This window comes from Vibrio sp. 10N.261.46.A3, from assembly GCF_041472995.1.
GTDB lineage: Bacteria > Pseudomonadota > Gammaproteobacteria > Enterobacterales > Vibrionaceae > Vibrio > Vibrio coralliirubri.
In genome coordinates this window covers 57672-115342 of the sequence record NZ_JBFRRH010000039.1, presented here as the reverse complement: position 1 = coordinate 115342, position 57671 = coordinate 57672, and the positions used below count along the sequence as shown (strand labels likewise).

51 protein-coding genes and 1 pseudogene (2 of these 52 cut by a window edge) are annotated in these 57671 nt (G+C 44.4%); 31 read left to right on the top strand and 21 right to left on the bottom strand.

Features of this window, described 5'->3' with window-relative positions; genetic code table 11:
* Positions 1-279, top strand: the 3' portion of a protein-coding gene (locus AB4484_RS11410; protein WP_372078168.1) for a DUF3541 domain-containing protein. 870 nt of this gene lie to the left of the window's left edge; the window shows 279 of its 1149 coding nt (coding positions 871-1149); its start codon lies off the left edge, out of view; it ends in the stop codon at positions 277-279.
* 113 nt (positions 280-392) lie between these two features.
* Here AB4484_RS11410 and AB4484_RS11405 read toward each other — a convergent pair whose 3' ends face one another.
* The 8 genes from AB4484_RS11405 to AB4484_RS11370 all read right to left on the bottom strand — a co-directional run bounded on the left by AB4484_RS11405 (position 393) and on the right by AB4484_RS11370 (position 10867).
* Entirely contained in the window at positions 393-1004 is a 612-nt protein-coding gene (locus tag AB4484_RS11405) for a class I SAM-dependent methyltransferase (protein ID WP_372078166.1), read from the bottom strand.
* On the bottom strand, positions 1004-2257 hold the full coding sequence (locus AB4484_RS11400; RefSeq protein ID WP_372078164.1) for a sensor histidine kinase: 1254 nt from the start codon (positions 2255-2257) through the stop codon (positions 1004-1006). The genes AB4484_RS11405 and AB4484_RS11400 overlap by 1 nt, the downstream gene beginning before the upstream one ends.
* Entirely contained in the window at positions 2254-2964 is a 711-nt protein-coding gene (locus tag AB4484_RS11395) for a response regulator transcription factor (RefSeq protein WP_248383960.1), read from the bottom strand. Before AB4484_RS11395 ends, AB4484_RS11400 begins: the two co-directional genes overlap by 4 nt.
* A 138-nt stretch (positions 2965-3102) precedes the next feature.
* A complete protein-coding gene (locus tag AB4484_RS11390) occupies positions 3103-6291 on the bottom strand; it encodes an efflux RND transporter permease subunit (RefSeq protein WP_372078162.1) in 3189 nt (1062 codons plus the stop codon).
* A 2-nt stretch (positions 6292-6293) separates the two neighbouring features.
* Positions 6294-7523, bottom strand: a complete 1230-nt coding sequence (locus AB4484_RS11385) for an efflux RND transporter periplasmic adaptor subunit (protein ID WP_372078160.1) — start codon at positions 7521-7523, stop codon at positions 6294-6296.
* On the bottom strand, positions 7520-8953 hold the full coding sequence (locus AB4484_RS11380; RefSeq protein WP_048608962.1) for a TolC family protein: 1434 nt from the start codon (positions 8951-8953) through the stop codon (positions 7520-7522). Before AB4484_RS11380 ends, AB4484_RS11385 begins: the two co-directional genes overlap by 4 nt.
* Positions 8954-9067: 114 nt before the next feature.
* Positions 9068-9337: a hypothetical protein gene (locus AB4484_RS11375; RefSeq protein ID WP_017060599.1), complete on the bottom strand. Its 270-nt coding sequence runs from the start codon at positions 9335-9337 to the stop codon at positions 9068-9070.
* Between the two features lie 321 nt (positions 9338-9658).
* A complete protein-coding gene (locus tag AB4484_RS11370) occupies positions 9659-10867 on the bottom strand; it encodes a NupC/NupG family nucleoside CNT transporter (protein ID WP_017060598.1) in 1209 nt (402 codons plus the stop codon).
* 613 nt (positions 10868-11480) lie between these two features.
* On the opposite strand from AB4484_RS11370, the gene AB4484_RS11365 reads away from it, so the two are divergent.
* From AB4484_RS11365 to AB4484_RS11350, 4 genes are all read left to right on the top strand, one after another.
* Positions 11481-11957, top strand: a complete 477-nt coding sequence (locus AB4484_RS11365) for a hypothetical protein (protein WP_048609093.1) — start codon at positions 11481-11483, stop codon at positions 11955-11957.
* 284 nt (positions 11958-12241) lie between these two features.
* Positions 12242-12511 carry a PTS sugar transporter subunit IIB gene (locus AB4484_RS11360; protein WP_017064872.1) on the top strand — a complete coding sequence of 90 codons (270 nt, stop codon included), beginning with the start codon at positions 12242-12244 and terminating at the stop codon, positions 12509-12511.
* 10 nt (positions 12512-12521) lie between these two features.
* A complete protein-coding gene (locus tag AB4484_RS11355; protein ID WP_372078158.1) occupies positions 12522-13778 on the top strand; it encodes a PTS ascorbate transporter subunit IIC in 1257 nt (418 codons plus the stop codon).
* The gene (locus AB4484_RS11350) at positions 13775-14224 is read left to right on the top strand and encodes a PTS sugar transporter subunit IIA (RefSeq protein WP_017070990.1); all 450 of its coding nucleotides are present in this window, start codon (positions 13775-13777) and stop codon (positions 14222-14224) included. Before AB4484_RS11355 ends, AB4484_RS11350 begins: the two co-directional genes overlap by 4 nt.
* A 134-nt stretch (positions 14225-14358) precedes the next feature.
* Here the strand turns inward: AB4484_RS11350 and AB4484_RS11345 are convergent, their stop codons facing one another.
* Positions 14359-15624, bottom strand: a complete 1266-nt coding sequence (locus AB4484_RS11345; RefSeq protein WP_050644072.1) for an HD-GYP domain-containing protein — start codon at positions 15622-15624, stop codon at positions 14359-14361.
* 227 nt (positions 15625-15851) lie between these two features.
* On the opposite strand from AB4484_RS11345, the gene AB4484_RS11340 reads away from it, so the two are divergent.
* Positions 15852-16388: a GNAT family N-acetyltransferase gene (locus tag AB4484_RS11340; RefSeq protein ID WP_059019039.1), complete on the top strand. Its 537-nt coding sequence runs from the start codon at positions 15852-15854 to the stop codon at positions 16386-16388.
* Between the two features lie 138 nt (positions 16389-16526).
* On the opposite strand, the gene AB4484_RS11335 is transcribed toward AB4484_RS11340, so the two are convergent.
* Both AB4484_RS11335 and AB4484_RS11330 read right to left on the bottom strand, forming a co-directional pair.
* On the bottom strand, positions 16527-17876 hold the full coding sequence (locus tag AB4484_RS11335) for a sensor histidine kinase (protein ID WP_372078156.1): 1350 nt from the start codon (positions 17874-17876) through the stop codon (positions 16527-16529).
* Complete coding sequence (locus tag AB4484_RS11330; RefSeq protein WP_048617038.1) at positions 17869-18558, bottom strand: response regulator transcription factor; 690 nt, start codon at positions 18556-18558, stop codon at positions 17869-17871. Before AB4484_RS11330 ends, AB4484_RS11335 begins: the two co-directional genes overlap by 8 nt.
* A 532-nt stretch (positions 18559-19090) precedes the next feature.
* Between AB4484_RS11330 and AB4484_RS11325 the strand changes: the two genes are divergently transcribed.
* The 4 genes and pseudogenes from AB4484_RS11325 to AB4484_RS11310 all read left to right on the top strand — a co-directional run bounded on the left by AB4484_RS11325 (position 19091) and on the right by AB4484_RS11310 (position 25098).
* Positions 19091-19648, top strand: a complete 558-nt coding sequence (locus tag AB4484_RS11325) for a hypothetical protein (protein ID WP_372078154.1) — start codon at positions 19091-19093, stop codon at positions 19646-19648.
* Positions 19649-19832: 184 nt separating this feature from the next.
* Positions 19833-21788 carry a putative bifunctional diguanylate cyclase/phosphodiesterase gene (locus AB4484_RS11320; RefSeq protein WP_372078152.1) on the top strand — a complete coding sequence of 652 codons (1956 nt, stop codon included), beginning with the start codon at positions 19833-19835 and terminating at the stop codon, positions 21786-21788.
* Positions 21789-22038: 250 nt separating this feature from the next.
* Positions 22039-22518 (top strand): type II secretion system protein, encoded by a 480-nt coding sequence (locus AB4484_RS11315; protein WP_372078150.1) that lies wholly within the window; start codon positions 22039-22041, stop codon positions 22516-22518.
* Positions 22519-23353: 835 nt separating this feature from the next.
* Positions 23354-25098: pseudogene (locus tag AB4484_RS11310) on the top strand (EAL domain-containing protein).
* Positions 25099-25123: 25 nt separating this feature from the next.
* Here AB4484_RS11310 and AB4484_RS11305 read toward each other — a convergent pair.
* A complete protein-coding gene (locus AB4484_RS11305; RefSeq protein ID WP_372078148.1) occupies positions 25124-27664 on the bottom strand; it encodes an EAL domain-containing protein in 2541 nt (846 codons plus the stop codon).
* A 159-nt stretch (positions 27665-27823) separates the two neighbouring features.
* Between AB4484_RS11305 and AB4484_RS11300 the strand changes: the two genes are divergently transcribed.
* From AB4484_RS11300 to AB4484_RS11275, 6 genes are all read left to right on the top strand, one after another.
* Positions 27824-28195, top strand: coding sequence for a GntR family transcriptional regulator (locus AB4484_RS11300; protein ID WP_048661561.1), 372 nt, complete (start codon positions 27824-27826; stop codon positions 28193-28195).
* Positions 28192-29046, top strand: a complete 855-nt coding sequence (locus tag AB4484_RS11295) for an ABC transporter ATP-binding protein (RefSeq protein WP_017060586.1) — start codon at positions 28192-28194, stop codon at positions 29044-29046. The genes AB4484_RS11300 and AB4484_RS11295 overlap by 4 nt, the downstream gene beginning before the upstream one ends.
* A complete protein-coding gene (locus tag AB4484_RS11290) occupies positions 29046-29903 on the top strand; it encodes a hypothetical protein (protein WP_372078145.1) in 858 nt (285 codons plus the stop codon). The genes AB4484_RS11295 and AB4484_RS11290 overlap by 1 nt, the downstream gene beginning before the upstream one ends.
* Before the next feature lie 928 nt (positions 29904-30831).
* Positions 30832-31119 (top strand): putative quinol monooxygenase, encoded by a 288-nt coding sequence (locus tag AB4484_RS11285; RefSeq protein WP_017088686.1) that lies wholly within the window; start codon positions 30832-30834, stop codon positions 31117-31119.
* Positions 31119-31697 (top strand): nucleotidyltransferase family protein, encoded by a 579-nt coding sequence (locus AB4484_RS11280; RefSeq protein ID WP_372078142.1) that lies wholly within the window; start codon positions 31119-31121, stop codon positions 31695-31697. Before AB4484_RS11285 ends, AB4484_RS11280 begins: the two co-directional genes overlap by 1 nt.
* Positions 31698-31798: 101 nt before the next feature.
* Complete coding sequence (locus AB4484_RS11275; protein WP_372078140.1) at positions 31799-32224, top strand: bifunctional diaminohydroxyphosphoribosylaminopyrimidine deaminase/5-amino-6-(5-phosphoribosylamino)uracil reductase RibD; 426 nt, start codon at positions 31799-31801, stop codon at positions 32222-32224.
* A gap of 17 nt (positions 32225-32241) precedes the next feature.
* On the opposite strand, the gene AB4484_RS11270 is transcribed toward AB4484_RS11275, so the two are convergent.
* The gene (locus tag AB4484_RS11270; RefSeq protein ID WP_372078138.1) at positions 32242-32694 is read right to left on the bottom strand and encodes an NUDIX pyrophosphatase; all 453 of its coding nucleotides are present in this window, start codon (positions 32692-32694) and stop codon (positions 32242-32244) included.
* A 279-nt stretch (positions 32695-32973) separates the two neighbouring features.
* Here AB4484_RS11270 and AB4484_RS11265 point away from each other — a divergent pair, with 279 nt between their 5' ends.
* The 3 genes from AB4484_RS11265 (at position 32974) to AB4484_RS11255 (ending at position 36693) form a co-directional block, all read left to right on the top strand.
* Positions 32974-34686, top strand: a complete 1713-nt coding sequence (locus AB4484_RS11265) for a pseudouridine synthase (RefSeq protein WP_372078136.1) — start codon at positions 32974-32976, stop codon at positions 34684-34686.
* A 155-nt stretch (positions 34687-34841) separates the two neighbouring features.
* Positions 34842-35222: a hypothetical protein gene (locus AB4484_RS11260; protein WP_372078134.1), complete on the top strand. Its 381-nt coding sequence runs from the start codon at positions 34842-34844 to the stop codon at positions 35220-35222.
* Between the two features lie 310 nt (positions 35223-35532).
* Positions 35533-36693 (top strand): multidrug effflux MFS transporter, encoded by a 1161-nt coding sequence (locus AB4484_RS11255; RefSeq protein ID WP_050633202.1) that lies wholly within the window; start codon positions 35533-35535, stop codon positions 36691-36693.
* 64 nt (positions 36694-36757) lie between these two features.
* Here AB4484_RS11255 and AB4484_RS11250 read toward each other — a convergent pair whose 3' ends face one another.
* On the bottom strand, positions 36758-37714 hold the full coding sequence (locus AB4484_RS11250) for a GlxA family transcriptional regulator (protein ID WP_372078132.1): 957 nt from the start codon (positions 37712-37714) through the stop codon (positions 36758-36760).
* A gap of 89 nt (positions 37715-37803) precedes the next feature.
* Here AB4484_RS11250 and AB4484_RS11245 point away from each other — a divergent pair, with 89 nt between their 5' ends.
* Positions 37804-38364, top strand: a complete 561-nt coding sequence (locus tag AB4484_RS11245) for a cysteine hydrolase family protein (RefSeq protein WP_372078130.1) — start codon at positions 37804-37806, stop codon at positions 38362-38364.
* Positions 38365-38509: 145 nt separating this feature from the next.
* On the opposite strand, the gene AB4484_RS11240 is transcribed toward AB4484_RS11245, so the two are convergent.
* From AB4484_RS11240 to AB4484_RS11225, 4 genes are all read right to left on the bottom strand, one after another.
* Entirely contained in the window at positions 38510-39868 is a 1359-nt protein-coding gene (locus AB4484_RS11240; RefSeq protein ID WP_372078128.1) for a Na+/H+ antiporter NhaC family protein, read from the bottom strand.
* A 189-nt stretch (positions 39869-40057) separates the two neighbouring features.
* Positions 40058-40822, bottom strand: a complete 765-nt coding sequence (locus tag AB4484_RS11235; RefSeq protein ID WP_372078126.1) for a hydratase — start codon at positions 40820-40822, stop codon at positions 40058-40060.
* 206 nt (positions 40823-41028) lie between these two features.
* Entirely contained in the window at positions 41029-41334 is a 306-nt protein-coding gene (locus AB4484_RS11230; RefSeq protein ID WP_050645833.1) for a DUF3861 domain-containing protein, read from the bottom strand.
* Positions 41335-41367: 33 nt separating this feature from the next.
* The gene (locus tag AB4484_RS11225; protein WP_017071498.1) at positions 41368-41859 is read right to left on the bottom strand and encodes a DUF2798 domain-containing protein; all 492 of its coding nucleotides are present in this window, start codon (positions 41857-41859) and stop codon (positions 41368-41370) included.
* Between the two features lie 97 nt (positions 41860-41956).
* On the opposite strand from AB4484_RS11225, the gene AB4484_RS11220 reads away from it, so the two are divergent.
* Positions 41957-42382: a MarR family winged helix-turn-helix transcriptional regulator gene (locus AB4484_RS11220; protein ID WP_017060573.1), complete on the top strand. Its 426-nt coding sequence runs from the start codon at positions 41957-41959 to the stop codon at positions 42380-42382.
* Positions 42383-42492: 110 nt separating this feature from the next.
* On the opposite strand, the gene AB4484_RS11215 is transcribed toward AB4484_RS11220, so the two are convergent.
* The gene (locus AB4484_RS11215; RefSeq protein ID WP_372078123.1) at positions 42493-43554 is read right to left on the bottom strand and encodes an MBL fold metallo-hydrolase; all 1062 of its coding nucleotides are present in this window, start codon (positions 43552-43554) and stop codon (positions 42493-42495) included.
* Between the two features lie 281 nt (positions 43555-43835).
* On the opposite strand from AB4484_RS11215, the gene AB4484_RS11210 reads away from it, so the two are divergent.
* A complete protein-coding gene (locus AB4484_RS11210) occupies positions 43836-45734 on the top strand; it encodes a methyl-accepting chemotaxis protein (RefSeq protein WP_372078121.1) in 1899 nt (632 codons plus the stop codon).
* Between the two features lie 41 nt (positions 45735-45775).
* Here AB4484_RS11210 and AB4484_RS11205 read toward each other — a convergent pair whose 3' ends face one another.
* Positions 45776-47560 (bottom strand): SgrR family transcriptional regulator, encoded by a 1785-nt coding sequence (locus AB4484_RS11205; RefSeq protein ID WP_372078119.1) that lies wholly within the window; start codon positions 47558-47560, stop codon positions 45776-45778.
* A 602-nt stretch (positions 47561-48162) separates the two neighbouring features.
* On the opposite strand from AB4484_RS11205, the gene rimK reads away from it, so the two are divergent.
* Together rimK and AB4484_RS11195 are read left to right on the top strand one after the other, a co-directional pair.
* Positions 48163-49068, top strand: coding sequence for a 30S ribosomal protein S6--L-glutamate ligase (gene rimK / locus AB4484_RS11200; protein ID WP_019824669.1), 906 nt, complete (start codon positions 48163-48165; stop codon positions 49066-49068).
* A gap of 32 nt (positions 49069-49100) precedes the next feature.
* Positions 49101-49529, top strand: coding sequence for a RimK/LysX family protein (locus AB4484_RS11195; protein ID WP_019824668.1), 429 nt, complete (start codon positions 49101-49103; stop codon positions 49527-49529).
* 123 nt (positions 49530-49652) lie between these two features.
* Here AB4484_RS11195 and AB4484_RS11190 read toward each other — a convergent pair whose 3' ends face one another.
* Entirely contained in the window at positions 49653-50441 is a 789-nt protein-coding gene (locus tag AB4484_RS11190; protein ID WP_372078117.1) for an MBL fold metallo-hydrolase, read from the bottom strand.
* Positions 50442-50771: 330 nt separating this feature from the next.
* Between AB4484_RS11190 and AB4484_RS11185 the strand changes: the two genes are divergently transcribed.
* The 7 genes from AB4484_RS11185 to AB4484_RS11155 form a co-directional block, all read left to right on the top strand.
* Complete coding sequence (locus tag AB4484_RS11185; protein ID WP_048617081.1) at positions 50772-51803, top strand: L-dopachrome tautomerase-related protein; 1032 nt, start codon at positions 50772-50774, stop codon at positions 51801-51803.
* A gap of 168 nt (positions 51804-51971) precedes the next feature.
* Positions 51972-52574: a 2OG-Fe(II) oxygenase gene (locus AB4484_RS11180; protein WP_017071587.1), complete on the top strand. Its 603-nt coding sequence runs from the start codon at positions 51972-51974 to the stop codon at positions 52572-52574.
* Positions 52575-52879: 305 nt separating this feature from the next.
* A complete protein-coding gene (locus AB4484_RS11175; RefSeq protein ID WP_048612845.1) occupies positions 52880-54172 on the top strand; it encodes an extracellular solute-binding protein in 1293 nt (430 codons plus the stop codon).
* Positions 54173-54414: 242 nt separating this feature from the next.
* Positions 54415-55296, top strand: coding sequence for an ABC transporter permease subunit (locus AB4484_RS11170; RefSeq protein ID WP_017064901.1), 882 nt, complete (start codon positions 54415-54417; stop codon positions 55294-55296).
* A gap of 38 nt (positions 55297-55334) precedes the next feature.
* Positions 55335-56177: a sn-glycerol-3-phosphate ABC transporter permease UgpE gene (gene ugpE / locus AB4484_RS11165; protein WP_017060566.1), complete on the top strand. Its 843-nt coding sequence runs from the start codon at positions 55335-55337 to the stop codon at positions 56175-56177.
* Complete coding sequence (ugpC, locus tag AB4484_RS11160; RefSeq protein WP_372078114.1) at positions 56167-57465, top strand: sn-glycerol-3-phosphate ABC transporter ATP-binding protein UgpC; 1299 nt, start codon at positions 56167-56169, stop codon at positions 57463-57465. Before ugpE ends, ugpC begins: the two co-directional genes overlap by 11 nt.
* 56 nt (positions 57466-57521) lie before the next feature.
* Positions 57522-57671 carry the 5' end (the start) of a glycerophosphodiester phosphodiesterase family protein gene (locus AB4484_RS11155; protein WP_372078112.1) on the top strand. The gene runs 570 nt beyond the window's last position, so 150 of the gene's 720 nt are visible here — the first part of the coding sequence; the start codon lies at positions 57522-57524; its stop codon lies off the right edge, out of view.

Here is a 57671-nt window from a genome sequence, read left to right as displayed (position 1 = left end):
GCTGAGGTTGGATTAACCTTCTTGTTGGCAGGTTTAGAAAATGACCCAGTTGTAGAGAAAACTCGACTCGCGATTCAAGCTTCAATCGATGAGAAACAAGGCATGATCCCTTCGATCACCGGTGATTTTGACCTTGAGTACGGTGAACACCGCAACGTGCTAGCAATCATGCTACTCGATTGGCAGCAAGTGAATGAAGCGCCGACTTATGAGGGCAACCCTAAGGTGTTTACTAACATCCCTTACGGACTCATTAAAAACCAGCAGCAGAAGAACTAGCAGCCAACGTAGCCTAGATTGGTCTAAGAAACCAAAAAGCCGCACACCTTTCAAAGCATGCGGCTTTTTTAGTTCTAACGACACCATCATTTCTTTCTGGCTTAGGTTTGAGTTCAGAGGCAGACTTTGTTCATCACTATCGTAAAATCCCCTTCTGCGTAACCTTCTATTAAAGAAACATCCTCACAAAGCGTTTTACAGAAGCGATACACGCCCTGAGGGTGATAACTCATCAAGGTATTACGTGAAGGATATTGGCTTGAGTCGAGAAGATTAAAAATCACCGTCTGATTCGCCAATTCATACATGCGAGTAATCATGTTTGTCAGATAATCAGAATCACGAGAGATGTAGTTCAGTGAACCACTGGCGATGACAATGTCGTGCACCTCAAAGCTCATTTTGCTCATATCACCCGACAAAAACTGACAACGATCTTCTGTGTAGTTTTGCTTCGCCTTCTTTAGAAAGCCTGCGTGTTGGTCTACGCCAGTGTAAGATTGAATACGATAGATACTGTCGAGCAGCTCAAACAGCTCGCCATAGCCGCACCCCAAATCTAAAACACTCTTCTTTTCGAAGTCCGCCGCACGAGCGATTACTTCAAAGCGACACAATTGGCTCTCTTCGCTAGTCCAACCTAAAGCTTTAGCCTTGTCGCCATTCGAGCGGTTAGTCTGCTTTCGGTGATAGCGATACACCTTCCAACGATCGAGCCAGTGCATTACGAGAAATCCACCCACACTTCACGACCACCAGCCAGCTCTTGGTTATGGTATTGCCATTGATATTGCGCGAGCAGCTTTTCGGTGAGCTCTAACCCTAGACCAAAGCCCAAATGATTGTCTTCTATAGTGCCGTCAGTGTTGTGATTAACAATGGTGACTTTCGAGCCTACCTGAACGATGCCCACGGTACCGCTTCCTGTGTGTTGGAAAGCATTGCGAATCAAATTGGTCAGCACGATGCGAGTGAGTCCGACTGGCAACTGACATTGTGTGTCGTCGCTTTCAAGATTCACAGCCACGGCTTTGCCATTCAATAGATAGCTTAAATCGTGGTTTATTTGTTGCAGCAGTTCGCCGAGATGTATGTTTTCTAGAGGCAGATCTTTGTCTTGTTGTCGAGTAAGCCACAACAAGGTTTCTGTCAGGTCTGTCATGGTGAAACCCGCGCGCTTGATTCGGTCTATCACTTCAAGCTGCTTTTCTGGGCTCTTTCCCTTTTGAATCAACTTCTCTAGCAATTCACTATTTGTTCTTGTGACCGCAATAGGAGTACGTAATTCGTGGCTCGCGTAACCCAAAAATTTCTGCTCTCGTTCTAAGCTGTTTTGAACCGAACTCAAACTATCACGAATGATGTTAGCCAAGGTGTTCAGTTCACTGAAGTGAAAATCAGGTGTCGGTTCATTGAGGTTATCTTTATCTAGCGATTTGGCCCAGTTCTTTAGCTGCTCAACAGGCGATGCCACCTTACGTAACACCAAAACCAATATAACGAAAAACAATACAATCGCACCCAGTGCGGTCAAAAAAATCGTGATAAAGTGCGGAAGCCCTTCATCATTAATGAAAGGGTCATGTTTTTGAGCAAACACCGCAGAAACATAACGAACTTCATTACCTTTCATCACCTTCATGGCGAAATAGCCTTTCTCGGGAGGTGAGAATATAGATTTACCAATGATTATTTTGGTCATGCGGTTGAATTGCAGTTCGTTCTGGTCAAGGTTGTTCTGAATACTTTGTGGCAAGTCGCTCCATTGGGTCGCCACCGTAAATTCTTGATTGGTCATAGGCTTGCCCGCCTTCACCGCATCTTGTTGCGCTTGGGCAATCATAGAGCCACGCATCGCGATATCCATCCCAGAGACAAAATAGTTTACGCTCAACGCAGAAAGAACCAGAATCGTCGTGACACCTGTAACCAGAATCGCCAATAAAACGTAGATCCTTAGGCTTGGTCTGATCTTCATGCTTGTCGTAACTCCTTAATCGCAAACCCTTTCCCCGCAATGGTATGCAGCAGCTTATTGTCTTGGTCCGCATCCACTTGTTTACGCAGATTGAAGATATGCACTTTCAAGCTGTTACTGTCTGGTTGATCGTCGCCCCACACGCCCTGCATGATGGTCTCGCGAGAAACAGGGTTAGGGCTAGAGCGCATCAGGATTTCTAATATTTTCAGAGCTGTAGGTGAAAGTTTTAGGGGAGAATTATCGCGATAGGCTTGATGCTGTTTGAGATCGATTTCCAAATCGCTTACCGACAAGCGACGAACCTGACCACTGCGTCGCTTCGCCAACACTTGTACTCGAACAATCAACTCTTCCATTGCAAAAGGTTTCACGAGGTAATCATCGGCCCCTTTTGAAAAGCCTGTCAGCTTATCATCAAGCGTATCACGTGCAGTAAGCATCAAAACGGGTGTATCAATACCCTGCGCTCTGAGGTTCTCACACACCTGCAAGCCGTTCATTTTAGGTAAATTGAGATCGAGAATTACCGCATCATAGCGATTAGTTTCAATTAGATTGAGCCCAGCTAAACCATTCGCTGCATGATCGCACTGGATATCTTCTAAATCGAGGTAATCAATAACCGCAGTGGCTAAATCAAGGTCGTCTTCAACCAAAAGCAATTGAAGCTTATCTGTGAGTTTATTAGTGACGGATTCTGCCATCATGACGACCTCTATTGTTAGTTGTAGTGTAGCTTTGTAGTGATCTTTAATATCTTGTTCGGTAACGAACCTAGACCGATGCAGCTGATGATATCTCGATATTTATCAGCCTAGATATCATCATTAGCTTAGCCATTGTTAAGCCGTTTGTTCAACGCCTTTGACTCGATTTGTGACTTTAAGAATCAGAGACTTAATCTCACACTGAATCATTAACAATGCAGGTGTCAGAATCAGCGTAATAAACGTCGCAAACAAAATACCGTAGCCTAGCGCCGCTGCCGCAGGGATCAGGAACTGAGCCTGCAAAGACGTTTCACTTAATAGTGGCGTCAAACCTGCAAACGTCGTGACCGATGTAAGTAATACCGCTCTTAGTCGACCAGAACACGCTTCAACAATCGCATCGTGAACCGACTTGCCCTGCTCTTTGATTAGTTCGTTAAAACGAGATACCAACAACAAGCTGTCGTTCACCACCACACCACTCAACGCGAGAATACCGTTTAACGATAGGATACTGATTGTTAAGTCATTCCACCAGTGTCCTAGGATTGCCCCAACAATACCAAATGGAATCGCTGTCATGATGATCACTGGTTGAATGTAAGACTTCAGCGGGATAGCAAGCAGCGTATAAATCGCTATCATGGCAAGTATGAACATACTCATCATTGAACTAGCTGTCTCTTCTTGCTCTTCCGTTTCGCCAGCAAAGTCGACCGTTAACCCCGGATATTGCGCCTCTAGATCAGGCACTAATGTATCTTGCAACTGATGAACAAGCTCAGCAGGTGCAACCACGTCTTTATCTAATACTGCACTGATGTACACCGCTCGTTGGCTATCAATACGTGTGATCTCTGATACTTGGTAATCAGAATATACTTCAGCAACAGTGCTCAAAGGCACCACGGTACCGTCGTTGGTTCTCACGCTCGCTTGCTTGATATCCGCAATGGTTTGGCGATCCGATTCTGGGTAACGAACTCGAACTTTTACCTCATCCTTACCACGCTGGAATTGCTGAACGATATCACCACCAAACGCCTGTAATACTTGTTGCGAAAGGCTTGCCGTATCGAAACCTAACGCACGGCCTTGTTGTGTTAATTCGAAACGATACTGAGGCTCACCAAGATCCAAGTTATGGTCAATACCACTCACACCTTCAATCGCTTGCAGCTTGGTTAAGAATTCATTGCCCGCCGCAGTCACTGATTCTTCGTTCCACGCTTTCAATTCAACTTTGAAGTTGTCGACCATCTCCATTTTAGACAAGATCTTGAGCTTCTTAACCCCTTCCATCTGGCCCACAGTTTCTTGCCAAGCATCAGCAAACTCGTTCGATGTGTAGACACTGTCGCTGTCCAATTCAATTTTCACTTGGCCAGAATCATCGGCATCCGCGATAACTTGAAGACTCAACAGCTTAGACGCTTTATCTTGAGCACCGTATTGGGCTCTCAGAGTTTCATCCGTTTGGGTTGCCGCCGCTTCAAGCACCAACAAGTTTTGTTGTGTTTGACCAAAGCTCGCGTCGTTTTGCATCGACATATCGGCAGTTACTGTATCGCCCGGCATATCAGGGAAGAACGCTACACGAACCGCACCCTTCATTGGTAACCCAGCAACTAAAATAAGCAATGACAAGAAAACCATCACTACCGCATAACGTAGTTTCAGCGCCCATTCAATTGCGGGGCAGTAGATACGCTTATTAAACCAACCTAGCCCAGTATCGGCAGCATGTTGAACGCGTGCCCACAATCCCTTCTTCTCACTGCGCTTGGTATTAATGTGTGCAAGGTGCGATGGCAGAATGAACTTAGACTCAACCAAAGACAGCAACAAACAGATAGTCACGACCGTGCCGAATTGAGCGTAAATTTGCCCCATTTTACCGTCAACATTCGCTAACGCTAAGAAGGCAACAACCGTCGTTAACACACCAAATATAGTTGGTGATGCCACCTTCATGGTGCCTCGAATAGTACTGCCTATCGAATCGCCTTCTTCTTTGCGCGTGGAATAGATACTTTCCCCAACCACCACCGCATCATCGACCACTATCCCGAGCGCCATAATAAAACCAAAGGTGGTCATTTCATTGATGGTTAACCCCATGAAGGTATCTGTCATGAAGAACATGGTGCCAAAAAAGACAAACGGTAAGCCAGCTGCTACCCAGAAAGCGACACGTACGTTTAGGAATACCGCTAACACCATGAACACCAAAGCGATACCGGTGAGCGCGTTCTTCATCAATAGGCTTAAGCGGTCTTTGATCATGGTACTTTTGTCGTACCAAGTTTCGATTTCTACATCGCTCGGCAGCATGTTGCTGTTCTCCCAGCGCTCTACCACTTTCTCTGCTTGCTCAACAATGCTGACGACGTCTCCGTATTCATCCATCACGATCTGAATTGCCATCGCATTCTGTTGGTTATAGCGAGACAGCATGAAAGTGTCGTCGGCGAACATGTCTTCTACATTGGCAATGTCGCCCAAGGTAATTTGCGTACCGTCAGTCGTCGTCATCACCGGAATCGCGTTGAAATCTTGGATCTCATACGCCTGTTCAGAAACCTTCAAACGAACCGTTTTTTCGCCATTGCGAAGGCTAGTCGAGATAGCCGCAGAAGATTCCGCATTGATCGCTTCAGAAACGTCAGTCAGAGTTAAGCCGTAAGCCTGTAGCTTGTTCTCATCAACCTCAACCGAGATCATAGGATCGGCTTTGGCTTTGATTTCCAAATCACGAATGGATGACTGGCTCAGTAGATCTGATTTCAATTGCTCGGCTAAGCTCTGCAGCGTTGCTCTGTCCGCATCCCCATAAAGCTGTACCCATAAGGCATGATCTTGCATGCGAGCTTTATCAATCACAGGATTATCAGCGCCAGAAGGCAGGTTATTGATCGCATCTACCTTGGTTTTTACGTCGGCTAATAGGGTATCAAGATCGTAAGTGCTCGTTTTTTCAATCGAAACATGGCTACCATTCGCATCAGACGTTGACGTAATACGCTTAATGCCCGGCACGGTTTCTAACGCATCTTCAATCTTAATCGCTAGGCCTTCTTCCGCCTGAACAGGGTCACCACTGTCATAGGTTACAGATACAGTTACCACATCGGGTTCTAGGCTCGGAAATGCTTCTTTACGTAACGTGTTAAGCGATAAAAGACCGATGATGATCACGCCCACTAACAACAAATTCGCCGCTACAGAGTTATTCGCGAACCATGCGATTGCGCCAGTATGTGGTTTAGTTGACTTCTGGTTACTGTCCGCTTGGTTATTCGGTTTCAACTCATGAGACATGACTAACCCTCCGCCTTAGCCAGAACGACCATGCCCGCTTTAAAGCTGCTTAACGGACGCTTAACCACTTGTACACTGTCACCAATTTCCAGGCTCAATTTGGTAGGATCGATGTAAATCAAACCACCCTTTTCAAATTCAACATTCGCGTTTGATTTCGAAAGTTGACCGCTATCATCCACAAACCACAGGTCACCTTGTTGCGAAAGTGCAGAAGCCGGAAGCTCCCACAATTGAGTTAACTGCTTACCCGAGATCGTCGCTTGTACGAACGTTCCTGGATAAAGATCCTTCTCTTGCTCCAAAGGATTATCGACTTTCACGATCAATGAGCGCTGACGCGTGTCTTGTTGTAAGTGCTGCTCTACTCGCTCCACATAACCTTGCCATTGGAATTGACCATCAGAACTCGATAGCGTCACTGGCCACGGCTGCTCTTTCAATTGTGTGTTATCGCTGCTTGGCAAACTCAACCATTGGCTTTCAGAAAGGGGAACAGAGACCTCAACCTCATCAACGCTGTATAACGTGGCTATCTGAGCGCCCGTTTGTGCGTAGCTTCCCGGTTGAACATCACGGCTCACGACCAACGAATCAAAAGGGGCAACCAAGGTTGTTTTTTCGAGGTCTTGCTCAGCCTTCACCAATTCAAGCTTGGCGTTCTCCAAGGCTGCTGTTACTTGTGCCAGTTGTGGTTCGCGTAATACTAAAGGTGAATCCGGCTCACCAGACAAACCAGAGCGTTGCCATTCAGACTTAGCTTGTTCGCCTTGTCTCTGCTCTTCCAACAAATCCAGTTGAGCTTGAGCAACATTCGCCTTCGCTTGGGTTACCGCTTGTTGGTAACTGGTCGAATCGATATTAGCGATCACTTCACCTTGGCCAATCACTTGCCCTGTTTCAAACTGCGAGCTGATTGTCTCTACTCGACCACCAACTTCCGTCGAAAACATCAGCTCGTAACGCGACTTCGCTTCTCCGTACCCCACCACTTCTGCTTGGTAGTCACCGAGAGTGGCAAGTACCACAGAGACTTGCTGTTGTTGTGAAGCAGGCAAAGTCGTCGTATCAATAGACTTGGTTTGAATAGGCGTAGCTTTAGGCTCTGAAACCGTTAGTTCATTCGTCTTTTGAGGAGTAGGAGCCACTTGTGAACCGTTGTAAGCAAGGGCAGCAAAAATGCTTGAACCAGCAACTAAGGTGATTGCAATTGTGATGGTGTTCAGTTTCATGAAGATACTCCCAAGCCCAGAGCTAGGCCTAAATCAATTCGGTTTACGAGACGGTTATAAATGGTTTGTGTTAACTGCGCTTCAAGGTCATAGGTTTGCTGCTGAACAGTAAGTAGATCAAAAATGTCGACCAAACCCTGACGGTATTTCTCTTCATAGCTGGTGAAGCTGCGTTGTGCGCTTACCAAGGCGTTCGTTAGGTGTTGCTGTTGAAGCGTTAATGAGGACTCTTGCCCCATCGCATTTTCCACTTCATTCACCGCATTGAGCAGTGTCTCTTGGTAAGCCCAGTAGCTGGTTTCTGTGGTTAGGTCAGCAATTTCTGCCTGTGCTTTTAGCTTGCCACCTTGAAACAGTGGTGCTGACACTTGGCCAAGCGCACTCCACAAAGGCCCGGTAAGCAGAGCTTCGCTCGGAGAATCCGCCATATCGGTTAGGCTGGCAGATAAGCTGATAGATGGCAGCATCGCTTTGTACGCCGCGTCAGCACGCAATGTTTCTGCTTCGATATTAAAGAAAGCGGCTTGAAGATCGGGACGACCTGCTAGATCTTGTGTCGGCATGTTTTCTAGCGGATTAATGATGGTTGGGAATGAACCGAGCTCAGCAAGCGATAGCTCATCAGACTCCCCACTCCATTGCCCTGTTAACAAAACCAACTCACGTCGACTTTGTGCAAGCTGCTCACGGTAATCAGCTAAGGTTGCTTGAGTCGATGCGCTGCTGGTTTTTGCATTATCTAGATCTTCAAGGCTACCTAGCCCTGCTCGATAACGTTCTAAAACAAGTTCTTCATTGTTTTCTAGAATCACCAAACGCTGCGTTTCAATATCAACAAGCTGTTGCTTCAAACTGATATCAAGCCAACCTCTCATCACACTCGCGACCAAAAGATCTTGAGCGCCCTGAAGGTTAGCCTGAGACGTCGCAATGTCTTTCAAAGCGGCGTTGTTTGTGTCTGCAAGCTTCTGCCATAGATCGAGCTCCCAACCAACCGTGACATCAGTGGTGTAGGTTTCAGTAGTGCTTGAGCCGTTAGTGCCTTCGTCAGCTTGACCAGAAAAGCTCGCATCGACGGTTGGTAAGCGATCACCTGAAGTTACACCTTGCTGCGCATAAGCTATTTTGAGTGCTGTAATGCTTTGTTGGAGGCTTGGGCTGTTCTGCAGAGCGCGCTCGATATAGAGATCGAGCTCCGGTGCATTCACTAAATCGGTCAGTTGTAGGTTTTCAGCGTCTAGATCTTGTTGAGTCGACGCTTGATCACTAGAAGCCTGTTGAATCAGCTCTGCGAGTAAGCTTTGTTGTGTCTGATTAGTGCTTTGCTCAGCGAGTGAAACATAGTCGGCCTGACTGGTTGTCGTGCAACCCATCAATCCGATTAGAGCAAGTGAAATAAGGGAATGTTTTAAAGGAAGATTCAATTTCATCTTCTTGTCTCCTGTAAGAATGGAGACAAGATAACGAGCTGGGGGTTAAGAGAGGGTTAAGGCGAACGTTAACCCCAAAAGAAAATACAAAAAGCGTACGTTTAAACTTCAGCTTTACGCTTCTGACTTGCTTGAAAAGAGCCCACCGATTTTATAACCGATCGCATAGCAAACCACGGCGACAGTGACAAATACCAATGCCGAGAAGAAATACGCTACAGACGCTGCGACACCAGCCCCCCACACGACGCTGAACACCAAACCGAGATAAGCCTCTTTTGGCCACTGGTAGATAGGAAACTGAGCGCCGCCAGCAATTAGGTAAACCATCGCAAACAAGCCAATGAAGGTAACAATAAGACCGATGAGAACGCGAATGTTCATGGAGAGACCCTTGATTAATTTAGCTTGGTTGCCATTGTTCCTAGTCGAAAGCGGATATGCTTAGTCGGAACCGAATATTCTCAATCGAAATCGAATGTTCTTAATCGAAGCCGAATACTATTAATCGCAACCTGATGATATTCAAGTATATCGGATAAAAGGAACTGGCTCTATTACTCTTCCGAGTGAGCTTTTAGTCACGACAGGCAAATGGCACTCGACAACGAAAACCTAAGTTCGCTTGATTAGCAGGCACAAAAAAGCGGACACCCTTCTTACGTTAACTCCGTAAGCAAAGTGTCCGCTTTAACTGAATCTAGCTTAAAGCAGGATGAAAATACCCGCTAAGCATGCACTCATTAGGTTTGCTAGCGTACCAGCAGCTACAGCCTTCAAACCTAAGTTTGCAACTTCAGCACGGCGCTCTGGTGCCATAACACCGATTGAACCTAACTGAATTGCGATAGAACCAATGTTAGCAAAGCCACACAGAGCAAAAGTCACGATTACTTGGCTGTGTTCAGATAGTAGCGCTTTGTTCTCAACGAAGTCGATGAAAGCAACAAACTCGTTCATAACGATCTTCTGACCGATGTAAGAACCTGCCATCAATACTTCATCACTTGGGATACCGATTAGCCATGCAAGAGGCGAGAACAGGTAACCGAAGATAGCTTGCAGCGTAATACCCGCAAAACCGAACGTTTCACCTAGGCTTTCTAGGCCAGTGTTGACCATCGCAATCACACTCACGAAGGCAACCAACATAGTACCAACCGCTACCGCAACCTTCATACCGTTCATCGCGCCGCTTGCCAATGCATCAATCACGTTGCTTTGGTCTGCTTTATCTAGTTCGATATGGTCGTAATCACTTGGTGTGCTGCGCTCAGGAACGATGATCTTCGCCATTAACAGACTGCCCGGAGCCGCCATAAAGCTTGCAGCGATAAGGTATTTAAGCTCAACACCGAGGCCAGCATAACCACCAAGTACACTACCCGCTACCGACGCCATACCACCGGCCATTACAGCAAACAGTTCCGAACGAGTCATAGACTTTAAAAAGGGACGAATTAGAAGAGGAGACTCACCCTGAGAAAGGAAGATATTACCTGTCGCAACCAGAGATTCAGCTTTACTTGTACCCAGCAGTTTTTGCACCGCTCCGCCCAAGATTTGAATCACTTTTTGCATAACGCCTAAGTAATAAAGCGCAGAAATCAAAGCACTGAAGAAGATAATGATTGGAAGCACGCGAACCGCGAAAATGAAGCCTTCAGTAGCAAGGTCACCGAAAAGGAATGCGATACCAACGTCTGCAAAACCAAGCAGGCTAGAAACACCATTACTTAGGCTTGTTAGCGCCAATTGTCCCCATGGGAAATACAATACTAAGGCTGCAAATCCGATTTGAAGTAATAGTGCACGAGAGACCGTTTTCCAGTTAATTGAAGAACGACTTTCAGATAGCAGGTACGCGCAAGCAATCAGTGCAAGAACACCGACAAAACCAAATAGAATATTCATAATGTGTCCTAGTAATCCTTAAAGAGTGAACATGAGCCAAGCAAATGACATCAAAGGAACAGGACAAAGAACCGCAAGCAAAACGCTACGCGATGAAGGAGCTAACAGGGTTAGCGAATGTAACAACGAGTTGTTCATGTAAAAAATCACCTTATACAAGCAGTGGAACGTAGCTGGTCCGGTCCGTGGGGTCATTCACATATCCATGTGACGGCTTGTATTGGCTAAGCACCGGCTTAAAACCGGAAAAGAAGTATAAACAGTTAAGTGAGACTTTCATCACATTTTTTAACGCAAACGATCGCGCGGTCAAGGATTAGCCAAAATGTATTGTTTGTCGTCATTTTCGTGCTTCAAAACTGTAAACAATCTGTAGGGAGTTGAATTTGTAATGTTAAGTCTTTAAGTGTGTGAGCGTAATCACTCGGTTAATTCTGTGTGATTCTTACTACTTTTCTGTGCTCTGCCTCATTTCCCGAGACTTCAAGATTCATCTTAAGTTTAGATGCGTATATACTTTGTGTGATCTCACCAAATAATTATCTATAAAATACCAATAGAGCTGATTAGATATAACAGCCATTGAGACTAAGAGAGGAAACACGTGAAGAAAATGGAAGCTCCGCACGACATGAACAATGGAGCTAGATTCAAAACAAATAGACACGGCTATGTGACAGTAGTTGAATATTATAATACCTATACTGTTATTGTCGCGTTTGAAAATACCGGAAATATCCGCGCTATTAGTGCGGCGAAATTACGTACAGGTCAACTCACCGATCGTTCTGTTGCGCCTGAATCAATTATGATTGGTGAAAAGGTTGAATCGGTTAAACACGGGATATTAACCATTACTCAAGTTGAATCTGAAAATATTGTCGTCCTGACCAATGCCAATAACGAAGAAATTAGAATGTTATTGCCTGCCGTACAGAAAATGAAAGATAAAACTGAAGAAGTCGACAGTGAAAATGTTGCCTCACCAAAACCAACCTCTCTTAGCCAACTGACTAAAAGAAATAAAAAGACCAAAGACGTTAATAGCATGCTTAAGAAAATGCTTACTGACTACGGTCGATACGATTAATTCTCTATTTTCTACAATAAAGCCTCTATAGATTTATATTCTGATATAAAAATTAATTAAGCCCGCCTTTCTCAATAAAATACGTTGCATATTCGAGTGAAAAGTTAAATTTGATCAAAGTCTCACTCTGGATCTTTACTACAAATTAACGAGATCTACATCACAATCTCATTTTGGCTTTGTGATGTAGATCTTATTGAAATCTGAATATTTCCATTACTATGCTCTCACACAATAAGAGAACGAAGTTTCTCAACCCCTAAAATCCAATTGAGACAAATATTATGAAAAAGATTCTTGTAGTTTGCGGTAACGGCCTTGGTACTTCTCTAATGATGGAAATGGCAGTAAAAGAAGTCGCTAAAAAAATCGGTTTCGAAGCAGAAGTTGATCACGAAGATCTATCATCTGCAGCATCAAGCAATGCGGATATTTGGGTTGCAGCAACAGACGTTGCAAACCAACTAAAAGACGCTGGTAAAGAGAACATCATCAGCCTTAAAAATATTTTTGACAAAGCATCAATTGAAGAACAACTAAAAACTTTCATGTAAGGTCAAAATTATGCAAAACTTTTTCGAGTTCATGCTCGGCTTATTAAAAGAGCCGGCGATCATGGTAGGTTTAATTGCTTTTATTGGCCTAGTTGCACAAAAAGCAGATGTTTCTACCATTCTAAAAGGCACAATTAAAACCGTAATGGGTTTCCTAATTTTAGGTTTTGGTGCTGGCGCTCTTGTTGGCGCACTAAATAACTTCTCAGTTGTATTTACTGAAGCATTCGGCGTAAGTGGTGTTATTCCAAATAACGAAGCAATTGTTGCATTAGCACAAGAAGCATTCGGTTATGAAATGGCTCTAATTATGTTCTTCGCATTCGTTGTGAATATTTTATTGGCTCGTATTACTCCTCTAAAATATATTTTCTTAACGGGTCACCACACAATGTTCATGTCTATGCTGGTAGCGGTAATCCTGTCTACAGCTAACATTGAAGGCACTGCTCTAGTTGCAATCGGCTCGATCATTGTGGGTTCACTGATGGTTATCATGCCTGCACTTGCTCAAAAATACACAGAGAAAGTGATGGGTACTGATCAGCTAGCGATGGGTCACTTCTCAACGTTCTCATACTTAGTATCGGGTTACATTGGTAGCAAGTTTGGTGACACTTCAAAATCAACAGAAGACATCAACGTACCTAAGAGCTTAATGTTCCTGCGTGATACACCTGTAGCAGTAGCAACAACAATGGCAATCTTCTTCATGTTTGCTTCTATTGTTGCTGGCGGTGACTTTGTTGAAACCGTTTCAAATGGTCAAAACTGGGTAGTGTTCACCTTCATGCAGTCTCTTGTGTTTGCCGGCGGCGTGTACATCGTACTACAAGGTGTGAAGATGCTGATTGCTGAAATCGTTCCTGCATTTAAAGGTATCTCTGACAAGCTAGTACCGGGTGCGAAACCTGCTCTAGACTGCCCAATGGTATTCCCTGTAGCGCCAAACGCGGTACTTATCGGTTTCCTTTGTTCTTTTGCTGCTGGTCTACTAGCAATGGCAGTTCAAGGCGCACTTGGCTGGACAATCATTGTAGCGGGCGTTGTTCCTCACTTCTTCGTAGGTGGTGCAGCGGGCGTTTACGGTAACGCAACTGGCGGTCTACGTGGTGCGGTTCTAGGCTCATTCACACAAGGCCTATGTATCTCTTTCCTACCAATGCTGCTGCTTCCAGTTCTAGGTGGTCTTGGTCTTGAAGCAACAACATTTGCTGACTTCGACTTCGGTGTAGTTGGTCTGATTCTAGGGTGGATTGTTTCATGAGCCTATTCGATTTAATTGGTAACCAAGGCGTTATCATCAACTCAGAAGAAAACCTAACGGTTGATGCAGCAATTGATGTGACTTGTTCAACACTGCTAGCAAGCAACAAAATTGAAGCAAGCTATGTTGAAGCTATCAAGCAAAAGCATAAGGACATTGGCGCGTACTATGTTCTAGCACCAAAGATTGCGATGCCTCATGCTCGCCCTGAAGATGGTGTGAACGAAGCATCACTGCAAGTAACGGTATTCAAGAAGGGTGTTGATTTAGAGTCAGAAGACAACGGTGACGTTTACCTTTCGATTACTCTGGCGGCGATGGACTCAGATAGCCACATCCATACGATTATGGCGCTATCAGAGTTGTTCCAAAATGATGATGACATTGATGCCATCATCGCAGCGGAAACTGAGCAAGCGATCATCGAGATCTTAAAACGATACTAATCTCGATATAAAGATCCTGATAAGCCCCCATGAAAAAAGCGATAGCCTCGGCTATCGCTTTTCTGTTTCGGGGGCTTGGTCATTTCTCATCGAATATGAGTTAGGGCATCACACCTCGAAAGCATTCAGTGGCGTTAAAACGCGTACATTCGTTTATCTGTCGATAATTCAAAGCAATATTGCGCGTGTTTATTAAGGCACTCAAACACTTCTCGATCCAACTTAAAGTTATCAACGTAGTCCGTCAAAATAGCGAGTGTTTCTTCTAACGTCATACCTGCACGATAAGGGCGAGACTGAGTCAGCGCTTGAAACACATCCACCACAGCAACAATTCGACTGGGTTGATCCAACTCTTCCGCCGTTTTGCCCATTGGGTAACCCGAACCATCTAACCTTTCATGGTGATTAGATGCCCACTGACAAACTTGAGGAGAACTGAACAACTCCTGCAGTGCGAATCGAGTGTCCGTTGCATGGCGTTTAATACAGCAATACTCTTCTTCGGTCAGCAAATCCGGCTTATGCAGAATGTCATTAGGGGTTTGCAGTTTACCGATATCATGAACCAACCCAGCCAGATAGAGTTTACGCTGAGTGGTGTATGAATAGCCCAATTGTTTAGCGAGGTATTCAGAAAGCTGCCCAACCTTCAAAGAGTGCTTAAAGGTAAACGAACTTTTGGTATCAACAACGTTGGCAATAAATTCGGCAAAGGCCACCGTCTCATCCAGCGACATCTGTTGAGAGAAGAATGGCACAGGCTCAAAATTATCCCTCATGTTCTCGATGTATGGGATCTCCATAGAAAACCAGAAATCATCCAGATCGACCAACTCACACATGTGTTGAACAAGGTTGGTTTCGAACATCTCATCGGCTTGTTCAGTCAAACGTTCAATGATGCTCGCTTTGCCATCGGGTGTTAGGTTTCCATAACGATCAGAAGAGGTTATGCCGTATAGATAATCGACCCTATCGGCAAGCATCACGATGGCAGCTAGCTCTTTTTCTAACTCGCTGATATGAATAGCCTTTAGCTCAGACCACGGAGTATGATGATAAAGAACCGGCTTAGCGAATATAGAAAGAACTGGGCACTCTTTTAATATTTGGTAGCCCTTTTGACAATGGTGATAGCTTGAGTCGGGTACAAACCCAGACGTTAAGCTGAGCTGTTCATCAATTTGCGAAACACCACAGTCGTGAATCAAGCCTAACGAAAACGCGAGCTGCGCTTGCTCTTCTTCCCACCCCACACTCAGAGCACATCGATACGCGATGTAGCCCACTCTCTGTCCATGATTTTTGCTTTCGAAACCGACGTTATCAAGCGCCTTAGCAATACCGAATAGAGCCTTCCTTAGGTCCACGGTCACGTCCTGGCAATGTTGATTCATTATTTAAGCCTAGCATTTTTATAGTTTTTATATATTTAGGCCGCTAATACTAATGCATAGCTAATGATTATATACACAACTATTGTAAGGTTTAATGAGTTTCGTGATAGAACTAACGTATCACGAAAAATCCGTGCTACAAGTGGTTGCATATTAAAAATCATGCGACATTATAGCCTGCCGACTAAGATTCGCTTAAATTAAGCAGCCATAAGAAAAGGAAAGACATGTTTAAAACGGTTATCGACAACGAACTCTCCATCGCATTGGTTGAAGAGAGCTTCGCTTCTCACTACGCGGAAATCTCACAAAGCCAGAATGAGTACCTAAGCCAATGGCTCGTGTGGCCGCCACATTGTAAAACCGAGCAAGACTTTAGGATCTTCATCCAACGCTCGCTACACGATTATGCGGAAGGGAAAAGTATGACCTGTGCGATCGTGTATCAAGACAAGGTCGTCGGTAACTGCAGTTTCAATACCATTGACCATGATAAGCAAAAGGTGACGATAGGTTATTGGTTATCTGAGGCATACCAAGGAAAGGGGATTGTGACTCGAGTTGTCCAGAAGCTGATTGATATTGCTTTCAATGAGTTAGATATGGAAAAGGTCGAGATATCAGCCGCAACCGGTAACCAAAGCAGCCGTAAGGTATGTGAGCGCTTACATTTCACGTTAGAAGGTATCATCACGCGTAACGAAAACTTGAATGGTCGCATCATTGACCACGCTATTTATGGCCTTCATCGCTCTAAGCTCTAAGCTCTAAGCTCTAAGCTCTAAGCTCTAAGCAGTAGTAACTAAGAAGTCACTCGCTTGTAAATCGGAATATGAAAAAGCCACGGTATTAGTCCGTGGCTTTGTTATTTGACGAGCCTGAAGAGCTCTTAAAGCTACTGCTTATGCGATTTTAGGAATCACGATACTGAACTTGGCGCCACCATAATTGCTGTCGTCGATTTTGATATCCCAAGAAAGCTTTTTAGCCGCAGATAGAGCAATCGCGAGGCCTAATCCCAATCCGCCGGTGGTCGACGTTCTGCTTGAGTCTAGTCGAGAGAACGGTAGAAATACCTCATCACGCTTATTCTCCGGTATTCCAGAACCATTATCTTCAATCACCACCAGCCAGTTTTCTGAGTTCTCATCTAACGTCATCCACACTTTGTCTTGTGTGTAATTGCCAGCATTCTTGAGAACGTTATCAAACACCAAGCGCGCCATTGAACAGTCACACTTAATCTTGCACTCTAGCTGTACCTTAGATTCAAAGGTGGCATTCTCTAGTTTCGAGTAACGAATTCGGTCTAGGCAATACTCACGAAGATCGGAGGTCACTTTAACGAGCTCAAAGAAAGAGTTATCCATGACATTCAACTTCGAAAGCATGATGATTTCTGACGTGAGCTCGTTGATATCCTCAATGTAGGTATCAATGTCATCGAAAAGAACCTGATGATTATCGGGTGCTCCCCTTCTTAGGATATCGGTCGCTAGTTGAATACGACTTAGCGGAGTTCTCACTTCGTGTGGGATAGCTTGAGCGAAGATATGACTTTGTTTTACTTTGCTTTCAATCTCTTCAGCCATGAAGTTAAAACTGCTGGCCAAATCAGAAACAGGATGGATGTCGTCCATGTCAGATCGAGTACTAAGCTTGCCCTTACCAAACTGTTTCTGCTTCTCGACGAGCAACTCTATTCTTTCTTGAAAACGCCTCACAGGTAAGTAAACACTTGCTCCAATCGCCACGATCACAGCCAATAACAGCCCTAACAAAAAGTGTCGTTCTGAGTCTTCATACCATTCAATGTCAGGAGAGAAGAAGTCCCCTACCTCACTGAACCCAAAACTAAATTTAGAGTTTGGTAGCTGAAACACAGCCGAATAGAGGCTGTCATCACTTAGATATATCGGCACACCGTTTAAGGTTGTGTATAACTCACATTGTTGGCAAGGCGCCTCGCCCGACCAATTCTCCAACAGGCGTAAATTGAAGATATAAAATTGTTGGTAGCCTGTTCTATCGAGCTCTTTATAGAGTGAGTTTTCTTGATTATGTTGACGAACATACTGCTCCGCAAAGTAGATGCCATCATTGAGAAAGGTTTCGATCTCGGTGCGTCGCATGTGCCCTTCACCAAGGTTCAAAAACAAAAATATCGTTGCCGACATCCCAGTCACAATCCCAAGGTATAAGCGAGCAAACATCGAAACCGAGCGAAGCTTCGTAGCAATGAACTTACGCAACCAGCATGTATCCCTTGTTGCGAACCGTACGAATCAACTGTTTGTCTTTTGCGTGAATGCGCAGCTTTCGGCGTAATCCAGACACCCGCATATCAATCGAGCGATCATTAAACGCGTAATCAATTCCTCTAAATAGCTGACAGCACTGGTCTCGAGTCACGACCTGACAGATGTTATTAACGAGAAGGTTTAAGATTTCAAATTCAGCAGAAGTAAGCTTGAGGTTTTGGCCATAGAGCGTGGCACTTTGAGCAGAGCTGTTGATTACAATATCGCACTGTTTTTCAGCCGTAGTTTCTTGCGCAGTTGTTACGGGAGCAGCTCGACGCAATAACGCTTCAATTCGCGCTAACAAGGCATGGCCACGAATCGGCTTGGCAACGTAATCGTCCGCACCAAATTTAAACAAGCTGACCTCGCTCATTTCATCAGCGGAAGCCGTTAGCACTAAAATCATTCCATTGTAAAACTCACGGGCTTGACGGCAAATCTGCGCGCCGCTCATCCCTGGGAGCATCAAGTCCAACAGCACTAAATCAGGTTCAATACTTCGGATCGCTTCAAGTGCCAAGTTCCCTTCATGAACAACGCTAACATTGTAACCTTCGGCTTCGAGGTAAAGCGTCGTTAAACGAGCTATCTCTTGGTCATCTTCAACAATGAGCACTTTGGTTTTTGACATTCCTATCACCAGTATTTATTAAAAGCGAGGGCAGTATATATACTGGTCATAGATCATCAATGTTGCGATCAGAGCCCTACATTTACCGTACGCAAAACATAGTAATCACTTTTGTACATACACGTTTACAAAATAGAGAAGCAACAGCCAGTGCGCCTTGGTTTATCAAGGTTTCCTCTTTCAGAGCACATTATTTGCTGTGTTTTAATCGCCTACCACCCGCTTACATTTGCTTTATTTTCTTACGCTCACTTACATTTGAGGTGTTTACAAAACCCAATCAAACCAACTATCCGTACACCAATGACATAACAGTTAATAGCACTGTAAATACCAATTTTATTAGATTAAAAATTCAAATAAATAGACTTACAAGCAAAGGTAATCGATTACCCAACTCTACGATCAGAGCTTTCCATTTTTCATCGTGAGGTAGATCCTGTTAAGCAATAGCCTCTTAAAGTAACATTCAGCCAATTAATGAATAGATTCAATATTATGCAATAATCACTTCTACAGGGCCCATTTTAAGATGAATAAAACGCTTTCACTGTTACTGACCACCACCGCTTTAGTTTCAACACCACTCATGGCAGACACCAATAAACAAGAAATGGTGAATCAGATTCAAGCGCAAGTCAGCTCTTGGATAGACATTCAGGTCACGCCACAAAGCAGCATTATTCAAAAGATGGTATTCAACTGTGAGTTCTACAGTGCAACGCCTTACATTAAGTCACCAGACGGAAGCGAGAGCAGTTCTGGCTCATACCGCTTTTACGCACATAACGGTGTCTTAGGCTCGATGACAGAACCCTTCACCACTCAACCTCTACCTGAATTGACGATGTGCCTGAAAGAAGACTTCGTGGTGACCAATCAAGATGAAGCACAGCTATTATTTGAAGCTATCGAAACTGTCTATCCAAACCACTCTATGTTTGATGAGAGCTTTCCTAAAGAGATCATCCAAAAACCAAATGGTTGGCACTTCATCGACGGAGAGATTTTTGATGATAAGAAAGGCTATGTCATCGAAAGTACCCCTGAAGGTAAAGTGACTAAAATCATCCGCTCACTGAACCTTTAACACGCTGTTTCTTTTGTAGCGCTTTGCTGTTCTTAAGCTCTTTGTTGTTCTGTAGATCATTACGGTTCTTCAAAACAGTTTCTTAACAGCGATTAAAGGCAAGAATTCAATTTGATACGCGACGACCGAACACACGATTTCGGTGGTCGCTGTTCGACCAAAATATCAGTTCACCGAGTTCAATATGATGACAAGTTATCAACCTTTCGAGCATCTCCAGTGTCCAATTTGGATATATGACATTGATAATAAGAGAATAACTTGGGCAAACAGCAGCGCCCTTCCTCTGTGGGAGTCTGAATCTCTATTTGAGCTGACATCACGCGACTTTAGTGTCGAGATGTCAAAAGCAATCGAAGCGACATTAGAAGAGTACCAAAGGCAATTTCTACGCAACGAAAGCATCAAGACATGGTGGAACTTCACTCCCAACTACATTTCGAAGCGTGCATTATGTCTGTTTTCTGGGATCCCATTGCACGATGGTCGAACGGGTATGTTGGTACAAGTCGTCGCTGAAGAAGGAAGCTTAAGGCACGACCTCGCTTGCTCTGATGGTGCAAACCTCTCCCTTCTGTTTAATAAGTCGGGAAGCGTAGTGAGTGCTAACTCCGCATTTTTTCACAACTACGGCTCACCGTTTAGCACCCTATCCGAATTCGTTTCGAGTGAAGAGAGAGCAGCACAATGGCTGTTTACCGTGCGTAAAGGCCGAGAGATATTAGAAGAAGTCAGCTGCGAAATAGATGGCAAGACACACCATTTTGATGTGCAAGGAAAGTGGCTCTTTGATAAAAGCGAACTGCTGTTAAACCTAACCTGTACCACAAAGCAAAAAGAGAAGCTGATAAAAGCCAGATACAACGCAGAACACGACTGTTTAACGGAGCTTTATAATCGCCGTGGCATCACCAAACTTCTAGAAACCAGCATTGCCTATCGCTCACCTTTTGAATTGATGTTTGTCGACCTTGATGGCTTCAAATTAGTTAATGACACTTATGGGCACACTGTCGGAGACCAACTACTCAAACAGGTTGGTGAACGCCTTAAACAATTGGTTGATGAGAAATGCATGATCGGGCGATTTGGTGGCGACGAATTCATTGTTATTGCGCACACCTGCCGAAATCAAAATATCCCACTACTCTGCTCTCGCATCATTGATGCATTAAATCGGAGTTTCCATATTAGAGGCATCGGCAGTTTGTCTGTCGGTTGCAGCATAGGTACCGCACATTTCCCTGATAACGCGGTTGACCAAGAAACATTGCTAAAACAAGCTGGTATGGCGATGCATCTTGCTAAAGCGAATGGTCGAAACCGCTTCCAAACGTTTACCCCAGACTTAGCACAAACCCTGCATCGCAAAGTAGAGATCCGCCACCGACTGGCACGTGCCATAGAAAACGACGATCTCAACCTTCACTATCAACCGATCATGAACACCAACAGCGACAAGGTGAAAGGGTTTGAAGCCTTGCTTCGATGGTCAGACAAAGAACTAGGTAACATAGGCCCTGATGAGTTTATTAGCTTAGCGGAGGAGACAGGACAGATTGTACCGCTCGGCAAATGGGTTCTTAACTCTGCACTCAAACAGCTATCTATATGGCAACGTGAGTTTGATAGTGAGTTGATGATGAGTATCAATATTTCGAGTATTCAGATGCACGCCACCTTTGCCGAGCAGCTATTAGCAATGTTGAACTTCTACAATATCCAACCTCAAAGTATCGCCCTTGAAATCACCGAATCTTCCATGATCTTCAAACATGGTGAAGTCAGGCAAGCATTAAGCGATATTTCTAAATTGGGCGTAGAGCTTCACCTTGATGACTTTGGCACAGGCTACTCGTCACTGTCGATGTTGCATGACTTACCGATTAGCACCGTGAAACTCGATAAAAGCTTCGTCCACGGTTCACACAAAGGGAGCAAAGCGATTGTCCAAGCCACCCATGCTATCTGTGAAAAATTGGGGTTGAAAGTGGTTGCTGAAGGTGTCGAAACCGAAACGCAAAAAGCGTTCTTAATCGATTGTGGATACGAGTATCTTCAGGGATTTTTATTTAGTAAGCCAATTCCCTCAAATGAAGTCGAAAGTCAGTTTTTGAACGGTCGACAAATCCACAATTAAAGACTTATTTATCAATAAATTAAGTAGTTTGAATACTTCGTAAACAATCGGCTGCTGTGGGTGTGCACGCTTACGTATGCTTACATAGCGTTTAACAGTAAGCAAAAATAACTAAGCTATTGTTTATAAAGAAATTTTCTTAGAGACTCACACAGTAAAACACCAAACCATTATACCCACTAACTGTAATGACTTTGGTATTTAGATTACCCTCATTCCGTCCCTTTAGCAGAGTAAATAATCGGTAACCATGAACAGACAAAACGGCTTCACTCTCTTAGAGCTCATCATCTCTGTATTAATTTTAGCGGTCGTTTCGGCGACAGCTATGGTCAAGTTCTTAGACGTTCAAGGAAGTGCTCGGGCGAGCAAAATACACGATGTGGCTGGTAACCTTCGCACGGGTATCGATATGATCTACGCGAAGTCAGCAATTGCTGGCGTTGAAGATGAGTGCAACTATGTTGAAAAGACGGAGATTGAGACCTACTACGTCTGCCATGGTTATCCAATCGCCTATGTTGATTCGCTAAGAAGACTGCTCAATATCGACGCAACAGAGCTTCATGTTATCAACAAAGAAGTAGACTCTGGCAGCAATGCAGAAAGAGTAGCCGCCATCTCTTTCGACACCGAAAACTACACCTATTTGCCAGAAGGAGACTTTTGTCAGGTGCTTTATCAGCCAGAAAAAGAACCACAAATCGTGGTGCTTGATGGTGCATGTTAAATACTCAACAATTGCACGCTTTCATAGTTAACACAAAACCACCGCAACAGATCTTTGAATATCATGTGGTTACGCTAACATTTGCTCAAAAATAACACTAATTGATCTAACTTGTTACTGCTTACACTTTTAGGTAGTGCTCATGGTATAACACCCACCTCATTCATATCTTATTTTCATCACTAGCCGATGAATATTTACATGGACACATGTTTGATACATGTGTCAGTAATAATCCCATTAAAATCCTTTAATCAACACCTCATGATAAACATCATCCTTTCCCTATTTTAAATATCCCAACTTAAATCTTCATCATTTAAAATATGTGACAGAATAAGTTAAAGTCAATTATTCAACAAATATAATTAATTCTATCATTGACCAATTTAATTCAATTACCAAACCAACAAGAAAATTAAATTATATTAATATCACATAAATTGACATAATTTAATTTTATCCTGAAAAATTCTGATAAATCTGACACATCGATAAGCTGAATGAATACCACCAGAAGCTACATTAGAAACCTCTAAATCCAGTCGCTAAACCTACCGCGTAGAAGCTGTGAAATGGATAAATACCAAAACAAATGGATAAATCCCCTTTACCCCTTGTAAATCATTGGCTTTCATTTATAAATTCAACTTTTGGGTGAACATCTCCATAACCTTTCATTAAAGCCCAAATTCTGCGATTAGTATCAACATCTTGAGAGAAAATGGTGACATTTTGGTTATATTATTTAGATCGAACTCTTGTGTTGAATGAAAATCCCAGCCATCACATATCCATCACACAAATATAATAACTATCGCTTAGGAGTTGAGCTATGCACTGTTCTTTCAATATAAATAACAATAATGAGAGCTTGCAACTAATCTACAATGAAGAAAAAATATACATAAAAAGAGACAGTAATAAGATATCAGAGGAAACTCTTAATAGTAAAGAGAGTTTTGTTTTCAAATATCTTATTGAACACTCGTCAATATCAAACCCTCAATCTGCAAGAGATGTTGAAGAATCTTTTAAATTACACTTTGACGAAGAGTTTAGCTTATACGCGTTAAAAAACATTATTGCTTCTATAAGAAAGAAATATCGAAGCTTATGTAAAAAAGCGAAGGTTGATAATAATAGCGAACTTATCTCTAACCTTTATAAGGTAGGTTACTTTATCGATCTCGATAAAAGCTCAACCAACCGTATCGCACCAAAGTACGACATCAACCAGTTCAAGCCCAGCCAGTTCGAGATGTTGAAACTGATGTTCAACACCTATCATCGAGAGCTGATCAAGGCTCTGATAGCCGTGTTCACCATCTCTTCCTTTTTCCTATTCGTTGTCTACTTTTTCCAAATCCTTTATACGACGAAGATTGCGAATGAATACAGTGAGAACACCAAACATATTGCATCGGAAGTCATGGACTACGGTTGCGATAGCCATGGGGCTGTGCACTCGCTAAGGCACTCCCTTAACCTTGATTCTGTCGTCATGACCACACCTTATGGCTCCTGCTATATCTCTAAAACACGTTCTAAGATGATAGAGCTCAATCAAGTAGACGACTTCTACGATAGTGCTGACTTTGCCTATTCACGCTTCATGGATACCGAGCACGACATTGAGATGGTTGCTCGAATATCTAAGCGCTCTATCGAAGCTCGATACAAGAACTCATTATTGCCTCTGTTAGTCGATTCTATTTCCATCAAAAAAAATGGTTACTACATCTTAAACCTTGGCGAAGAGACTAAATCTATCTATCAAACTTCCCTGCCAACCGGTGCAACCATCACCTTCTACAGTGACGATATAGTTGCGTTGTGGATTGCACTTTCTCTGATACTCGCCACGCTGCTTTATCGATCCTATATTCTGGGCTTTGTGATCTACCTGTTTCGTTGGAAACACATCTCCTTTGAAGAAGAGCCGATCATCAACACTGAAGACAACAGCGTTCTCTATTACGAGTTGTTATCTCGTGTGCGTAACGTTGGCGTTTTAAGCTTCATCAACACCATGAGACGCACCAATTTACTCACCTTTCACACTATCTTGCTCATCGAGACAGTTAGAAAAGCGAAGTTAAACAACAGCCATGAGATCTATGGTGTCAACGTGTGCCCAAGTGCTTTGGTAGGGTCGAACTTCGCAAGGCTCAGAGAGCATTTAGTCGCGATGGAAGCGAATGAGTTTGTCGTCGAGATTACTGAATATTCGAACATTGGCTATGGATGTGAGGTTATCGATAACATTAAGGATATCAAAAAGCTTGGTATCACCATCGCTCTAGATGACTTCGGTACGGGCAATAACAACATCGAAATCATCAATGTCATCTCTCCTACCTATCTAAAACTGGATCGCTGCTTTGTTAAAGATATCGAGTCAGGGGAGACCATCAGGGTGTATTGCTTAATATCTCGGAGATTGGACGCTTATCAAATATCACGATGATTTATGAAGGTGTCGAGACGCGCAGGCAGCAATATATCTTGTGTCAGTTAGGCTACAACTTACATCAAGGTTACCTGTATAGCAGGCCTCAAAGTACAACCGACGGATAACCTAGCCAATATCATTTCCTGAGGTTCAAGCAACAGCGGGTTCTGCTGAGTCTAGTGTGTGTAGTTTAGGGCTAATGGTCGCTCTCACACAAGCTTCAGGCTCCACTGGAAAGTAGGCGTCAATCAACCCTTGGGCAGAAAGCGGCTTATCAAAGTAATAACCTTGTAGTAAATCACAATGGTATTGCTGTAGCTTCGCCATCTGTTCTGGGGTTTCAACCCCTTCAGCCACGACCTTCATCTGGCACGATGCACCAATATCAATAATGGCTTTCACCAAGGTTTCACTGTGTTGGCTGGAATTAAGCTTGCCAATGAAAGAGCGGTCTATCTTTATCTCGGTGATCGGCAAAGTATTTAGGTAATTCAGTGATGAAAAGCCTGTACCGAAGTCATCAAGGGAGATGCCAAATCCATATTCTCTTAGCCTTTTCAATATTGGCTCGACAATATGCAGGTCTTTGATGAGGATGTTTTCGGTCAGTTCTAGCGTCACTCGGCAAGGGTCGATGCCGACTTCTTCAATGAGGCGGATGACTTTGTCGTCGAACCCTAACTCAAACACTTGTTTAGGTGACACGTTCACGGAAACACAGACCGCCTCAGGACCGTTTGACATCAAACGTAAGGTATCTTCACACGCTTTCCTTAATACAAACTCACCAATCTCATGAATCTTGCCGATTCGCTCTGCTGCGGGAATAAAATCCAACGGAGACACAAAGCCAAGCAAGCTATTATGCCAACGACACAGAGCCTCAACGCCTTTTAGCTGCTCGGTATGGGAATCCACTTGAGGTTGGTAAAGTACACTGAACTCGCCCTTCTCTAATGCCGTTTTGAGCTGTTCTTCGACTGAAAATCCGTACTTCACTTTCTGATTGATCACATCGTCATAGAAAATCGCATCGGCTTTGGTTAGCAGTTCCTCTACCTCTGTTCCATCATAGGGGTACATCGACACGCCAGCCGAGCATTGTGTCGAGACCGAAGCACCATGAATATTAAATAAGGGTTTGAAGACATCTTGGATTTGTTGGACTTTCTGTTCCGCCTCCGCAAGGTCGTGAATACCCGATAGGCAGAAAACAAACTCATCGCCTCCAAAGCGTGAAACGATATCGTTAGCTCCTAAAATTCGCTCAAATCGCAAACCTATCTGTTTGAGGAGTTCATCTCCGCTCGCATGGCCATATTGGTCATTGATGCGTTTAAAGTTATCCAAATCAACAAACACCAACGCCACCAGCTTGCCTTCCAATTTCGAATGAGCGATAGCTCGACTCACTTGCAGTTCAAGCTCAGAGCGATTAGGGAGCGCGGTCAGAGAGTCGTGCCTTGCCATATGTTGCAGACGGCGGCGGCTATTTTGGATTCGATTGAAGTCGTCAGAAATCCTCTGCTCCATTTGATCAAAGCGCAGCGATATCCTTCGACTAACAAGAGCACTGATAAAAATACAGAGTAAGGTTGCCAGCACACTTAATATAAGAATCAGTCCAAACTCATTACGTGAGTCCAAGAGTAGCTGGTTTTTTCGGTGTTCAATGGAAGCATTAATATTGTTCAAGTACACGCCTGTACCCACTATCCAATCCCAATCTCCGACCTTTTTTACGTAGCTACTCTTAGGACCAATGAAACCCTGTTTATCAACGGTGATGTAGTCAACAAACCCACCCGACTCAGCTTGTGCTAATACGTCTTGCTTGAAGTTGTTTCCAAGGTCGTCGTAAACATTAAGATCTTGCCCTGTATGAATTTGGTGTGCATGAAGTAGGCTGTCACCATTCTGTTCAAAAACGAACAAGTATCCATTATCACCGACCGTTACCTTCGACAATATCTCAAGAATTCTTTGGTAACTGACTCGTTTAACATCATCGAGAGAAATCCCAGTACCGAAATACCAATCAAAGGGTTCGAACCGACGAATGTAACTGAGTTTTTCGAAGTGCGTATTGTCGATGTGTGGCTTTTCAAAATCTTGTCCATCAAAGCCAGGGCGAGGCACAAAATAGCGGGAATAAGCCCCATTATTCTGTTTAAGAAGCGCTATTTGTTGTTTGATGACCGCTACACCACGGCTATCAGTCGTTTCAAGTTGATTGGTATTTTCTAACTCAGGAGCGCGAGGATGAACCAGCACTGTGCCCTGCATATCGTAGGCGTAAATATAGTCTTTTTTGTCCGCGTAGCTCAGCTTTCTGATCTCGTTAAGAATAAGTAACTTTAGCTCTTCTTCCGGCAGGTGTTGATTCGAGGAGTAGATATTCTGTGCGGCGGTATAGGCTCTATCTAACCGACGAGTAATACGCTTTTTCACCTCGATTTCGACAAGACGTTGAGTGTGCTTTATCTGTTGCGACACTTGCAGAACTTGCGTCTCAATAGAGTCCTTTTGGGCGGAGATGTAGTCTGTTCTGATGAGGTCTACCAATGCCTTGACCTTCTGGTCTACGCTCGTAAACATCGCCACATTCAAGACGATTGCAGAAAAGATGATGATGGTGATCGGCAAATATTTAGTAAACCAGACCAGCTTTTTATCATTAATGTGCAACATACAAACTCAACACCACAGAACAGGATTCCATATAATCTCATTATTTTACTGAACATCCAACCATAAAATTTAACATTCAGCTAATTTATAGAAAAAGCTTGTCTATCTCAGAAAAAAGGTTAGTGTTATACACATGTATATCACCATGCAGTTTTAATTATGACCGAATGGAAAGACGACCAACCGATCTTTAGGCAGCTTGCTACGAAGATCAGTGACCAAATTCTTCAAGGTGTTTGGTTAGAGCAACAAGCATTGCCTTCGGTGCGTGCCGTTGCTGCTGATCTCAAGATCAACCACCTTACTGTCATGAAAAGCTACCAGTTACTGGTGGATGAAGGCTTGGTAGAGAAAAAACGCGGCCAAGGCATGTATGTGGCCGAAGGGGCACTTCAAAAATTGAAAGAGTCTGCACACCAATCATTCATCAATACACAGATCCCAGCCATCGCTGAGACGCTAAGCATCATTGATATGAGTGTCGAAGAACTTGTGAAACAGCTAGCACAACATATAAAGGACAAGTCATGAGTACTTTACTTTCCGTGAAAAACGTAACCAAAACCTATTCAAATCAAGTGGGTGTCGAGAACATCAGCTTTGAGTTAAAGCCGGGGCAAGTGCTTGGCCTTCTAGGCCACAATGGCGCGGGTAAATCAACTCTCATCAAATCTCTGCTTGGCGGACACAGCTATCAAGGTGAGATTGAGGTTAACGGTTACCACCCTATCCACCAGCATGCAGAACTCATGCTGCACTTGTCGTACATCTCAGATGTTAACGTGTTACCCGAGTGGATGACCGTTAAACAACTTCTTCGATATACCCAAGGTGTACACCCTAGCTTCAACAAGCAAAAAGCAGAGCAGACATTAAGCAGCACCAACATCAAGCTCTCTTCGACTATCAAGCAGCTTTCGAAGGGAATGAAAGTACAACTTCACCTTGCGATCATCATCGCGACTGACACCCAAGTGTTGATCTTAGATGAGCCTACACTTGGCCTAGATTTACTGTACCGCGATACTTTTTATCGCCATCTACTCGAGTGGTTCCACGACGGCGAGCGCGCCATGATCATTGCAAGCCATGAGGTTTCAGAGATTGAACACCTATTAACGGATGTGCTGATTTTAAAACAAGGCCATTGTGTGCTGCAAAAGAGCATGGAAGACATCGAAAACGACTATTTCATTATCGAAGTCGCAAATAACCATTCAAGCGAGATACAGAAACTCAACCCACTGACCTCGCAATCAGGCCTGGGCACCACCAAGTGGTTGTTGGAAGGTCAGTACAAAGCGCAGGTTGAATCACTGGGTAACATCTATAACGTTGGTCTCGCAGATCTATTCCTTGCAACACAGACGGAGAAGGCATAATGCATCCAAGTTTTTACATGCTAGAAAAAGAACTCATCGAGCACAAAATTAACACTCGATTGCCTCTGTTTGTCGCGTTATGTGGTTTCTTACTGTTCGTTAGTCTGTTCTTCAATGGCGCAGCGCAGCATGAGTTTTTCTTCGAAATGCAAGTGAACGGTGACGTGAGCGACATCCACAGAGAGTTCGCACAAGACCTCAATTCAGTGATCTACTTTGGCGCGGGCCTTATTTCACTGATCCTATCGACGCTTTACATCCCTAAAACGCTGCGTAAAGAGCGCCAAGAAGGCAGTTCGATGTTTTGGAGAAGTATGCCGGTATCTAACGCAATGACTCACAGTGTGAAACTCGGCTTCGGTTTAGTGGTTATTCCGGCAATCTGTGCATTGCTTGTGCTGTTCGCCGACTTCCTATTCTGGATATTGAACGTGTCTAGCGAGCAACAACTGGCGCTACTGGTTGAGCAGCAATCCCTACTGTATGTACTGAGTAACTGGTTGGTGTTCTTTGGACGAATGATGTTAGTTGCACTGGTTTTATTGCCACTGGCAACCGTGACCCTAGCGATTTCGCAGTTGGTGAACTCTCCATTGCTTGTCATTTTTATCTCAAGCTATGCGATTAAGTTCCTCTCTGTCGCTGTATTTGGGTTCTATGGCATCAACGATTTCCTATCTCTCATCGCATCACTGCCAATGAAGGTACTGACAGCAAGCAACCCATTCAGCACGATTGCTGAAGCACCGGTTTTATCTTTAAGTATTTACCTACTGATTGGCGTTGGCGGTTATCTGCTGAGCCTAAAACTAAATAGAACGGATGATGTGAGCTTAAAGACGCTGTTCCAACGCTAGAGTCTATCCTAAGCACGAGCCTTTATCGGGCAGTCACATCAGGTACCAAAATCTAAATCAAAGCTTCTGAGAGATCGGGAGCTTTTTTATTATCAGGGCTTTAACGAATACAGGGATGCGATAACAAGGAACAAGCTTTAGTTTGGGGTAACAGATTTAACGAACGAAGATAAACTTAGAGGAGGTATTAATGAGCTGACATTGAATTGCATTGTTGTTAATGCCTGCCAGCTCTTTGGGGATGATTTCTTTAGTCGCCGACCAGATGAAGGTCCTTGAGAGTGCTAATGAAATCGGTTTGTTGCGTTTTACATTTGATTAAGCTTTTCAGCTTTTAAAGCTTTACGATTTAAAGCTTATTTCTTTGATGCTTCTTTTGACGTGTCTTTCCAGTATTGGATACGAACGCGATGAAGCTGTGCTCTTCTCATTTTTTTCATAAGGGATATTTCCTTTTCTTTAACTGCTCTTCATGAGCTATTTTTATTGCCAACCATTCGAATTTAACGGTGTTTGATGCCCAGATCAATGATACAAATCACAAAATATATAGAGTTTTGAGTACCATTTACATCAAAGTATGACCTAGATATCAACTATGGCTCAATTCAATCCTATGAGCCGCTGTTCAAAATTAAGGTTAGTTCTTTCAGATGACAAATTCATTTCAGTATCAATACAGTTCAATGATACTAATTTAATAGACCGGACCAATGCGGATTTAGTTCCAGTGTCTTATCATTTATTGATTACATAGCCCCTAAAGTTACGGCGTAACTAGACATGTATTCGCTGTGAACAAATAATCGCCACATTAGCCTATACGTCACAACATCAAAATGGGATTATGTTTGTAACGGATAGAGCTTTTGATAGAAAAAAGCCGTAATGGACAAAATTAAATAGACGTAATTAAATGGACGTAATTATGAGTAAAGTAATTCTGCAAGGACATATTCTCGTGCCAGACAACGACCTAGAAGCAGTGACACAAGCCTTAGTTGTGCACAAAGAACTGACACTGGAAGAACCTGGTTGTATTGTGTTTCGAGTCAGTCAAAGCACGCTTCAACCTAATCGCTTTGAAGTGTATGAAGAATTCACTAGCCGAGAAGCATTCGAAGCCCACCAACAGCGAGTAAAAGCGTCTGAATGGGGTGAAATCTCCCAGAACGTGACGCGTCATTACCAAGTCACCGATGTTCCGACATCATAATGATACATCCGCTAGCCAAACGCATCGTCACGTTGATCAAACAAGATCCCTTACGAATGAAGGTTTTAGACTGTGTCGCTCAGTTGGATTTACCGCAGTGTTATGTCGCTGCGGGCTTTGTGAGAAACCTCGTTTGGGATCACCAGCATGGTTATGCCTCCCCGACTCCACTCAATGATATTGATGTGATCTACTTTGATCCCATTGATACCTCCTACGAATCGGACCTTAGATACGAGGCTCTGCTTAAACAACGGTTACCCGGCCTGAATTGGCAAGTTCGCAATCAAGCCTGCATGCACACCAGAAATGGGGATGAACCTTACCAAGGCTCATTGGATGCGATGAGTTATTGGCCAGAGAAAGAAACCGCCGTCGCTGTAAAACAAAGCCTCAATGGAGACATAGAATGTATTTCGTCTTTTGGTTTAGAGAGTTTGTTTGATTTGCAAATCACACCCAACCCAAAGCGTAGCCGAGATATCTTTGATCAAAGAGTACAATCCAAATATTGGCTAACCCAGTGGCCCAAGTTAACGATTAGTCACAGTGAACTAGCTTTCGAATTCAAACGCTAAAACCATTGACTAAAAGTCCAATCAGATCGAACATGCCCCACTTCTCAAATCAAACGCGCACTTCACCAACTGCTGCGCCCTCGTCATACTGAGTAACGACCATGAACCAACAATACATGCTGCAAGCACTTGAAGCTTCGCGCCAAGCCCTACCTGATTGCCAACCAAACCCGCCAGTAGGCTGCGTTTTGGTAAAGAACGATAAGGTGGTGTCTGTTGGGTACACGCAAAAAGTCGGCGGAAACCACGCCGAGGTTGAAGCACTGAATAGCTATGATGGAATAATGGAAGATGTTACCGCTTACGTAACTTTAGAGCCATGTTCATTTGTCGGCAGAACACCCGCTTGCGCCAATACATTAGTTAAAGCAGGTGTAAAACACGTAGTAGTGGCGATGCTAGACCCAGACCCTCGTAATAATGGTCGTGGTGTTGCGATCCTCGAATCGCACGGCGTGAAGGTGGATGTGGGGTTATGCCAAGCGCAAGTGAGCGCCTTTTTAACCCCTTACCTTGGTAAGTCCTAGATCTTAAACAGCCAGTATTAGTTCAATTTAACTCGGTAAAGTGGGTTTACTGGTTTGTCGACAAAATACGACCAGATATGATCGTAGACCGCATGTTGATTAGGAAACGGCGCTAACGCTTTTGCCTCTTCTAAATTGCACCAACGGTAGTCTGTGTGTTCATCATTCAGTTCAATCGCTTGGTTGGGCGAGCATAGCACCGCAAACACAGGGATTAGCTCAATCACATTCACGTGCGCCTCGTAAAACTGCTCCAGAAACTGCGCGTTATACAAAGCTTCCACCTTAATTTGGGTCTCTTCTTCAAACTCGCGCACGATAGCTTGCCAGCCTGTTTCACCTGCTTCAATCGAGCCTGCGACATGGCACCAAAACTCGCCCTTCACACGCTTCATTAGTAGCATTTTCATTTGTCCGTCGATCTCTGAAATAGCGACACCGGAGACAATCGAAGTATTGAGTGGAATCATAACGTTACCTTAGTTTTCATAAGAGGGCGGCAAGGCTATCACCCTTGGTTTGTTAAATTGTTTTCTATGATTAAAAACGAGAAGTTACTCATCAATTAATGGCGTTCAAGCCATAACTCATAGGTTCGTCGCTTGGCTATCCAATAATAGAACCATTTCTTATTTGAGGCGCTTTTCGATAAAGAGTAGAATCGCCGCCTTGTACTGTGTTTAACGTCTCTAAACATACACAGTAGACTCACAACCATTTATCACCACGATATAAGTATTAATACGACTATGCACTCATCAAAACCAACGCACGACTCAGAAAACAGCCACACACCTGAGCATTGCTTCACTCGTTTTCAACAGCCGATCGAGTCATATTCGTTGCCTGAGCGTTTCACATTCCCGTTCTACTACGAACCGCACCCTCTGTGTGAAATCGCCTCTCATCAGCTTCAACAGTATCTAGAAACTCAAACCGATTGGCAGCATGACTTCGGACTGGATTCTGACGCTGGTCGCGGCAAAATGTTTGGTGTGTTACTGGTGAAAAGCCCTGAAGGTGAATTGGGTTACTTCTCTGCTTTTTCAGGGAAAATCGCCGACCAAAACCTACTGCCTCACTTTGTTCCTCCTGTATTCGACATGCTGAGCAGCGATAGCTTTTTCCATCAAGACACAGCCGACATGATGGCAGTCAACGCTGAGTTTAAAGCGCTGCAAGCAAATACTAAATACCTTGAATTGTGCGAGCAACTGGCGCAGCAGAAAGCGCAAGCGGAGCAAGAGATTGAAGCTCAACGCCTATCAATTATTGAAGGCCGAAAAACGCGTAAAGAACAACGTGAACAAGGTAAAGAAAACCTTGATGGGCAAGCTTTCGAACAGCTAAATAACGAGCTAAACAAAGCCAGCGTTGCCGACAAGAACCAGCAGAAGTACCTAAAACTCAACTGGGAACAAACCCTTCAACTGTTGCAGGCTAAAGTTGATGTTTTCACCTCTCAACTGGCTGAGCTAAAAGAGCAAAGAGCACATATTTCTCATCAGCTTCAACACAAGTTGTTTTCACAATACGCTTTCCAAAATGCGGAAGGAAACGTTGAAGACCTTAACCAGATCTTTGAAAACACGCCAAACAAGATACCACCAGCTGGCTCTGGCGAATGCGCTGCGCCTAAATTGCTGCAATACGCGTACTTAAATGGTTACACACCATTAGCATTGGCTGAATTTTGGTGGGGTCGCTCTCCAAAGTCGGAAATCCGTAAGCACAAGAAATACTACGCCTCTTGCCAAAGCAAATGTGTACCAATCCTTGGCCATATGATGAAAGGCCTTGAAGTCGATCCAAACCCATTGCTAGAGAACCCAGCAGAAGGCAAAGAGCTGGATATTCTGTTCCAAGATGAGCACATCGTTGTAGTCCACAAGCCAGCAGGTTTTCTATCTGTGCCGGGTAAAACCATCAAAGATTCCGCCTACACACGTGTTCAAGAAATGCACCCCGATGTTGAAGGCCCATTTGTTATTCATCGCTTAGACATGGCGACCTCTGGCATTCTGATATTTGCCCTCACTCGACGTGCGAACAAGAGCTTGCAGAAGCAGTTCATTACTCGTGAAGTCGAAAAGCGATACGTGGCAATGATTGAAGGCGTTCTAGCAGAAGATGAAGGCTATGTTCGACTGCCATTGCGTGGTGATTTGTATGACCGCCCTCGTCAGATTGTCTGCTTCGAACACGGCAAGCCTGCAGAAACCAAATGGGAAGTGATTGAGCGAAACGAGCAAACCACTAAGGTTTACCTGCACCCTAAAACAGGGCGTACACACCAGTTGCGTGTTCACTGTTCACACGAAGAAGGCCTTAACATGCCTATCGTTGGTGATGGCCTATATGGCAATAAAACCGACCGATTGCACTTACACGCAGAAAGACTTGCGCTGCACCACCCTGTGACCAAAGAGTGGATGGAGTTTCAGTTCGACGCTGAATTCTAAAATCTCTCATTAGTACCGAGCTTTGATAAGGAGTCGCAACCGCTTGTGGCTCCTACCTCTTTTGGGTATATATCCACGCTTATTGCACTACATCAAGATTCACTTTGTTGTGAAGAGTAGCATGCCCACCTTCTTCTCTCCTTGAGGCCTTTGATATGTCATCAGCTGCTTTGAATTTACAACCTAACAAACTGACTCCCCCACTAATTGCGACGCAAGCAACGAGCTCGAAGCCACTTACATCCAAAAAGCCAGACTTAAACTCGGCAATGCTCAACTTAATTGAAGAAGTTAAAAACGAGCTCCCACTTTACGAGTCAGAGACGTTTATCTGTGGTCCAAAAGGAAATTGCTCAGGTTGCTCTAAGAAACTACTTGAGATGGTCGACAGTGAGTTAATGTATTGGGAGCACAGTATTTCCATTGGCCAAGGCCCTAACTTCGAAGAACTACGCCGCTTTGGTAAACTATGCAGCAGCGTTCGACGTGGTTTAGAGCGTAACGGTTTAGTAGAAAAACGCCCAAAGAAAAGATAACAAGCCAAGTCGATGATCATTACAATGTGTCGCTGGCGATTGCAAGCTACACTGCTACTAACTGATTGAACTCGTTAGCTATAAAAGCAATAATGTTTTGTAATACAATTTAGTACGCAGACCGACTTCGTAGATTTGAACTCATAGAGATAAGTTCATCGATACTTTCAGCATATTCTTGAACGACTCTATCCTTCTTGTCTGACGTGCCTTAACCTTCTGTATATCAACATTACACCAATTAGAAACCTACCTTGGACAACGGAGAGCCACCTTGAAGAGACCACAACCAGTACTGGGAAAGACCGGTATGCTATTTTTTCTCGTCATAATAAGTGCTTTCCCTCCATTGACCATCGACCTTTACTTACCTGCGCTTCCGCAGATGGTCGAGGTGTTTAATACTGACCGATCCATGGTCAACCTAACCCTGAGCAGCTACTTCGTTACTTACGCCATCGGTCTTTTGTTCTGGGGGCCGCTCAGCGAAAAATTTGGTCGTAAGCCGATCCTATTAATTGGATTAGCGGGTTATATGGTCGCGAGCATATTGTGCGCGATGACCAATAGCATCGAACAGTTAATTGGCGCTCGTGTATTCCAAGCCTTTGCTGGTAGTGCTATCACCGTTATCGCTACTGCCATCGTAAAAGATCTTTATGATGGGCGAGAACGTGAAAAGATTATGGCGACTATCATGTCACTGGTGATCATCGCGCCAATGGTTGCGCCTGTATTTGGTGCCTTCTTACTGAAAATTGCGTCTTGGCGAATGATGTTCGTCACCCTCGCCATTTTTGGTGCATTTGCGTCAGTTTTAGCTTGCTGCTATCGAGAAACACTCGAAACCAAATACCAAGGTTCTATGTTCCGCTCATGGGGAAGAATGGGCGTGGTCATGAAAAACCGCTCGTTCCTCAAGCTGCTGGTCATTTTCTCTATCATACCGATGGCATTGATGGGCTTTCTTGCGGCGGGTTCTTATATCTACATCGATCACTTTGGATTGACCGAACAACAGTTTAGTTACGCGTTCGCATTCAATGCATTGTGTGCCTCATTTGGTCCAACAATCTACATGAAGTTGTCCTACCGAATGCCGGTTCAGAAGGTCATCTCAGGATGTTTTGCTTTATTGGCGCTTGCCGGAATCTTCACCCTAACCATTGGTGACCTGTCCCCTTGGTTCTTCATGTTCATCGCTGCACCAGCGACACTGATGGCGATCATCATGCGAGTACCGGGTACCAACTTGATGTTGAACCAACAAGATCATGACACAGGCTCTGCCGTCGCACTGATTCAGTTCTTCAGCATGATTTGTGGTTCGCTTGGCATGGTATTAGTTTCAATACGTCCAGAATCACTGATTGAAAACCTAGGCTTTATCCAATTATCCATCGGTACACTAGGCGGCCTGATGTGGCTGATGGTCAGAAACAAAGAGTTCGTGACTAATAAGCTGAATTAAGCCCCTCCAAGATAGTCACTGACAGTACGAGTCGATAAGCCTGAGGAATGGTGACTAATAAAAGTCATTCCTCTGATAGAAATCTAGAGCGAAACCTTGATGGTGTTAAGCCGATGATTTTCATAAAGACTTTTCGGAAGCTGTTTACGTCCTCATAGCCAACCAGATAGCTGATCTGCTCTACCGGTTTGTGTGAGCTTTCCAATAACTCGCATGCACTTTGAATACGCACGTGTTGGATATAATTGATAGGCGTGTAGCTGGTCGCTTTAGTAAATTGACGGATAAAGGTTCTTCGAGTCATGAAGGCTTCTTCTGCCAATTGATCGAGCGACAAAGGGAGATGATGATGCTTTTGAATAAAACGCTGCACCGAGACAATCTTGTCATTGCCGTGAGCATAATTCGGCACAAAACTCTGATAGTAGCGCTGCTCTCTCAAACCCGTATCAAGCACTAGGTATTTACCGAGATTACGAGTATTGGTCGGTGTTGTGTATTTGGTCAGGATAAACAGAGCCAGATCCATCCACGACATCAAACCACCCGCAGTGATAATGTCAGCGTCATCGATCAAGATTTTGTCGACATCAACATCGACCTCAGCATACTGCTCCGCAAATTGTTGGTGCGCTTGCCAATGCGTTGTCACGGTTCGCCCTTGCAACAACCCCGTTCCCGCCAAAATAAACACGCCCGCGCAAGCAGAACACAGGATCGCCCCACGTTGATGAGACTGCACAAGGTAGTCCAACAGCCCTTCATCTGGCTCTAAGTAGTAGCTGCCATCTAAGTTTGGCGGCACTAGAATGATGTCGGCCTTTGAGTTCTCAAGTGGTCCGTTGGTCGACATAGACAAGTCGTCGTGAGGCTTAATTTCAACATGAAACTGAACCTGCTCATTGGAAGACTCAATGCTATTCGCCAATTGGAGAAACTCTTTCACTCCAAATACGGCACTTTGCAAAGAGCCTGGGTAGTCGATGATTTCGACCACAACTGATTTTGTCACTATTGCCATAGAGTCTGTCATTTTTGACGTGCGATAAAAACTACAGAGTATTCATAATATCCCTACACCGCAACACACCAAATACAAAGGTATAGACTATGAAGAACACTGCATTACTACTTATCGACTTTCAAAATGACTATTTCCCTTCATACGAGGGTGCAAAGTGGGCACTGTCTGAAACAGAAAAGGCAGCCGAAAAAGGTGCACAATTATTAAAGGCTTTCAGAGACAAGCAACTACCAATCGTTCATGTGCGCCATGAATTTCCAACTAACGAAGCACCCTTCTTCTTGCCGGATTCAGACGGTGCTCAAATCCACAACAGCGTGACTCCGCTAGAGGGTGAACCTGTTGTCGTAAAGCATCAAATCAATAGCTTTAGAGAGACGGAACTGAACAAGGTGCTAAAAGATCAAGGCATTGAGAAGCTGATCATTGTCGGCGCAATGAGCCACATGTGTATTGATGCGGTGACTCGTGCAGCAACCGATTTAGGCTACGAATGTCACGTGGCGCATGATGCTTGTACAACCTTAGACATGGAGTTCAACGGTCTTAAGGTTCCCGCTGCGCAGGTCCATGCAGCATTCATGGCAGCATTGAGCTTTGGCTACTGCAATGTCGCGACAGCCAGCGAACTTGAAAGCCAACTTTAGTAAAGCTCAAAACCGTCCACATGGGCGGTTTTGTCTATCTTCAAATCAAAATTAGCTTCCAAACAATTCTTTCAGGCGCAAAAAAGGCCCCTATTGAGGAGCCTTCTTATTAGAGCCAGTGATCACTCAGTTTGGTCAATTACTACTAAGCGTTAACCACTTGACGCGCTGGGTGTTTAATAAACACAGCGACCACTGCCACGATTGCAAGCGCGAAACAGTAGTAAGAGTTAGACACGATCTCTAGAGGCGATAGGTTAAACACAGAGCCCAATAGCAATACCTGAGCACCGTAAGGCAATACGCCTTGAATCACACACGAGAAAATATCCAATAAGCTTGCAGAGCGACGTGGAGATACATCGTTCTCTTCAGCCAATTGACGAGCAACACTACCAGACACAATGATTGCTACGGTGTTGTTTGCCGTACATAGGTTCACCATTGATACCAAGCCTGCAATGCCTAGCTCACTTGCGCGGCCATTCGCTTGCTTAGAGTGAGAAGAACCAAATGCACGAATCAAACCGCTCACTAAGTTAGTCAGAAACGCTAATCCACCTTGGCGACGCATCAGCTCACTCAAACCACCAATCAGCATCGACAGTAAGAAGATCTCTTGCATGTTGCCAAAGCCTGCGTAGATATCTTGAGCGTAATCCGTCATACCGTAGTTCTCAATAGAACCTAGGCTCACTCCACCCGCTAGCAAGATACCAATCGTCAACACAACGAACACGTTCATGCCCGATACCGCAAGGATTAGGATAGTGATGTACGGAAGGACTTTCAGCCATTCAATTGGGCCAGTTTCAGGTACCTGAGTTGCTGTGCTGTTGAAAGCAAAGATAACAATCGCGATAAGTGCAGCAGGCAGTGCAATGCGGATGTTCTCTTTAAATTTGTCTCTCATCTCACAGCCTTGCGAGCGTGTCGCGGCAATCGTGGTATCAGAGATGATAGAAAGGTTGTCACCAAACATAGCGCCACTTAGCACCACGCCAGCGGTTAGAGGAATACTCATGCCAGCTGAGTCAGCAATGCCTAGTGCAACAGGAGCAACCGCAGCGATAGTACCCATAGAAGTACCCATTGCCGTCGCAATGAACGCCGAAATAAGGAAGATGCCCGGTAGGATCATGCTCGTCGGGATAGCCGATAGACCAAGGTTTACCGTCGCGTCCACGCCACCAGAAGCTTTAGCCACAGCAGCAAAAGCACCCGCTAATAGGTAGATCATACACATTGCAATAATGTCTTTGTGACCCACACCACCCAAGAACTGCTCGATCGCACGGTTCAATTTATCTTTGCTCAATAGCAGCGCTAACATCACGGCAGGCAGAGCCGCAATCGGAGCTGGAAGCTGATAGAAAGCAAAATCGACGCCTTGTAGCGACAGGTATGTACCCACGCCAATAAACAGCGCAAGAAAGACAATCAGAGGGATAAGCGCCACTGCCGAAGGGGCAATTACCGCATTAGAATTTTTCGAATTGGACATGGAACGACAACACAATAGAACAGGAAGGAGAGCAGACTAATGTCACACTTAGAACTTGTCAACGTCTAGACGTCTAAACGCCTAATTTAATGCAAAGTAATAAGAACCCTATTGAGCATCACGTAATAAAAAAGGCTATTTACTCATCAGTAAACAGCCTTTCGATAACAGATAGTGCGTCGCTTGAGGTTAGCGTTTCTGCTTGAACGTCACTTGGTATTCGCCAATGCCTTCGTAGTGGAAGGTCGTTGGCTTATCGAATTCCATTTCCACGATACCGCAGTAAGAGCCCGTGATAATTGCTTCACCCGCTTGGAAATCAACACCACGACGCGTCATGTAGTTAATCAACCAGTAAATTGGGCTTGGTGGCAGTGTATTCGGGTGCTTACCGTCGAATGCTTGAACTTGCTCGCCTTGAGTCACTTCAATGCTGATCTCTGCAGAAGTGAACGCTTTTTCGCGATCAATCTCAGGGCCAATGAACAGACCTTGGTTTACTAGGCCATCGGCCAGCTTTTCATAGAACTCAGCGCCGCTGTCATCCGCAAAACGAGATTGCATTAACTCAAGTGCCATGTGACAAGAACCAATCGCTTCGTTGATTTGCTCTTCGCTGTAGCCTTCTTGGCTTGCAGGCAGGCTCTTAGCAAGCGTAAATGCAATTTCAGGCTCAACGCGCACTACATCGTTGTCAGCAAACAGTTCACAAACTTCGCCTTGTTGAACGCTGCCCGAGAAAATTGGCGCAACAACAAACTTGTCTTCAGCCAGAGGAAGTAAGCACTTCCAACCGCCGACTTTATCGCTTTTCAAATCGATCATTGATGATTGGATCTTTAGCGCATCTTCCAAGTTATTCGGACGGAACTGTTCGTCTAATCTTGGTGCTTTGGTGCCTGCAACGCGACGACTCAACAGTTCTTCAGCTGCTTGTTTAAATACATTTGTCATATAATACCACCTTTAGTTTTATGACCAGTATAATATCGGATTTCTTAAAGCTTGAATAGACAATTCAACAACGGTGCTACACCGAGAATTCAGCTATAAATTTTCGCATATTCTAGACGCAAACAACTGAAATTATTTTGATTTAAAGACAACAAAAGCCAGTAAGTTCGTTACTGGCTTTTCGATGTGTTACTGATGATTAGGCTTTACTGCCCTTTCAAGGTCTTCTTAAGGTTTTGCATGAAGTCTCTGAAGTGAGGCATAAAATTCACAAACAGAGGATGCTTTCTATCTTGCATCATCAATGGACCGAGTAAGCGGATACTCACGCCTAGTCGTGCTGCTGATTGCTCATCTAAGCCGCTGTCTTGTTTGATCTTCTCAACAATCGCGAACATGTTTTCTCTGTCTTCAATTTCAAACTGCATGGTTTGAAGTTCGCGGTCTTCTTTAACGCTCACTTCTTCAATAGTAATGCGGTAGTTATTGTGTTTGCCTGTCAATGCTTTCATGTGGATCTCCTACAATACTGTGAAATGTTTTGGCTAGCTCTTCATGAATCGTTCTAGCTTGGGTTTAACCGTCATCGACATTACGACCATGATCGTAAGGCCAACAGGAAGCGCGGCAATAAATCCATTAAACCATCCACTGGTAAACGCCGATGTATCCGAAAATCCAATATTATTTGCCGCTGTTACAAATGCCATCATGGACTCCATAATGAATGCCATGATCAGTCCTACGATCAGGTTGCGAACTTTCTCGCCATAAGTTGTGAACACTCTAGCAACGGCTTTAGTGACTAAAGCCATCATCACCGCGCCCATTGGCATCATGATCACGACAACAAGGGCTAACGAAGAAAGCCAGTTGCCAATAAATGCCTCGCCGAATCCGACATTCATGTAGGTCATCACGGCCGTTAAGCTGCCCCCAATGGTTAGCATTAAGCTCATCATGACCAAAATTTTGTATAAAACGGGTGTGCCTTTTTGCTCAGGAAGAGTTGGCGTAAGTGTTGCTTGAATCGTCATATCTATTTCCTGTCTTGAATTTACGAACAATTAAGTTGATAATATCAACTATAAATACAGTGGTTGACAATGTCAACTATATTTCTAAGGATCGTTTATGTCTGATAACACATCGCTAGAGTCTATCTTTCGTTTAGTGCACTCTTTGAAACGTCAAATGAGCGAACAGATTGAGAGCTTAGACTCAGAGATCGCACCTATGAACATTCGTGTCATGAAGATCATTACCAAGAAGTCTCCATGTACCGCTATCGATATCGCACACTTCCTAGATCGTGATAAAGCACAGGTCACTCGGCTTATTAATGCCTTGATCAATCAGGAACTTGTGAAAAAGTCTCCGAACCCGGAAGACAAGCGCAGCCAGTTATTGGTTCTGACTGATAAGGGTCAAGAGATCATGAGTAAGGTCTCGGATATCGATCGAGACATGCTGAAGAGAATGACCAAAGGCATGGCCGAAGATGAATTAGAGCAATTCAGAAAAATTGCGAAGAAAATGGCGCAGAATTTAGAAAGCTGATCTTCAAAACGAAACGAAAAAACGCCACCGAATCGAATGATCAGTGGCGTTTTTGTATAAGTTGGGTTGTACAGCTTAGTGGTTTAGCTATGCCTATTTGGATGACAGCTCTAATTCGATACCAGTTTCCACCATGCCTGAACAGGTACCGGCTCTGAGATCACCAAACGTTCACCCATCACAGGGCTTACCATTTGTACATCTCGCTCTTCGCTTATCGCCAGAGCTTGTTCCATTGGGTCTTGCCAATCGTGCATAGAAAGGTCGAAGGTACTGTTGTGGATTGGCATCATCACCTTACCTTGCAGATCAATGTGCGCCTGAACACTCTGCTCTGGGAACATATGAATATCCGCCCAAAGAGAATTATACGCGCCCGTTTCAACCATGGTTAAATCAAAGGGCCCATAGCGCTCACCAATCTCTTTAAAGCCGCTGAAGTAACCAGAATCACCGCTAAAGAAGACTTTCTTGTCTGAAGCGTTAATAACCCAACTGCCCCACAGTGTTTGGTCACGATCAAGCAAGCCACGTCCAGAGAAGTGCTGTGTCGGCGTCAACGTGAACTCAATGTCTGAGGCCGTTGCCGATTCCCACCAGTTCAATTCGATGATCTTCTCTTTATCCACGCCCCACTTTTCCAATAGTGCGCCCACTCTTAATGGCACTAAGAACGTCCCCACTTTGTCGGCGAGCACCTTAACAGCGCCTTTGTCTAAATGGTCGTAGTGATCGTGGCTGATCACCACCACGTCGATATCGGGTAGGTCTTGCAGTGTGATTGGTGTCGGATGAAAACGTTTTGGCCCCATCCATTGCACGGGTGATGCACGATCACTGAACACAGGGTCAGTCATCACTAGCTTCCCATCCAGTTTCATCATCACACTGGAGTGACCTAAGCGGTAAGCAACGTCGTCTTGTTCTTCGATCAATTGCTCAGCTGTCATTGGAATCAAAGGCAATGCAGCGCGCGGCACTGGCTCGTTTCTTTCCACAGTCACGTATGCTTTCAAGATTGAAAAAATATCAGACATACCCGATTTGTATTCCAACTCACTGTTAGCAAACTTCTTTGGAAGCTTATCTAGATTGTCGTTTGATTGTGAACCTGTGCTTACGATAGCGACCACGGCAAGTACTCCTAAAATCGGTAATAGATATTTTTTCATTGGTATCTCTTCATCGGTTGAGATAGGCCCAACACATAAACTACACCGACTAGTTTACATACTAAAACTAAAAAGTAAACCACTGAGTGTAACTTTTAGTTTGTCGACGATAAAGCATCCAGAACCTTCATCCCAGATCGTATTGACCATCTACCGTCTTAAATCTGTACAAATATCGCACAGCGCTCACTTCTAAGATTCGTTTATTGACCATTGAGTCAGGTTTTATTTAACATTGCATTTACAAATGGATGTTAAATGTTTTTAGAAGGGAATCTAAATTGCACTTTACGATACGAACTAAAGCAATATTGGCGACGATCATCGCTGCTCTGACCATTATTAGCGTGATGGGGATATATTCATTTCAATCAAGCCGAGCCATCTTGATTGACAGAACCTTTGAAAGAGAGCTACCCGCGTCACTTGGCGAGGTAAGCAATGAAATCAACCTCAAGCTAGAAACTCCTATTCTCGCTTCCAAGATGATGACGCTGTCTCCCTTGATGAAAAAAATCTCACTATCTGAGGAAGATCTTCGCGCCTATCTTGATTCCGTCAAAAACGAATTCAACGCCATCAGTGCCTATTACGTCTCCAACGAAGCAAGCACTTACTACACCCATAACGGTGCCCTAAAAACCATCTCTACGAATGAACAAAGCGATCAATGGTTCTACCGTTTCATTCAGTCAGATCAAGCCTTTGAGCTCTCTTTGGATATTGATGCTGCAACAGGCATTCCTGCGCTATTTGTCAACTATGTGGTGACTCGAAACGGCGAACGTATCGGTGTGACTGGCATCGGCTTGACCTTGGAAAGTATTACCCAGCTGATCAGCAACTACAGCGTGGGTAAAAGCGGTATTGTTTTTCTGGTCGATAAACAAGGGAGCATCAAGGTTCACCCAGACAAAAACCTAATTGGTCAGTCACTGGACTCTGTCGGGATTGAAAGTAACCTGCTACTCGGTAGTCAGCAAACCATTGTTCATGAGGGTGTTGTTGACGGGCAGCCTCAAATTCTAGGCTCCAAAGCGATGCCGGGGATTGGTTGGACTCTGATAACTCAGATCCCCAAACAAGAAGTATTAAGTGAATTAAACGGCTTCAGTCAAACCATCATCTTTATGGCTTTACTCATCGCGGCAATCTACACACCAATCGCAGCATGGGCGACCAACAAACTGTTGCTGCCTTTCGTTGAAGTTGCAGAACTATTGCAGCAGATAGGAAAAGGCGGTGGCGATCTAACGCTTCGCTTGGATGACTCCCGTCATGATGAAATAGGCCAGATTGCGAAAGGATATAACCAATTTGTTCAATACCTTAGCGACCTGCTTAAAGACGTGTCGAATACGGGTCAGCAAATATCAGAATCCATTCAGAGCGTGGACCGAATGGCTCAATCGATGGAACAAGACATCAAACAACAAACCAGCCAGATAGAACAAGTCGCAACCGCGATTCACGAGATGGGAGCGAGCTCAGACGAAATCGCCCAAAACGCGAATGGTGCGGCTGACAGTGCAAAACACGCAGCAAGTGCGATTAACATCGGACAAAAATCGGTGACCATCACGTCAGAAAGCATTGAACACATGAACCAGCAACTCGATGACACGACCGCAATCGTTAATCAACTCGCTCAAGATGCGAGCTCTATCGACACCGTGTTGGACGTGATCAGCGGTGTTTCTGAACAAACGAATTTACTGGCGTTGAATGCCGCGATTGAAGCTGCTCGAGCAGGAGAACAAGGTCGAGGTTTTGCGGTGGTTGCTGACGAAGTAAGAACCCTCGCTTCACGTAGCCAAGCATCAACAGAAGAGATACGCGCTATTATCGAGAAACTACAGCACCGAACACAACAAGCGGTTGCTGCGATTGAAACTAGCACTACTCTAGGGAGCAACTGTCAAGTTGAAGCTTCTAATTCCGAACTGCAGCTCTCGAGCATTTCTCAGAGTGTCAATGAGATGAATGCGATGAACATCCAGATCGCCTCGGCGACGGGCCAGCAATCTAATGTCATCAACGAGATATCGCCACACATCTCAGGCATTTCTGAAATAGCCAGAGAGAGCGATAGCATGATTGAGAAAACGGCTCAGGAGTGCCAACACTTGCGCGCCAAAGCAATGCATTTAACAAGTCTGGTTTCTCAATTCAAATGCTAACTTCAATGGAACGCGAAATACACTGACCACTCCAACTAAAGTTAATCAGCAGACCATACATTCTTGAAATCAGGCCATCCCCAGTTGGTGATGGCTACGTTTTTCAGAATCCCTTGGAAACGAACGGTCTGTAAATGATGGAACATAGGCACTAACCAATAATCTGAGATCAGAGTAGACGCGATGGGTTCTAACTCTGCCAAGTAATTAGGCAGTTCAACGGATGCTTTATGACTATCCAAGCGCTGCTTGAGCCAATCGCTGTTCATCTCTCCCAAAGCAGAGTGCAAAACAGGATCGTTCATCATCCACGAGAACAGCGAAGACGGGGCATTGTCATCGAGGTTCAAGTTACACAGCACCAAGTCCTCCTTTAACTCGCCACTCTGAGAGAGCTGCGCCAACTCTCGAAAACTGTAGGTGTTCACCTCAACTTCCACACCATATCGTTTGAGTATATCGGATACGCAAATCGCACATCGATACAACGCATAATAATCGTAAACCGCAATACTCATCTTTTTCGGCAGTTGTGTCTCTTTCGAAGGCGTTCGATACAATTTCTGCCAACTTGGCAGTATATTTTGAGCTAAAGAGACACTGAACAAACCCTTGTTATGTTCCAACTGAGACAAAATCGCTTGTGGGTTGGTCAGTTCTGAAAGGTATTTGCGCTGCTCATTATTTAGTGGGCTATCCGCTGAGTTCTGATTAAATAGGATAAACAGACACCCATCCTCGACTCGGCTACGAAGGCCGTCTGTGTCTGCTGAAACAAGGTCCGCATCGCTTTTCCCTAATTGATGGAAGCAAGATGAATCTTCATAAGGCGATACGTGCATTTGGCTATCATCGAAACGAGCAGTGCCCGTCATTGATTCCTCAAACTGCCAGATGGTCACCTCATCGGTTAACGAGCGACAACCATAATAATGTTCAAATGCGGCGAGCTTGATTCGTTCATTGTTGGTCTCAACCACTTTAAATGGACCGGTTCCAATAACAGTGTGGGATACAGAACTCAATGGCGACGGTTCTCGGGTGACTTGCGCTGCGGGTTGAATCGAATATTTAACGCCAGCAAGTAAACCAGCAAAGCCGGTATCTGCTTTGGTGAGTTGGAAGCTGATCCTCAATGGCTGTTCACTGTAAACCGAAGCGACATGGGCGAGCTCTGTTTGATAGAAAGGTAAGGTTTGCAATGCAGAAAACATCGAAACTAATTGCTTAGCATCCACAGGCTGTCCGTCATGGAAAGTAAGTCCCGGGCGCAGATAGAAAGTCCAAACGAGCTTTTCAACATCATATTGCCAATGATGCGCCAGCTCAGGCTTCAACTCCCCTTTACTATTACAAGTCACTAAACAACTGAACACTTGCCTGATCAAAAATCGTTCACTACTACGATGAATATGATGCGGGAACAGATCTTCGAACTTACGTTTGTAGGTTAATTGGACGTGCAGTAGCCCTTCTCGCATCGTCGCACCGGATGTTTCTTGGAGAAGAGAGCCAAACACTGCGCGGTCATTATCCAAAATAGAGAGCGCTTTTTCGTACTTACCCTGCTCTATCAGCTTGCTGGCAACATGTTGAGTCAGTTGTTGATTGCTAAAGCGCAATGTCAGGTTAGAACGTTGATTCCTGCCGACTTTTGGCTCCCACACCACCCATTCAGCCTGATGCATCTTGCCGAGTAAGGTTCGTGCATGGCGCAAACTGGTAAACAGCTTGTCTGCCACCTCAGTCAAAGTCACCGAATGTGAGATGTTAGGCTCGAAAGAATCCAGCCGAGTGTAGTAACGCATCATGTTTAGATCAGACAAATAATGAACCTTTTAGAAACAACCCTTCCTCATAAAGCCGATTATAAAACACATTTGTCTTTAAGTGACGATAAAAGACAAAAACAGGAACGGATTACCAAAAAACCGTCTGTTTATTACTTCCTGTTAAATAACCATAATTAATGGGTCAGCAAGGAACTTTGAGTTCCCACCAAAGCCTAATACAAGAGAAGTAATCATCATGAGAAAATACTATCTTAATAAGCTAAAAAGCACCTGTAGCAAGCTCGAAAGAGAAGCACTACGAACACTTATAGAGCTATGTAACTGGCGTTATTAGTACACTTTTAAGCACCGAGTTAACGCGAGTTGAGTACAACCTAATATGCTCCTACCCCCAATATGAGTTAGGTCTCAACTCGCTTTTCCATTCCAAATCCCCTCTCAACCCAGTTGTACCAATCGCTCACGCATTCGATAAATTTCTGTTGTCGACTCGACAAATTTAATTCGTTTTCTTAGTTAAACGAAAAGCCTTAAGGTTCGCCCCGAAGCAAGCAAGGAGCCTCAGAAAAACTGAAAGCTCAGCTAACAACTAATTTATTTGCAGTTACCAATCAGGTATTAACTAAGGAAACGCCATGCGTATCGCAATTCTTTCTCGCAACGAAAATCTATACTCTACTTCTCGCTTAAAAGCGGCTGGAGAAGCACGTGGTCACCAGGTCGATGTTATCGACACGCTGCACTGTGATATAGATATCGCGAGTAACAATCCGAAGATTCGCTACATGGGTGAAGAGCTACCTCAATACGATGCTGTTATTCCACGTATTGGCGCTTCCATTACCTTTTACGGAACTGCGGTTGTTCGCCAATTCGAAATGATGGGCACTTTTTGTATCAATGAGTCAGTTGCAATCAGTCGTTCTCGCGACAAACTGCGCTCTCTACAACTGTTGTCTCGCAAAGGTATTGGCTTACCAAAAACAGGTTTCGCTAGCCGCCCAGATAAGATTCAAGACTTGATCAAAAACGTAGGTGGCGCGCCACTAGTTATCAAGCTTCTTGAAGGTACTCAAGGTATCGGTGTGGTTCTAGCTGAAACAAACAAAGCAGCAGAAAGCGTTATCGAAGCATTCATGGGCCTAAAAGCGAACATCTTGGTTCAAGAGTTCATTGAAGAAGCAAATGGCGCAGACATCCGCTGTTTTGTTGTTGGCAACAAAGTAATTGCAGCGATGAAGCGTCAAGCTGGTGAGGGTGAATTCCGCTCTAACCTGCACCGTGGCGGTACAGCTCAACTGGTTAAACTAACCAAAGAAGAGCGCGCTACAGCAATCAATGCTGCGAAAATCATGGGTTTAAACCTATGTGGTGTTGATATTCTACAATCTAAGAATGGCCCTGTTGTAATGGAAGTTAACTCTTCTCCTGGCCTAGAAGGTATTGAGAAAGCGACGGGTAAAGATGTAGCAGACATGATTTTCGAATTCATCGAAAAAAATGCAAAACCAAACGCTAACCGTACTCGTGGCAAAGGCTGATTTAACGCCGTTAACTCATGATTGGAAATGACATGAACAATAAAATGATCATAGGGAATACAGAAGCACTTTGCTTACCAGAGTTAGGGATAACTGGACTACATACACGTGTTGATACAGGGGCTAAAACCTCTTCTCTACACGTAGACAATCTACTATGTGTAAAAACAGACGGTGAGAACTTCGTTGAATTCGATCTTCACCCAGACGTTTACCACCTAGAAGAGACAGTGCGCTGCAAAGCGAAGCTGAAAACAAGTAAAAGAATCAAATCATCGAACGGCGAAGTTGAACACCGTTGTGTGATTGAAACCATGCTAAAAATCGGCGGTCAGGAATGGCCTATCGATATCACGCTAAGCAACCGTCAAGATATGACTTATATGATGCTGCTTGGTCGTCAAGGCATGAGTGACAAAGTGATTGTTGATCCAGCGGGTGAATTCCTGCTGACTCACTAATCTCGTAACCGCTCCACAGGTTATAACTAAATAAGGCCAGTCTCATGACTGGCCTTATTGCTATCTATTTTTCTATTGCTACTTTCAGCTCTGAATACACGACTTTGCATTCAGACTTCTGATCTATTTCTTCGATTTACCATGAGATTGAAAACCAAATCGCCCAATCGATAACAGTAATTTCTTGGTTTTGATTTTCGTCACTCGCCAATGTGTAACAGGCCTTCTTGGGGCACTCATCAGCAAATGTTCAAAAGCCTTCTGACTGAAATCGACTTGCCCACCATGTGCCACCAGCAAGGTATCGAGCTGCATGTCATAAATACGCGATACAGACGCTCGATACTTATTAGGGTGAAAGATAGGAAACGGCGGAATCAGCTTCTTCTTAACCTCGACCATCAAATCGGCCACATAAGCCATGCTGTGTGATGGGCAATAAACGGAAAGATCTCTGTCAGTGTGCCCCGGCGTTTCGAGAACCAACCAATCATCAAATCCCGGAATGCTATCCCCATCTGAAAGCTTGTAGTCCGGCTTTAACTTTCTTGAATACCATAGGTTTGCTTTAGGCTTGCCTAAGCGGTTCGCCATCCACCTAGCAAGCGCTAAGTCGGTCAGATGCATCAAAATGCCATCAATGCCGTGATACCAATCCTTGTCTCTGTTTGCTGCCACCAAGTTACAATTAGTCAGCTTTCTGAGCGTATGCGCAGCGCCTGCATGATCTGGGTGCATGTGTGTCACAACTACAGTGTGTAGATCGCTAAATTCACGGCCAAGATCATCTTCAATGAAAGCCCTAAGGTGAGGAATATCCGCACGGCACGCACCATCAAGTAGCAGCAACCTATCGGGATATTCTACGAGATACATGTCTTGGATATAGCCTTTGATGGTATGGAGTTGCAAAACCGTATTCCTATTTCGTTATTCCTGCCGTTCAGAACAATTTAACAGTTCAGCAACAAGTGGTCTAACCAGAATATAGCAAAGATCAACGAAATGTGGTTTGGGGGATTCAAAATTACTGACACTGATAACAAAAAGTAACCACAACATTAAAACCATCATCATGATGATTTTTAATAACTAAATTCAATTCGACTCGTCAACAATACGCACTAATACGAACAAGCAAAAGCTAATTATCAAATTAATTTTGAAAGTGTAACAAATACAATGCTGTTGATGGTTGTTAACCCGCTGGTAACATTTGCGTAAATTATCAAGGGGAAGAAAATGAAAAAAACAATAATCCATGCCGTACTAGCGAGCGCAATTTTGTCTACTTATGCACATGCAGAGGCTGAGCTCACTCCAAAACAAGCTACCGTGGTTGCGACCATGACTGAACGCCCAGGTAACCCTTCGGTTACACCAGATGGGCGTTTATTGTTAAGTGTTCATCCGCTTGATCATCCAACGACTAAAGTCATCGAGTTAAGCGTGGCTGGAAATCAAACTCCGTACCCGACAATGAAATATGCACAAGGCAAAAACTCTCAATTTAAAGCCGTCATTGCAATTCGTACGGATGATAACGGAGTCGCGTGGATCCTCGATCTGGCGACTCATACCATAACGGGCTGGGATACTCGCAATGAAGCATTGGTAAAAACGATAAAAATACCCGCTTCTGTTCTAAAACCGACAAGCTTCCTACAAGACTTTGCTTTAGACCAAAAAAGACAACGTATTATCATTGCTGATATGACCCAGAACGATCTAAAAAGTGAAGCCATTCCAGCCTTTGTAACGGTTGATCTAAAGACAGGAGAAACAGTTCGAGTTGCAGAAAACCACCCGTCTATGAAAGCCGACACTAAAACTGGTTTTGCGTTAAACCCAATCACGATCGATCCATCTTACGAATGGGTCTATTTCGGAGCTGTCAATGGACGCACTATTTATCGAGTGAAAGCGAGTGAATTCGATAACGATGGAAAGACCGTCGCAGACAATATTCAAAGATACGCAGACAAACCTTATTCAGATGGTATTACTGTAGACAGTGCTCAGAACGTCTATGTTACCGACATTGAGAATAATGCAATTGGTGTGTCCACACCAAAAGGGTACCGAATTATTGCGACACTGTCAGAGAACCAAACTTGGCCTGATGGCATGTCATTTGGTCCTGATGGTTATGTTTATGTCACTGTCAATCAGCTGAACCGAACCGCAGCTTTAAATAACGGCAAAGATACTGGCATCAGACCATTCGAAGTCGTAAAAATCAAAGCACTGGCGACAGGAACGACCGGTCGATAATCAAGCGAAGTGAGCCTTTAAACTGGCTCACTTTCCTTTCTGAAGTACCCCTTCCCTATTTCTGCGAGCAAACGAAAGACATTTATCGTAACGACAAAACATGTGATTTGTTGACCTGAGTTATTAGGACTATATATGCGCCTCTAATTTATTGTCTGAGTGCTATACATGAACCAATTAATCGATGCTCTTTCTACCCAAGGTTATTTCGTTTGGGATGACTTCTTAACTCAAGAAGAAGTGGTGGCATTGAGGGATTGCATTCCAGAGAACTGGAAAAAGGCTAGGATTGGCCGTAACGATGAAGTAACGCGAGAGTCGACCATCCGTAGTGACAAGATTCAATGGGTGCGCCGCGATATGGGTCAGCCAGCATCTCTGTTCCTAGACAAGATGGAACAAATTCGTTTAGCGGCAAACCAAGCGTTCTTTTTGGGTCTGTTCGAGTACGAAGCGCACTTTGCTAAATACGAAAAAGGCGACTTCTACCAGAAGCACTTAGACTGTTTCAAGGGCAATGAAAACCGCCGCCTGACCACTGTGTTCTATATGAATGATGAGTGGACAGAAGAAGACGCTGGTGAGCTTGTGGTTTACGACCTAAAAGACAACCACATCGCGACCATTCCACCAAAGTCAGGCCGCTTATTTGTGTTCTTATCTGAACAGTTCCCACACGAGGTACTGCCGACAAACACAGAGCGATTCAGTATTGCAGGCTGGTTCCGTATTAACGGCGTGAAAGACAACCAACTCGATATCGCACACTAGAACAAAGCCGATTATAACAAGCTCTAGCTTATTCAAAGCCTCTCCTTCGAGAGGCTTTTTTGTTGAACAAATGCCGATCAAATATTGGTCAACAAACCTCTTAAAAACCGCACGTAATAAATATCAAAATCATCAATAAGTTTTCTCTTAAACCAAATCGAAATGAATCTTTCATATCAGTGAAACGGTTTAGCCACTTAAGTGAAATACGCCCTGTTCAAGATAGCTTCAAACGACACCCCTACCGTCTCGTTAACATTCTAATCCAATACCTCGACATCGATTTCATCCAAAAGGAAACGAAGATGAATAAGCTAATTTTGGCAGGCGTTCTTTCTGCGACAGCGGCAATGCCAGCGTTCGCAACGACTCAAGTCACTTGGTGGCACGCAATGGGCGGCCAGCTTGGAGAAACAGTAAACAAAATTGCGACCGACTTTAATGCGTCACAAGATGATTACCAGATCACGCCAATCTACAAAGGTTCATACACAGAGACCTTAACAGCGGGTATCGCGGCATACCGAGCAGGTGAAGCACCCAATATTCTGCAAGTCTTCGATGCAGGCGCAGCAACCATCATGAACGCGAAAGGCGTCGCGAAACCGGTACAGGATATTCTGGTTGAGTCGGGCTACAACTTTAATTCAAACGACTACCTAGCTGGCGTTCGTAACTTCTATGCCGACAACCAAGGCAAGATGGTTGGTATGCCTTTCAACAGCTCAACACCGGTTCTTTACTACAACAAAGATCTTCTCGCGGAAGTGGGCGCAGACGCGCCTAAAACTTATGAAGAACTAGAAGTGGTTGCTAAGAAACTGAAGGCTGAAGGACACATCGCGTTTTCTCAATCTCTGACGCCGTGGATCATGTTCGAGAACTTTAAGTCTCGCCACAACCTGCCGGTCGCAGATCAAAACAACGGCTACGATGGCTTGTCCACTAAGATCATGTTCAACACCAAAGACATGATGATGCACGTTAGCAAGATGAAAGAGTGGTCAGATCTCGGTTACTACAAGTATTACGGCAGCGACTGGGATGCAAACCAAACACCTTTCGAGCGCCAAGAAGTGGCGATGTGGATGGGTTCTTCAGGCTCATTCGGTGGCTTACGTAACCGCGTACCTTTCGAACTCGGCACCACATACCTTCCATATTGGAAATCGGTTAACCCAGACGCAGGCTTAACCTTCATTGGCGGTGCTGCTCTGTTTGCACTCAATGGCCATGACCAACAACAAGACAAAGGTGTCGCAGCGTTCTTTGACTACCTGACTAAGCCTGAAACTCAAGTTTACTGGCACAAAACCACTGGCTATGTACCTGTAACAACGGCTGCCTATGAGCTAGCGAAAGAGTCTGGCTACTACAACGAACAGCCAGACGCAGAAGTGGGCGTTAAGCAACTAAGCCTAAAATCGGGTGAATGGACTAAGGGCTACCGCTTAGGATACTACCCTCAAATTCGTGAAGTGATGCATCGTGAGTTTGACAATATCTTCGCCGACCGCTCTAGCGTCGAGAACAGCCTAGATAAAGTCGAAGATGAGAGCAGCAAGCTGCTGAAACGCTTCGCTCGTACGATGAACTAATTCTGCTTTTTAACCAAAGCAGATTACTGAGCTAAAGGCTTAACAACCGAAAGCTGTTCATTGCTCCTCACCACTTGTCACTGCGTCATTAAAAACGCAATGGCAAGGAGTGAGGAGATTCTTCACTAGCGCCATTTCTTGCTCCAAAAACTACAACTCAACTGGATGCATTCCTTTGCTATAGCGCTAGTGCTCACCGTAACTAACAGTGATAACAGTCACTAATTTTTGGGGATTACCCTGTGGAACGACGTCAGCAATTCTTTCACTCTCCGCTGCCTTACCTATTTTTGGCGCCTCAGATACTCATCATTGCGGTTTTCTTTATCTACCCAGCAGCAAAGGCGGTTTACCTGTCCTTCATGCTAGAAGACCCTTGGGGCACCTCATCGATATTCGTGTGGTTCGAGAACTATCAGATGCTATTCGAATCGAGCGAGTATCTGAACTCGATTGGCTTCACATTAATGTTCGCAATCGTGGTCTCTTTCTTATCGCTTGCCTTAGCGCTGCTGCTCGCGGTTAAAGCCGACAACATCATTCACGGACAAGGCGCTTACAAGGTCACTCTTACTTGGGTTTACGCGGTTGCTCCTGCGATTGCAGGCGTAATCGGTGCTTTCTTGTTTAACCCACACATTGGCGTGTTTACCGAGATATTTGCGGTTATAGGCTGGGACTTTAGCTTCCAGACCGACCCTGTGGATGCCACGTTTGCTCTGATTCTGGTCTCAGTGTGGAAACAGGTTTCGGTGAATTTCATCTACTTTCTGGCTGGGCTTCAATCGATCTCTTACGCAGTAAAAGAAGCGGCGATGCTCGATTGCGTCAGCGACTCAAAACGTTTCTGGACCATTACTTTCCCGTTACTCGCACCTACAGGCTTCTTTCTTCTGGTCATCAACCTCACCTACTCGTTCTTTGAAACCTTTGGCGTGATCGACACCATGACCAATGGCGGCCCGGGTGGCGGCACAACGTCGTTGGTGTACAAGGTGTATCGAGACGGGTTTGTTGGCGCAGATTTAGGCGGCAGCTCTGCGCAGTCAGTTGTGTTGTTGCTACTGGTACTCACTCTTACATTTATCCAGTTTCGCGTTGTAGAAAAGCGTGTTCATTACTAGCCCACTACAGCTAGGTTTTAACGCGACAGGAGTTATTTATGAAAAGTAATAAGGTCTCTGACCACCTAATTTTAATTGCTGGGATGCTGTTCATGTTGGTCCCTATTTGGCTAATCTTCGCCAGCTCGACGCATAACCCAAACACCATTGTCAGCGAAGGCCTGCAATGGCTTCCAGGCGATAACTTTACGGCCATTTATAGCGAAGCTTGGAACAAAAGCATGGGCTTCAGTGGCGAAGTCACCGCCAGCAAAATGATCGCCAACTCAATGATTATGGGGCTAGGTTTTGCGATCGGTAAGATCATTATTTCGATGATGGCCGCGTATGCTTTGGTCTACTTCAGACTTCCTTATGCTACAGCTTGGTTCTGGTTGATCTTCGTGACGCTTTTACTGCCATTAGAAGTGCGCATTATCCCTTCCTATGAAGTTGTCGCTGGGCTTGGGCTGCTTAATAGCTACACAGGTTTAATTCTGCCTTTAATCGCCTCAGCCACCGCGACGTTCTTTTTTAGGCAGTTCTTCAAAACCATCCCCGATGAATTGTTAGAAGCTGCTCAGCTAGATAACGCAGGTCCGTTTCGATTCTTTGTCGACATATTATTGCCACTGTCTAAAACCATGATTGCCGCAATCTTCATCATCATGTTTGTGGTGGGTTGGAACCAATATCTGTGGCCAATCATGATGACCACGGACGAAGGCTACAACACCATCGTGATGGGCATCAAACAAGTACTCAACAACATCAATGAAACCAGTTTACCGCGCTACGACTATGTTTTTGCCATGGTGATTTTAGCTATGTTGCCACCCGTTTTAGTGGTGGTTGTATTTCAGCGTTGGTTTGTAAAAGGGCTAGTAGAAAGTGAAAAATAATAACGACACAAATCAAATGAACGATAACCGCATTCAATCACTCGCTGAGTACAAGATGTCTCACCCGGCTTCTCCGCAAAAATCAGAGGACACCCCGATGCCAAAGTTAAAACAAACGTTAGGGCACACCCAAGCCACTCAAAACCATACGCACAAAGCACCTACCATGTTAGGCATCAAAAACTTGGTAAAGACTTATGAGAACGGTCATCGTGCAGTGAAAGATGTCTCGCTTGATATCGAAAAGGGTGAATTTCTTGTGTTGGTTGGCCCATCGGGCTGCGGCAAGTCTTCTATCCTGCGTTCAATAGCAGGGTTGGAAAGCATCTCTGGCGGAGAGATTCACTTGGGTGGCCGTCGTGTTGATAACGAAAAGCCAGCTCAACGAGATATCGCAATGGTCTTTCAAAATTACGCACTCTACCCTCACATGACGGTATACAAAAATCTCGCTTATGGTTTAAAGAACCGAGGTGTCAGCCAACACGTAATTGAAGAGAAGATTGAGAAAGTCGCCAAGACACTGAAAATAGAAGAGTACCTAGACCGCAAGCCAGCCAAGCTTTCGGGTGGTCAGCGCCAGCGTGTTGCTATGGGGCGAGCGATCGTTCGCGACCCTCAACTGTTCTTGTTTGACGAGCCCTTGTCTAACCTAGATGCCTCATTGCGCGCTCACATGAGATTAGAAATCAAAAAGCTGCAACGCGAGCTAGGCGTAACCAGTGTTTACGTGACTCATGACCAAGTCGAAGCCATGACACTGGCAGATAGAATCGTGGTTCTCAACAAAGGTCAGATAGAACAAGTCGGCACACCAAGAGAAGTTTACCACCAGCCTGCCAGCACCTTTGTGGCAAGCTTCATTGGCAGCCCCGCGATGAACTTCCTAACTGCCACGCTCGATGATGGCTATCTTGAAATCGGCGATCAACAAATGTATCTGCCAGAGTACGCGCATGTTAAGGACGCGACTATCACGCTTGGCATTCGCCCTGAACACTCTGAGGTTTGTTCCGAATTGAAGATGAACACCTTGCCTCTCGAACTGCGTATCAGTGTGGTTGAGCCATTGGGGCCGAATCAATTGGTTCATGGCCTTGTGAACGACCAACCCTTTATCGCCGTCACGCCTGAAACGACACTATGCCAAGTACTGCCGCTCGGATTAAGCATTGATAAATCCAACCTGCATATTTTCGACAGTCGGGGGAAGCGTATTCAGCCGAATAACTTTACTTCACAAGAGTCACGCGAAGAAGCGACAAGCATAACGACGGCTCTCGCTTAATCGAGTACACTGATATTTAATGCGTTTTTACGGTGCGTCTTTAAGAAGGATTAATTATGTCGTCTATCATCGTAGGTCATCGGGGTGTAGCAGGTACTCACCCAGAAAATACCAAAGCAAGCATTGAAGAAGCCGCTAAACTCGGCTTGAAATGGATTGAAGTAGATATTCAACCAACTCAGGATGATCAACTTGTGGTTTGTCAC

Coding starts and splice junctions, on each gene's coding strand:
- AB4484_RS11405 (WP_372078166.1), bottom strand. CDS start 1,004: ATGCACTGGCTCGATCGTTGGAAGGTGTATCGCTATCACCGAAAGCAG.
- AB4484_RS11400 (WP_372078164.1), bottom strand. CDS start 2,257: ATGAAGATCAGACCAAGCCTAAGGATCTACGTTTTATTGGCGATTCTG.
- AB4484_RS11395 (WP_248383960.1), bottom strand. CDS start 2,964: ATGGCAGAATCCGTCACTAATAAACTCACAGATAAGCTTCAATTGCTT.
- AB4484_RS11390 (WP_372078162.1), bottom strand. CDS start 6,291: ATGTCTCATGAGTTGAAACCGAATAACCAAGCGGACAGTAACCAGAAG.
- AB4484_RS11385 (WP_372078160.1), bottom strand. CDS start 7,523: ATGAAACTGAACACCATCACAATTGCAATCACCTTAGTTGCTGGTTCA.
- AB4484_RS11380 (WP_048608962.1), bottom strand. CDS start 8,953: ATGAAATTGAATCTTCCTTTAAAACATTCCCTTATTTCACTTGCTCTA.
- AB4484_RS11375 (WP_017060599.1), bottom strand. CDS start 9,337: ATGAACATTCGCGTTCTCATCGGTCTTATTGTTACCTTCATTGGCTTG.
- AB4484_RS11370 (WP_017060598.1), bottom strand. CDS start 10,867: ATGAATATTCTATTTGGTTTTGTCGGTGTTCTTGCACTGATTGCTTGC.
- AB4484_RS11365 (WP_048609093.1), top strand. CDS start 11,481: ATGGAAGCTCCGCACGACATGAACAATGGAGCTAGATTCAAAACAAAT.
- AB4484_RS11360 (WP_017064872.1), top strand. CDS start 12,242: ATGAAAAAGATTCTTGTAGTTTGCGGTAACGGCCTTGGTACTTCTCTA.
- AB4484_RS11355 (WP_372078158.1), top strand. CDS start 12,522: ATGCAAAACTTTTTCGAGTTCATGCTCGGCTTATTAAAAGAGCCGGCG.
- AB4484_RS11350 (WP_017070990.1), top strand. CDS start 13,775: ATGAGCCTATTCGATTTAATTGGTAACCAAGGCGTTATCATCAACTCA.
- AB4484_RS11345 (WP_050644072.1), bottom strand. CDS start 15,624: ATGAATCAACATTGCCAGGACGTGACCGTGGACCTAAGGAAGGCTCTA.
- AB4484_RS11340 (WP_059019039.1), top strand. CDS start 15,852: ATGTTTAAAACGGTTATCGACAACGAACTCTCCATCGCATTGGTTGAA.
- AB4484_RS11330 (WP_048617038.1), bottom strand. CDS start 18,558: ATGTCAAAAACCAAAGTGCTCATTGTTGAAGATGACCAAGAGATAGCT.
- AB4484_RS11325 (WP_372078154.1), top strand. CDS start 19,091: ATGAATAAAACGCTTTCACTGTTACTGACCACCACCGCTTTAGTTTCA.
- AB4484_RS11320 (WP_372078152.1), top strand. CDS start 19,833: ATGATGACAAGTTATCAACCTTTCGAGCATCTCCAGTGTCCAATTTGG.
- AB4484_RS11315 (WP_372078150.1), top strand. CDS start 22,039: ATGAACAGACAAAACGGCTTCACTCTCTTAGAGCTCATCATCTCTGTA.
- AB4484_RS11305 (WP_372078148.1), bottom strand. CDS start 27,664: ATGTTGCACATTAATGATAAAAAGCTGGTCTGGTTTACTAAATATTTG.
- AB4484_RS11300 (WP_048661561.1), top strand. CDS start 27,824: ATGACCGAATGGAAAGACGACCAACCGATCTTTAGGCAGCTTGCTACG.
- AB4484_RS11295 (WP_017060586.1), top strand. CDS start 28,192: ATGAGTACTTTACTTTCCGTGAAAAACGTAACCAAAACCTATTCAAAT.
- AB4484_RS11290 (WP_372078145.1), top strand. CDS start 29,046: ATGCATCCAAGTTTTTACATGCTAGAAAAAGAACTCATCGAGCACAAA.
- AB4484_RS11285 (WP_017088686.1), top strand. CDS start 30,832: ATGAGTAAAGTAATTCTGCAAGGACATATTCTCGTGCCAGACAACGAC.
- AB4484_RS11280 (WP_372078142.1), top strand. CDS start 31,119: ATGATACATCCGCTAGCCAAACGCATCGTCACGTTGATCAAACAAGAT.
- AB4484_RS11275 (WP_372078140.1), top strand. CDS start 31,799: ATGAACCAACAATACATGCTGCAAGCACTTGAAGCTTCGCGCCAAGCC.
- AB4484_RS11270 (WP_372078138.1), bottom strand. CDS start 32,694: ATGATTCCACTCAATACTTCGATTGTCTCCGGTGTCGCTATTTCAGAG.
- AB4484_RS11265 (WP_372078136.1), top strand. CDS start 32,974: ATGCACTCATCAAAACCAACGCACGACTCAGAAAACAGCCACACACCT.
- AB4484_RS11260 (WP_372078134.1), top strand. CDS start 34,842: ATGTCATCAGCTGCTTTGAATTTACAACCTAACAAACTGACTCCCCCA.
- AB4484_RS11255 (WP_050633202.1), top strand. CDS start 35,533: ATGCTATTTTTTCTCGTCATAATAAGTGCTTTCCCTCCATTGACCATC.
- AB4484_RS11250 (WP_372078132.1), bottom strand. CDS start 37,714: ATGGCAATAGTGACAAAATCAGTTGTGGTCGAAATCATCGACTACCCA.
- AB4484_RS11245 (WP_372078130.1), top strand. CDS start 37,804: ATGAAGAACACTGCATTACTACTTATCGACTTTCAAAATGACTATTTC.
- AB4484_RS11240 (WP_372078128.1), bottom strand. CDS start 39,868: ATGTCCAATTCGAAAAATTCTAATGCGGTAATTGCCCCTTCGGCAGTG.
- AB4484_RS11235 (WP_372078126.1), bottom strand. CDS start 40,822: ATGACAAATGTATTTAAACAAGCAGCTGAAGAACTGTTGAGTCGTCGC.
- AB4484_RS11230 (WP_050645833.1), bottom strand. CDS start 41,334: ATGAAAGCATTGACAGGCAAACACAATAACTACCGCATTACTATTGAA.
- AB4484_RS11225 (WP_017071498.1), bottom strand. CDS start 41,859: ATGACGATTCAAGCAACACTTACGCCAACTCTTCCTGAGCAAAAAGGC.
- AB4484_RS11220 (WP_017060573.1), top strand. CDS start 41,957: ATGTCTGATAACACATCGCTAGAGTCTATCTTTCGTTTAGTGCACTCT.
- AB4484_RS11215 (WP_372078123.1), bottom strand. CDS start 43,554: ATGAAAAAATATCTATTACCGATTTTAGGAGTACTTGCCGTGGTCGCT.
- rimK (WP_019824669.1), top strand. CDS start 48,163: ATGCGTATCGCAATTCTTTCTCGCAACGAAAATCTATACTCTACTTCT.
- AB4484_RS11195 (WP_019824668.1), top strand. CDS start 49,101: ATGAACAATAAAATGATCATAGGGAATACAGAAGCACTTTGCTTACCA.
- AB4484_RS11185 (WP_048617081.1), top strand. CDS start 50,772: ATGAAAAAAACAATAATCCATGCCGTACTAGCGAGCGCAATTTTGTCT.
- AB4484_RS11180 (WP_017071587.1), top strand. CDS start 51,972: ATGAACCAATTAATCGATGCTCTTTCTACCCAAGGTTATTTCGTTTGG.
- AB4484_RS11175 (WP_048612845.1), top strand. CDS start 52,880: ATGAATAAGCTAATTTTGGCAGGCGTTCTTTCTGCGACAGCGGCAATG.
- ugpE (WP_017060566.1), top strand. CDS start 55,335: ATGAAAAGTAATAAGGTCTCTGACCACCTAATTTTAATTGCTGGGATG.